Source organism: Paenibacillus sp. CFBP13512, assembly GCF_005233705.1.
Classification (GTDB): Bacteria; Bacillota; Bacilli; order Paenibacillales; family Paenibacillaceae; genus Saccharibacillus; species Saccharibacillus nuruki.
Window position 1 is genome coordinate 57672 of the sequence record NZ_QGAD01000002.1, and the last position, 57671, is coordinate 115342.

Here is a 57671-nt window from a genome sequence, read left to right on the forward strand (position 1 = left end):
GCTTGAGCACTTACTGATTTCAAAGCTTCTCCTAATTTGACTGCACTTCCAGTACCTTCTACCACTTTTTTATTTAATTCTTCTTGATTTTGTTTCGCTTGACTAATTTTAATGGCTGTTTTGGCAGCACTTGCTGTAGCACTATCCCAAAAATTTGTATACATAGATACAGAATTCAATTTAATAAACTTATTAATACTTTCTCGAAGCATTCCTGCTGTATTAAAACTTTCTGCTATACGATTTGCTGCTAAATTAGGATCAAAATTAAACACTTTTCCACCTCCTTAACTTATAACACTAATGCCTCTTTCCTTTTTTCTGAGCCTTCTTTTCCGCTTCTACACGAATAGAAATCATTGCATAGATAGCGGCACGTTCGTATAGGGACATCTTCATCAGATCATGTGGAAGGATGTTGAGTTCGTGGAGGGCGTAGTAGGCAAAATTTGCTTCACTGTCGCCCTCTTTGATTAGTTTTTTACGTCATTTACCAATTCGTTCATATCGCGGTTAAAACCGTTCAATTCTTGTACACGTTCACCCAAAGCTGCAAATTCACCTGGTAATAACATTTTACGAAGTAATGATTCTGCTCCTAATACACCATATGATTTTTGCAAATCTGAATTTTTAAGATCAGGGTAAGTTACACTAGCAGCCATCAATTTAGCCATATATTCGTTAGGATCAATTTCGGGTGTATATACTCCGTTTTTCCCTTTGACTTTACGTGTAGCGGCTTTACGACACTCCTGGTTCTCATCTTCGTTCATGCTACGCAATTTCCAAGATACAGCTTTCCCTTCTGCGTCTTTAAATCGTGAAGATACAATAAATTCTTCTACCACGTCAGATGATACGTTTTGTGCAAAAAATAAGCTTAATTCACTCATGAATAATTCCTCCTGAAAGTTAGGTAATAGTTTAGTTGATTCATAACAGAATATAGAATAGCCCGATCTTCTTAAGAATAGGATTCCATGAAGAATCATTCATCTAGAAGATCAGGCATCTATCTATATATTATTAATAAGTTGTTATCCGTATTAATTTAATCAATTATAGAGCAGGCGTACCAAATTTGTTATTAATATCTACACCATCGAACGTAAATGCTACTTCTTCTTCTAGCGCATCTGATTCTGTGTCCAACGAAGCCATAATTACGCTATCCAAGTTAACATCACGCAAAGTAATAGTTTGATATCCAATGCTAGATGTAGGATCTTCATTCGTAACTTCAATATCGAAATACGTATCTACACCTGTTTTCATATAATCCAACATCATTTGACGGAAACGTGAAGTCATATAAAAAATGGTCATTGTACCTGAACCTGACCATCCTGTAGCTTTATGCTGTACTCCGCGTCGACCTAATGTTTTCACTTCTGCTTTTTGCTTTTCTACCGTAGCTTCTAATGTTTTGATATAAAACATTTCTTCTACCTGATTATTAATAGTAGCAAATGCGCGTCCTTCTTGCCCTGAAATGGTATCTTTTGCTTTTAAGAATGTCATCTTAAACCACCTTCACTTTCATGTATACTTTTTCAACGGAATCTACTGGTTGTACATTTAATTCAACAACAATACTATCTACTTCATTGCCAGCAGTCACTGTAATATCAGTTTGGGCATTAAAGTTTTGAACTGCACCAATATTTTGCAGATCATCTAGATATGCAATACATTGCGAACGGAAAAGACTACGACCATCGTTATTGTTGTTTACTTTACCAATAAAGTACGATTCGAAAATACGCTTCATATCATTACCGATGCTATCCAATACGCGTACAACACGGTTTTTAGCAAAATGACGTGCTTTCTCAGGTGTATAGGATACAAAGGTATTGATATCCTGCTCAACTACAGCACGATCATTCACAGCCGTAAATACAAATTCACCTTTTTGCAATGCCGCTTCTGTTTCTGAATGTGTCAATTTGCCGTTTACATCGACAGCATCATCATATGCTGTATAGGTTAAGGAAGAATTGACTGCCGCTCCTGCTGTTGCTCCTGTTACCCATGCTACAGATTTTTTAGCATCTAGTACTGTTCCATCTGTAAGCACAACACCATTTTTTACGCTAATTACTCCTTCTTGATCGGCATTTGGATAGTTAGCAAGAACAGCTTGTACCTTTTTACCTTCTGTATTACGTAGACGCTTAATATAAGCAGCATAAACCGATTTAAGTGAAGCTTCATCCGAAATTAAACCAACCGTTTGAAATTCCAATGCTTCCAGTTCTGCCAAATAAGCAGTATGATCAGCATTTGTTGCTGCTGCACTTGTACCACCTACCAATGGAGCCCCAGCAGTAGCTGTTAAAGCACCCTCGCCTGCAAATACAACATAATCATTAGCTACCAGTTCTTTTGCGTTACTTACTGTTTGTTTATCTACACTAGAACCATCTAGCAAAGTACTAACATCGAATAAAGTCTCATTGTTAATATTTTTTTCGACAGTAATTGTTAATTGATTACCACGAATACCACCATAACGAGCAGTAGCAGTCAATACACCTGCTTTAACTGTTGATTTTTCTCCATCATTTAGACGATAGACAATCAATTTTTGTGCACGTTTAAGCGCTTCACGAATCAACATCATTTGAGAAGAAGTATAATCATAGCCCAGTGTTTTTTGAGTATTATCACCTGCTACAATAGTTACCATTTTTTTGGAAGCGCCCCAGTCAAGATTCAAAGCAATACTTGCTGTTCCTCGCTCTCCTAAAGTACCTGGTAATTGACCCTCTGATACAAAATTAATATAGACACCTGGACGAATTTTATTTTGTGTAGTATATGTTCCACCAGCCATTTATTTGGCCTCCTCATTCATAAATTGGTTTAAATGTTCTTTTGCTTGTTCCATCGTATAGTTGCTTCCATCTTCCAAAAGGCCTTCTAATACATCTTTTTCTAAACGTGTAAACTGACTTGCCTGCATAAATTGTTCTTTTCGATACATGGTAGTTTCTGTTGGCATAAAAAGTTCTCCTTTATATCTTTATTTAATGAACGATTTCGCTATATTCGCTCAGCGTTGTGGTACAGCTCGAAGATGCTGATCTAATTCTCCCATTAATACACCTGGTAATGGTGGTTTAACTGTACGAACAGGATAATTAACTCTCATACGAGGTATTCCATCATCTGTATCCCAACGGAGCTCACTAGCACGACACAAAGTATCTTCATGTCCAATCGTTTCTAAAGCTTCAAATAAAGATTCAGTCTGATAATCAGGTGATTCGCCTGTCTTAGGAATATAACGAATTTCTAATGTATACATACGTACAAAGCGATCGCTACGCTCTCTAGTAAAATCCACAGAGACTAAGCGATATTCAATACGTGGTTGCTCTGTCTCATGCTGATCCGCACGATAGAACGGTACATTAGGAAATTTCGTTGTCAAAGACAGTTGTACTTGATGGATGACTTCTTGTGCATCCATAATTCTTTTCCTCCTTTACCGAGAAGGATGCTCACCTCCTTCGGTTATAAACTGTCGGAAATGAAATAAGGAATTTTTACACCGCTATTTTAGCTTTATCTATAGTACTGATAACAAGCATGCCGTTTTCCTAGGCAGTGGGTTCTGGAGCATTCATGCTCCTGCGGTGTTCCTTTTGCTTCATTTCCGATAATACAATCTTACCTCGTTTTTCTCCTAATGGAGACGGTGTATCGGACGAAAAAAAGACGGTTAATAGATGACTTACGGCGGTAAAAAGAAGAGCTTTTAGGTTAGGGCTTGCTACGCTTGGTTTTTGCGGATAGTAACGACTTTACAAAGGGTTTTACGCCTCTAGAAATGCTTTTCTTCTATAGAAGATAAAGTCCAACAGATAAGAGAAAAACAAAAAAACGCTTGCTCGTAAGCAAACGTTTTGGACAATTGATATAGGATTGGATATTTATTCATTTCGCCAGATCGTCGTCTGTTGATGGATCTACAGTATTGGAAAAAGGCTGGCTGACTACTTTGCGAGAACGTACGATATCGACTGCACAAAACAATACGGATGCTGTTGCGACTTTGATCCACCATGCAGGTTTTGATTTTAGACTCATCATTACGCCTCATTTCTATTGATATCTGTCTAAACGTAACACAATACATAAGTTCTATTCCACTTTAGCATTGGGCTCTTTATCTTCATGAACATGATTGAATTAATCTATATCAACGATGTAACGATTAAGAACTATAAGGAACTTCTGTACTTCGGCGTGTACGACTTTTTTTAGGCATCAATTCATCTAACTTAATCATGCCTGTATCGGCAAGCGCTAATGCCATTTTGTAAAAAGCTTTGGTTCTTACTTTAACATACGTATCTTTGCTGATCGGTGGATCGAACAGATAGCTGTACACTTTATAATCGAATACATCATCGTGTTTGAGGTATCTTTCTTTTAATAGTAATTGTTCACGTTCGCCTAAGCGCTCTACAATGGCTTCAATTCGTTCGCAATAGGCACGTCGTGCCGCAGGAGTATCTACATTATAGATAGCTGCATTCGCAGTTGAATCGCTAGTTACATTGGTTGATCCATGCATCCGTTCTTGATAAGAAGCGGTCATCGACGTTTCACGCATTTCAAAAGTGATAGTTTTATAAATCCGATATTTTTCAAATACAGCTTCTACAGCAGTACGTGTTTGACGGCGATCTAATTCAGGCAAAGCAGTAAGTAAATTCATGAGGTAACACTCCTTTAATAGGGTTAGTATAGATATAAAGTAGAAAGACAGTGAAAAGATACAACCAGTTGGCAATAAAAGTGGTTTTCCCTTCATTACCTTTTGGCAATAAATCAAGAAATAAAACATCTTTTTCCAATCAATAAATCATTATAAATTCCAATTTATTGATCTTGTTCGTATTTTGTTCGTATTTTATATTTTTACAATAACACACCGGAGAATATTGGTAAAACCGGAAATAAAGCGATTTTTGCGCAAAAAGGATACATTATCTCGCTTTTTCTTACAAACCCATACCTTTTGGCAAAGAAGTAAAAGACAATGTTTACCTAATGGCAATACTAGGGTATATTATAAGTGTTCTTACTTTCATTGAATATTTCGCAAGTGTACCTATAGAAAGGGTGTATTGTCGGTGGATAATCTTTCATTTGGTCTATATTTGAAACAAATACGTGAGCAAAAACACTGGAGTATTAATCAGTTGGCAGAGATCGCCGGCATCAGCACTTCACAAATTTCGCGAATCGAAAATGGTAGACGTGGTGTGCCCAAACCGCAAACGATCGAAAAGCTAGCGAAAGCGCTGGCTGTTTCTTATTCCGAAATGATGGATCAGGCAGGTTATCTGCGCCCTGAAGAAGCAGAGCAAATCCCCGAATGGGCAAGCTCGCGCGATAAACGAGATTTTAAAAAGATGTTAGAGGAAGATGGTGAATTAATGTTTGATGGAGTGCCACTGGATGATGAAGATAAGCAACGGATCAAAGATGTATTAACCGGTTTGTTCTGGGAAGCCAAACATATGAATAAACGTAAACCTCTTTCTTCCGACGATTCTACATCCAAGTAAACACTTTATCTAATGTATAGTAAGCAATTATATCAATAGAAAAATGCGCTTTTACTGCCAAGCGCTTCATTGAAAGAAGTTTTGCTTTGCCAAAATCACTTTCTTATCAGACTAGAAGAAGTCGCGCTTATTCGATTAAGCGCTCGGAGGTGGCTTGTAACGATGGAAGAGAACGCAGCTCATCTGGTCCGCAAATATAAAACGAATTGCCCTTTTGAAATTGCTGAAGCGCTCGGCATACATATTCGCTACATGGATCTTGGTAAATCCACCAAAGGTTTATACTACAAAAAATTGAGACGACGCTTTATTATTATTAATGAAGGGCTTTCGGATCAATGGCAGCGATTCGTATGTGCACATGAACTTGGACATGATCGGTTGCATAAAGGCATTAATCGCTTTTTTTTAGAAGAACATTCTTATTTTTGGCCGGGTAAGTTAGAAAGACAAGCTAACTATTTTGCGATTACACTATTGACTGCCGGGCAAGAGCAACGGATCGGAGAAACGACCGAAGCTTTTGCCAAACGAACAGGCATCCCACCAGAGATGTATTATTTTTTTGACTATTAATCGAACATACGTTCTTTTTAGCGCTTTTACGTTTATTTTGTGCCCAACAAAAAGAGTGGTTGCGATAACCACTCTTTTTTGTCATATAGATTCATTGTTAATTTATGATTGTAGAATACGAAATACATGAGCGATTGGTGCAGTCGTAACATCGGTGATCGATTCAGGCAATGTCACAATAATACCTTCTTCATTTTGTTCAAAGTCTAGCCCTTCAATCACTTCTTCGCCTAACAAATCGATGTTGTCGATCTGCTCCATATAAGGGATACTCATCGTAGATGGAATCACCATCGCTGCATTGGTATATAAATAAGTAGCATAGACTGTCTTCTGAGCAGCTTTACCTGTAAATGCCCAACCTTGTGTGTAGACTGGCGCAACACTACGTGTTCCATAGACTGCTTCTCCATATATATTGAGCCACGCGCCTAATCCTTTGATGCGCTCGATAGCCCCTTCTGGCAAACGTCCATCGGGTTGTGGCCCTACATTCAATGCTAGATTACCACCTTTGGCTACAATCTCCATCAACATATGCACCAATTCACGTACCGATTTATATTTATCTTCATATCGGAAAGAAAAAGAAGTTCCCATCGTGACACAGCTTTCCCAAGGAATCGACATCGCATGCTCAGGAACCGTCTGTTCAGGAGTCACGATATTTTCATAGGCGCCGCCTACTGTACGGTCTGCTGATAATAACCACGGTTGCTGTTCCCGCGCTTTTTCTACCACTTCACCTAAACGAATATCTTGATTACCTTTGCCCGGTCTAACCCAACCCGCATCTAACCACAAGACATCGATTCGTCCGTACTTGGTCAATAACTCCAAAATCTGCTCATGTGTAAATTCAACAAACTTTTCCCATAACCACGGATATTCAGCAGGATCATACGTAGGTCCACGCCATGAATCTTGTCCGCGCTCCATGCCATCTGCCCAGTAATACGGAGTATGCCAATCAGCTTTGGAGAAATAAGCAGAGATCGCTAACCCTTTTTCTCGAAAAGCATTAAACACATTACCTACAATATCGGCATATTTATGCTGGTGAAAAGGAGTATCTTTTCCTGTAATACGATAATCTGTTGTATGCGTATCCCACATACAAAATCCATCATGATGCTTAGTTGTGAAATTTAAATATTTGAATCCACCTTCTGCCGCAAGTTCTGCCCAGACTTCCGGTTGAAAGCGAATCGGATTAAATGTTTTGTTGAGATCAAAATACTCTCGTTTTAATTCTTCTTTATCCGATTGCCAATCGATGCCGTCTCTTGACCAATCACCATCATCATCACTAAGCGCCCAGGACTCGACTACGCCGAGCTGCGAATAAGGACCCCAATGCATCATCAGCCCTAGCTTCTGATCTTTGAACCATTCTAATCGTTCCAAAATGTACGGATCTTCTGGCTTAACCCAAGATTCCTCACTGCTGTAATTATGTACTCCACCCTGTACTTCCATCAGCTTTTCCATCATTTCACGTTCTTGTTCATTCATCGGTTGCTCACTCATTGTCTTTTCCCCCTGTCGCTTATTCATAGATTCCGTGCTTACTATATCAATTAGCGATACAGAGGGAACTTCCTGCATGATTCTTTTATGATTGTGTATACTTTTTTTCGTTCTAGCCTGATAACTTTGGTAAAAAGACAATTCCAAGCAAAATAAGTGTCAGTACTATACAGATATTTTCAAATTTATCTCCTTTTTTAGTCCCTGTGCTCATTAGATTAAAACGCAATCTCCATTTCAAAGGAGGCAATAACTTCACTCCTCGATTTGTAAGCGAATCGGCCAATAAATGTAGAAAATAAGAGACTCCACCTGCAATCCAGATACTTTTCCCTAAATGAGCAGTTGTTCCATATAACAATGCTGACCATGCGGCTGTTCCATAAATCGTATGCGTTAATCCCCGGTGTGGTAAAAATGTACAAATAATCAGCAAACATCCCGCCATATAATTCCACGGAGCTATGTCTCGACCATAAATAATCATACCGACACCAATCATAAACATTACAAATTTGCGTAACGAACGTACTGGTAAAAAAGCGATAAAGACCACCGCTACAGCGATCCCTATATCCCACGGCATTCCAAATAACCCTTTCCACAAAATCCACACAACAGCTACAAGCATAACCGTCTGCAATACACGTAACAGAGGTTCAGATAATGTTTTGGATACAAGTAGTGAATTAGGCTCATCAATATCGGGTAATAAAGAACTAACAGCCGCTGCTACAACAGCTGCTGATGTCACAGGTATACCTGCAAGTGTCATCAAAGAAACAGTGACTCCAGTACTAATAATAAAATGCGATTTACCCATCATAATACAAAAATCTTCCTTTCTGCCGAGCCATCAAGTTATTCTTGTTGTTTTGTAAATGAATGATTTATTTTGTTCGGTGAATGTTAATTTTTTGCTATTCATCTTTTTATGTTTCTAATCCATAGTAAAATAGCTGTAAACAAACCAATAGTTCAAAATAGAAAAACCTTTTCTTACCATCTTTCAAAGGAGCGTTACTATGGGAACCTTATCAAAATGGCTCCGTATCACTGTATATGGTTCACTTATGAGTCTTATTCTTACCAGTTGTAATCCAGATCATCTTGCTTCTTCATCTGTAGCTACGTCATCTTTTACCATACAGTCAGGAGAACATCTTATGCATAAAACTAAAACTTCACAATCTGTACGTGTCACTCCTAGTGATACATCTGAATATCCGATTCATCCCGATCATCTTACCAATGAATTAATGAAAGGCAATTATGAGCAAATTTATTCGCAGACTTCACAAGCGTTCAAACAAGAAGTCTCATGGGATACTTTTTTAAAAGTGATCTCTTCTTTTAGCGATGGTGCACAAGGTTATCAATCAATATCCGAACTCAAGCAAGATCATACGATTCGAAAAGTATGGATCGATGAACAACAACGCCGTGGAATCGTTGCTGTCTTTGCAGATCAACTTCCTGATTATCCAGATCATACGATTTTAGGATTACGTGTAAATGATCTAGAAAAGCACCCGGCAACCGATCATATTCAGACACAGACGATATTTAGCCCACCTGTTCAGCAAAATTGGCAAGTGGTCTGGGGTGGTTCGAATACACTGGTCAATTATCATTATGAATATCCTAATCAACGGTATGCTTATGATCTAATCGTGACTCAGAACGGATCTTCTTATCGAGGCAATCCGAAAAAGAACAAAAGTTACTTTGCTTTTGGTAGACCTGTGACTGCACCCGCTGATGGCAAAATCATTAAAGTGGTGAACAATATTGCTGATAACAAGCCTGTAGGTTCAACAAATGAACAGCAACCTGCTGGCAATTACGTTATCATTCAACATGCTGATCGTGAATATAGTATGCTTGCTCATTTCCGACAACACTCGATTGATGTTCAAGTCGGTGATACGGTGAAGCGTGGTCAAGTTCTCGGACAATGTGGTAATTCTGGCAATTCCAGCGAACCTCATATCCATTTTCAAGTGATGGATCAAGCGAATTGGGCAGCATCCACTTCGTTACCTGTACAGTTTGCGAATCACTTTTCACCGATTCAAGGCGAGACTATGCATCCCTCATTATAGCACGTATGTTCGCTTTTGTATAAAAGAGAAAGACAAGCATCATCTCCATGTTCAAAAGGAGAATGCTTGTCTTTTTTTATACTTATAAGCTAGCGATATAGGTAAAATAGAATCGATGTGATCGTATCTATTCAGTTACATTTTTTCTAAAGAAGTAGCAGTTGAGTCGGCTTGTTGTAATTCTTGCAGACGTTCTTGAACACGACGTTTGCGATATAACATTTTGCCTGCTTCTGCGACACTTTCAAGTGCTGTATGGTTGGTAAATGCACCAAAAGCAATTCCTGCAACAGGTATCAATTGAAATAATTTTTTGATTCCAAAATTATCACGGTAAGTGGTGATGACTTCATGCCATCCTTTCATTTGGGAAAAGACTTCTTTGGACGTATCTGCATGATCAAAATCAGACAATTCGGATAGGATTGATTTTTTGCCAACGATATCAGAAGAAGAAAATTGCAGGCATTTCATAATAAACAAACGTTCTTTGGGATCTTTAGGATCGTAACCGTAGCATAAAGCAATCTCTTGCAGAATTTTGAGTGACATTCCGATCATTGCTGGAATATCGGCTGAAATGGTAAAAATCCCACCAATGCCTGTCGTTGCGCCTTGAAGTGCTGCCCAGTTGGAGCGATTTTTGGATAAAGAATCTGCTGTTTTGTTCATCACTTGAAGAGGCAATTGAGAAGCTTGTGCTATCGTCAGCTCTTGATCCGCTTGCCCTTGTTCTTTGGCTAGACGCTGCATGACCGCTTTGGATGAAATAAGATAGGTTCCACCACTTTGAATAAAACGTCCTAATTCATTTAATACTACACCTAATTTGTTACGAATCATTTTCGGTGTCATTTTGTCCAGAATCATAAAAGGAATACGTCCCAATTTGTCCCAAAACATAATGCCGCCTTGATCTTTTTCCCACTTTTTGATCTGTTGTAACGCTTGTTCCAGTTCAGCCTGACTCTCCATAGTGTTCATCGTATTGAGCTCCTTCAATCCATAATTAATACTTTGTTTTACTTATTATAATAGATACGTAGCAGATACCAAATATAACTCAATATTTATTTATAAAAAAACCGTATAGCTATTTTTCCTGTAGATCGAAAAAACAGTTATCCGGCTTATATCTCTCTATATCCGTTCGATAGCCACTATTTTAGATATAAAAAAAGCCGCGGGTCGTGGATCTCCGCGTCTATCGGTGATACTTTGTATACAAGTTGTATTTAGATAGAAGATATAGCGTTATGTTGAGTTGCTTTATCTGCTTTGTCGTCTTCTTCGCGTAAAGGAGCATAAGTGATACGATCTAGTACCAGACCATCGCCTACAGGCTCGCCATTTACTGTAATTTGAATCTTTCTGTAATTGTTATCAAAATTTGAATTGTACATATTATATTTCACTCCTAGTATAGTTAATCTTCTTGGTGTATGTGGTGTAACCAGAATATTTATTTTGTTCAGCCTGTCTTAGTATTACCCATATATTTTCCAACCTAAACATTTGATCTGTACTTTTCTACTATTTTTCTTTGGAATACATGATAAAGTACAGATCAAAATGTATTTTTGTATCTAAACCATGTAATATTAGGGTATATCTATTATGATGAATAGGTACACAATAGCTATTTATATGGAAGGGGGATTACGATGTCAAAAAGGACTCAACCGTTACGCACATTTTTGGTCTTATTGTTAGTATTGTCTGGAGTATTCAGCAGTCAGACAATGGCCCATGCAGGTTGGTGGGAAGACTACAAAAATGGGATTGAGACTTTTACGAATTTGCCCCAGGAAGTCAATCAGTTAAAAGAAGGCTATGATCAAGCACTCAACAAGCTCGATCAAGCTCAGACTCAACTTAACCAAGCGCAATCCAATATAGAATCGTATCGCGAAGAAAATGCTCGTTTGGCTGAACAAAATGCTCTACTTGCTCAAACAGTAGAACAACTCAAACAATCTGATGCTAATCGTGCACAAAGCGCTCGCTTTTGGAAAGCATTAGTCTTTACTGCTATAGGGATAGTCGTCCTTTTCTTTGTATCTACCCGTCTGATCCGCTTTGGCTTACGTCGTCGTTAACAACGATAGAATAGATCATCCTATCTGCCCGTACAAATTTGAGTATACATTTCAGGAGGAATCCTTTTGCAATTGGAATGGCAACAATCAACTAAAATGCCCGCGTCCGGTCAAGCGGTTACGATCGTACTCGGTGAAGCTGAAAAACTGCATATGCTGCATCCCGGACAAGTAATTGCTTATACCGGTCCTTCTGGAGGACGTAGCGATCGCTTTATGGATGTCAAAGGCATGTACCGCAAACGGAATCTGATTCGAGCCGATTTTACAGGAGCCTGTCGCTTTATTGCTTCTCTTCCGCCTGGCTTTAATCTAATGCCTATTCCGATTAGTGGTGGCAGTGATCTGCTCTATGATTTTCGTCATTTATTTTATTATACCGATGGTATCAAAATGCAGACCCGACTGTTACAATTCAAAAATATGCTGATTACTCGTGATGCCATCAAAGTTAAATTTAGCGGTGAAGGTGAGATTGGTATTTTGACTAAAGGGGCTGTGGTGGAAATGAAACTTCATCCTACAGAACCACTGTATGTTGATGCTCGTAGTCTACTTGCGTATCCAGAAAATGCTCAATTGAAGTTAAGTGTCTATGGTAACCACCTTGCCAGTCAACATATGCATTATCAATGGCAGATGATCGGTAGTGGCTCCGTACTGATCCAAAGCGGACACGATAGCGGTGAATTGGAAAAGCATTTGCAAGGAGATGGATTATTCAAACGCGTATTGCGCGAAGTGATTCCTTTTGGAGGCATATTTATTAAATAGTCCACTATACAAAAATGGATCGATTAGCATACCTTATCCAATCAGGTAGCCAGTCGATCCATTTTGTGATTATCGAGCTCCATGATCCCATAATTCGAACTCTGGTTTGACCCATTTATTGAGCTGTTTGAACTGCTTCTGATCAATATACGCTATTAATAGATGATGGTCTTGTGGACTAGCTACAAATTGTTTTTCAGGATTACGTTTACGATCAAGCGCAATTATATAATCGAAAAAGCTTTTATCAATCCATTCATTCTTATATTCCAAATTCCATTCGATACGTTCTCCATGATAGATAAAAGAAAACAATACATTACGCTTCTCATGATCCACACAACTACGAATATGCTTCATTTCAAGCGCTCCGTCTGTCATTTGAACCATACGTTCAGCCAGTTGAGTATAAATATCTGTATTATCTACAGCTTTGAGATCCACATACCAAATATTGTTTGTATGATTAACCCACTCTTCCTCGATCAGTGTCTGACCTCCGAGTGCAATTAATAGATGCACATAAGGCTTTTCTTCAAACCACGCTTTATCTTGACCATTCATTAAATGTTCGAGACTGATTCCCTCATTCACTGCAATTCCTGCTTCTTTGAGGCGTGTCCATTGATCTGCTAAAGGTACTGTTTTATTGCGAAAAAAACCGATCATCATACATCTCCCTTCGATCTGTTGTGTCTATAATCAGCTACGATGTGTGCAATCAATGCGGCATGAAATCATGCGGCCTAGAATTCCTACTTTCTGTTGTTAGATATATGAAGAGTACAGTATTCTTCATTTGCATATTATCCTATAATAACCCTTTCCGCCAAGTCTTATAACTCCTTTTCATGTAAAAATAACAAAAAATAGCTAATATCCTGTCTAACCATGACGGATACCAGCTACTTTTCAGTACGGTTTATATCATTTACTCAGAAGTTGAATGTTCTTCATTCGCTTCATAGAAATCCCAAACCGCATCAATAATACGATCAAACGTATCATCATCTTCACTAATAAGTGTTTCCAGCGCTAGAATTTCTTCTTCTTTGCCCGGTTCATTTAGAAAGTGCAAGCTATAATCCCACTCTTTGCCACGCTTGGTGAACAGAGTTACTTCATACGGTTCAGCATGCCCCTCGACCACTAATTCCACTTTGCCAATATAGCCTTTGTCTGGCTCAGGCACTTGCTCCAATTGAGCATTACGTATCGTGATATTCATTGTGTATTCTCCTTTATTGATGAAAATCAGTTGTTTGTTTTATTGTAACATGGTTTGATCAATATATTTAGACCAACCTATATCGAAAACTTCTTTAACAAAAGATAACCCATCCTCGTGAGCATACACAACAATTTCCAACAGGTTGTTCTTTGACAGAACTCATTCATAAACTCCTTACTGAATAATTCTATTCTCTTTTGATATTAAAATTTTCTTTATTTTAGAATCTTAGTTATGTTCGATAATAATCCAATCGTTGTTCTAACGTCCCTGTATGGAACTCTAGTAAATGCCCATCTGGATCGCGGAAATAGATGGATTGTCCTTCTCTTTCTGGATTACGCTGTCGTCCTTCTTCTATTGTTGCACCTGCTCTTTGAAGTCTAGCTCGTAAAGCATCTAAATTTTCCTCTTTTACCGAAAAAGCAATATGAGTATATGACTGATGAATCTCTTGTCTTGGTATGTCTTCTTGTAGATTCAATGCTAACCAAATACCGGCTATTTCAAAATAAACAGTCTTTGGTTTAACCAGTAACGGCTGAACAGCAAATACATTAATATAAAAAGTCATCGCACGCTCCATATTAGCTACAGAAAATGTAATATGTCCTATACCGTGAATAATAAGCTTAACCTCCTTCAATATCTTTATAAATTATTTAGTTCTAATCATGCATCATTGTCTACAAATATGCTATACTAACGAAGCAGTTTTTCAAGTTTTATCCTGAACAGAAGATAATCCGTAGTTGTACTTGATCAGACTCCTTTCTTCTTTATATAAGTAGAAATCGTAGTTCTGTACAGAGCAACGCGGGAGAGGTTCGCGAACTCCCTCTATAAAAAACTATCAATCCTGATCAATGCGTGTATTTCAAAAGAAGACTCTGTCTTTTTTAGCATTGATATGAGGTTTGTTTTTTGTTGGACAGGTTCATGGAACTCTCTTCTTCCCGAAGGACAACAAGATATAGGGTGTTGAACGTTTTGCTGATTAGAATGATGCAGATCATTTCTTTTCTAAGCAAGTGGTCTTCGTGCTAGTGTCTTGATATCCCCTTAAGGAAATGGAGAGATTTTTTTATGCTTAAAAATGAAAAAGCGGTCGTCGTTTTCAGTGGTGGCCAAGATAGTACAACCTGTTTGTTCTGGGCAAAAGAGCAATTTGCTGAAGTAGAAGTGGTGACTTTTAACTACGGTCAACGCCATAGTGCAGAGATCGAAGTAGCGACTCAAATTGCACAAGAATTAGGTGTTGAGCAGACGATTCTCGATATGAGTCTACTCAATCAACTGGCTCCTAATGCATTGACTCGTTCGGATATTGATATTACCCACGAAGAAGGCGAATTACCAAGTACATTTGTCGATGGACGTAATTTGTTATTTTTGAGCTTTGCTTCGATTATGGCCAAACAAAAAGGAGCACGTCATATCATTACCGGTGTCTGTGAGACCGATTTTAGCGGATATCCAGATTGTCGCGATATTTTTGTTAAATCACTCAATGTAACGTTAAATCTGTCGATGGATCACCAATTTGTTATTCATACTCCTTTGATGTGGCTCGATAAAGCTCAAACATGGGAAATGGCAGATCAATTAGGTGCTTTTGATTATGTACGTGAAAAAACGTTAACTTGCTATAACGGTATTATAGGCTCCGGTTGTGGAGAATGCCCTGCTTGTAAATTACGTCAAGCTGGACTGGATCGTTATCTTGCAGAACGTGAACAATCCAATGACTCTACTGAGGGTGCACGTCGATGAATCAACCGGGACCTTTCCGTATCGTCGAGAAGTTGCAACAGTATGGTACAGATATTCAACACGAACAGCTCCGCTACCATCGTAGACGGGTGCTTGTCAATAAAGAGTTTACCTTTGATGCAGCGCATCATTTACATGCTTATGAAGGCAAATGTATGAATTTGCATGGTCATACGTATCGAGTGATTTTTGGTATTAGCGGTATCCCTAGTGATAACGGGATCGTAGTCGATTTTGGGGATATCAAAAACATCTGGAAAGCTCATATCGAACCCTTTCTTGATCACCGCTATCTCAATGAAACGTTGCCTCCAATGAATACAACGGCTGAAAATATGGTCGTATGGTTATATGAACAAATGGAATTAGCACTGCAAAGCGAACCTTATGCAGGGCAAGTCGAAGGCGGACGTGTAGAATTTGTACAATTGTATGAGACACCAACCAGTTATGCAGAAGCAAGACGGGAGTGGATGCAAGCATGAGTACAACATTTAAAGTGAACGCCGAACAAATCGCTAAAGCCAATCAATTAGCAGGTTCAGATATAGATAATCACGATCATTCCGAACACCCTCATACACCGAAAATCGCTCCGATTCCAATACTTGAGATTTTTGGACCTACCGTTCAAGGTGAAGGAATGGTGATCGGGCAAAAAACGATGTTTGTGCGTACGGCTGGTTGTGATTATCGTTGTAGCTGGTGCGATTCTGCTTTTACATGGGATGGTAGTGCCAAAGATCAGATTATGCGTCTAAGTGCTGAAGAAGTGTATGCTCAATTGTTCGACATTGGTGGAGATCGTTTTAACCATGTCACGATTTCAGGCGGTAACCCTGCTCTGCTTCCTCAATTGGGACAACTGGTACAATTGCTAAGTGAAAAAGGGATTCGTACCGCAGTCGAAACACAAGGTTCCAAATGGCAAGATTGGTTGACTGACATTAATGAAGTCACCATTTCACCGAAGCCACCAAGTTCTGGAATGACCACTAATTTTGAGATGTTAGATGATATTATTCGCCGTCTGGAGCACAATCAGATCAGTCGCTATACAGCGCAAGCACAAGAAGCACCTCTTTCTTATGCGGGAACATCACAGTTTGCTCATTCGTTTAGCCTCAAAGTTGTGATCTTTGATGAACAGGATCTGGCTTATGCAGAGAAAGTGCATCTACGTTATCCAAATGTACTGCTTTATTTACAGACAGGTAATCCTGATGTGACCAGTGCCGATGATCAGATTGCAGCTTCTTTATTGAAGCGTTATGAGTGGCTGATTGATCAAGCGATGGATATGCCTGCTTTTAACGATGCTCGTATTTTACCGCAATTGCACACTCTGGTATGGGGCAATAAGCGCGGCGTTTAGCAGAACATGATATACCCTATTTTTTCGCGTAAAACGCTAGAAGAAGTACGATGAAAGTAACTATATATTTAGAGGAGATTAATTTCTATGTCCGGAAGACAACCCGATGAAATGCAAGATTTAACACTGCTTGGCAATCAAGGAACCAAATACAATTTTGAATACGATCCAAGTATTCTTGAAAATTTTGATAATAAACATCCATATCGTGATTACTTCGTTAAGTTTAACTGTCCTGAATTTACAAGCCTTTGCCCGATTACAGGACAGCCTGACTTTGCAACGATTTATATTAGTTATATCCCTGATCAGAAAATGGTAGAAAGTAAGTCTCTCAAGCTGTACCTATTCAGCTTCCGCAATCATGGTGATTTCCATGAGGATTGTATGAATATTATTTTGAACGATCTTGTTAAATTAATGGACCCTCGTTATATCGAAGTCTGGGGTAAATTCACGCCACGTGGCGGGATCTCTATCGATCCATATACCAACTACGGTAAGCCAGGAACAAAGTATGAGCAAATGGCTGAACACCGTATGATGAACCATGATATGTATCCTGAGACCATTGATAATCGTTAATTGTTATTTTGCATCGTTCATCTATAGATAGATTAAGAAAGCTAACGTGTCACTACGTTAGCTTTTTTTGTTATATACGCTATATATTTCATACAGTACGGTATGAAATCATAAGTTCGACCCAATCTAATCCCATCCTAATTGGCACAAATCAAGTATATTTCGATTGCTATTTTTGTCGATTTATGTTGTTCACAAAATATACTAAAAATATTTTCTTTCTAAATTATGATTAATTTTTTTGCTTTCTGCTCTTCTGTTCATTTCTATAATTAGATAAAAGCCTATCCCTATAGTCGTAATATGGTTATGAACAATCTGGTTTGTCTTTAGATATTATATTGTTTTATATATAACAATTTGAATATAAAATTTATCTATATTATTTTTCAAATAATCCTCCACTTGTACTTATAGCTACATTTCTGATTATATTCATACTTCTAAGATAGCTATCAATCACTTTTTATTTCAGGCTCTATTTCTATTTATTTGAAGATCAACAATCTGGTATTTATACATTTTTCTTATTTCAAATCATTGTTACGAAAGCGTTTTTGTAAATATCGTTATAATTATATCCTATGATTTTCTGTTCTTTTTCCATCCAAAAATGGTATCGCTTCCATATCAATACTTCAAATTTTAACAGTTGATTTTACTTTATTTGGGAATAAAATAGGTTATGTACTCTTTTCCATACTTACAAGAAAGTACAGAAAAGAAAATGATTATTTTCATACACAGAAAAGGAGATGGACAGATTGAGTACAGAAACCAAACTTAAAACAACGAATCCAACCGACGTAGCGAAAACAAAGGTAACCACAGGTGCTGATGTAGTTGTCGATAGCCTTATCGCTCAAGGGGTTAAATATATATTTGGGATTCCAGGGGCCAAAATTGATGCCGTTTTTGATGTTCTACAAGATCGCGGTCCTGAATTAATCGTATGTCGTCATGAACAAAATGCTGCTTTTATGGCAGCCGCTATTGGTCGTTTAACAGGGAAACCTGGTGTATGTCTAGTGACTTCAGGTCCAGGCGCATCTAATCTAGTCACAGGGCTTGCGACAGCAAATGCCGAAAGTGATCCCGTAGTTGCTCTTGCAGGTGCAGTCTCCAGAACAGATCGCCTCAAACGTACTCACCAATCGATGGATAATGCTGGCTTGTTCGAACCGGTAACCAAATACAGTGTAGAAGTCGAACATCCTAACAATGTAGGTGAAGCGATCACGAATGCTTTTCGTGAAGCTTCTGCTTCTCAACCGGGCGCGGCTTTTGTTAGTCTACCGATGGATGTATTGGTGAGTGAAGCCAAAAAATTCAATTTCCATACGATGCATACTCCTCAATTGGGTACAGCACCGACTCATTTGATTGATGAAGTAGCTTCAGCGATTCGCCAAGCGAAATTACCCGTTATTTTACTAGGGATGAAAGCAAGTAGCCCTGAAGTGACGCAAGCGATTCGTGATTTGATTCGTGATACCGATATTCCTGTAGTAGAAACGTTCCAAGCGGCAGGCGCGATTTCGCGTGATCTGGAAAAACACTTTTTAGGCCGAGTAGGATTGTTCTGTAATCAGCCGGGCGATCTACTACTCAAGCAATCTGATCTGGTGCTTACCGTCGGCTATGATCCAATCGAATATGATCCTCATTTATGGAATCAAGAAGGTCAACGATTGGTGTTCCACCTAGATAATCGCAAAGCCGATATTGATCATTATTATCAACCACAAAGCGAATTGATCGGTAATATTGCATTGAATATACAAGCTTTAGCTACACACTTGGAGGGGTTGCGACTTCCTGCCGAGTCTCTTGACGTGCTTGCACGCTTACATCACAAATTAGAACAAGATGGTCAAGGATTCCACTCTTCTCATCCTGATCGGGTTCATCCGATAGAATTTATGAAAACATTACGTGGAATGATCGGCGACGAAGTGACTGTGGCTTGCGACGTTGGCTCCCATTACATTTGGATGGCACGTTACTTCCGTTCTTACGAACCTCGTCGCCTATTGTTCAGTAACGGTATGCAGACGTTAGGTGTGGCGATGCCGTGGGCGATTGGTGCTTCATTGGTTCGTCCAAATGAGAAAGTGATTTCGATTTCGGGTGATGGTGGATTCTTATTTTCTTCGATGGAACTAGAAACAGCTGTCCGTTTGAATACTCCATTGGTGCATATTGTATGGCGTGATGGAGCTTACGATATGGTTGCTTTTCAACAAGTCATGAAATACGGTCGTACTTCCGGAGTCGATTTCGGTAAAGTCGATATTGTAAAATATGCTGAAAGCTTCGGTGCTCTAGGGCTACGAGTTAACAAACCTGAAGAATTAGAACGTGTACTTCGCCAAGCGATGGCACATCAAGGACCTGTTGTAGTTGATGTACCGATCGATTATCAAGACAATATCAAATTAGGCGAGAAATTATTACCGGATGCGATCAACTAATTAGACTTATGAGATAAACATCTTTTATTTAGAACAATAGATCGATTGGATTTTATTCAAAAAAGGAGCTAGACCGAAATGGGAAATCACGTGATTTATCAAGCTTCAACTATGATTGCTTTACTCAGTGGTATGTATGATGGTTCAGTCACTTTTGGTGAACTCAAAAAACACGGTGATTTTGGGATCGGTACTTTTCATCAACTGGATGGTGAAATGATTGCTTTTGACGGTAAATTTTATCATCTTTATCCAGATGGTAGTGCCAAACAAGTCGGTATGGAAGAAAGTACACCGTTCTCTACTGTCACTTTTTTCAAAGAGGAAAAAACATTCCAAATCAATCGTACGTTAAACCGTCAACAATTGGAAAAAGTATTAGATGATCTATTAGCGAGCCCTAATATTTTTCATGCGATTCGTATTGATGGGCAGTTCCGTGAGGTCAATACACGAACCGTTCCCCATCAAGAAAAACCGTACAAACCATTTATCGAAGTGACCAAGTCACAGCCTTCTTTCCACTTTCCAAATACAGGCGGAGTGATTGCAGGTTTCTGGACACCAGCATTTGCTCAAGGTATTGGTGTGGCTGGATATCACTTACACTTTATCAATGATGAACGTAATGGTGGTGGTCACGTATTAGACTTTATTGTGGATCATTGCACAATTTCAGTATGTAGCAGTGAAGATTTTCAATTAGCTCTTCCACATGATCAAGATTATTTAAAAGCTAATCTGGAAGCTCCGAACTTGGAACGCGATATAATGACTGCTGAAGGTGCTTATTAAATCAACACACTTTTTAGTGTTTGATGATATTTTTAGGAAATACCTGTTATACCCTCCCTATACTAAGCCTACCTTTCTTTTTAATAAGAATCGGTAGGCTCTTTTTTTGTATGTTTATTCGTCATTTTTTAACAATTTTTGTATATTTATTGATAAAAGAAATGGTATTTCTAAGGCTATAGCAACTGTGTTGGATGATGTATTGTTGTTACACTGTATCTATATTCGAATATATCCTTTTGATTTATGCTTCCGTCCTACTTTATCGTTCGTTCATGCAAGTAAGCTTTCAAGCTTTATTGTTGTTGATCTGATCCGATATGATTTGAAGGAGGGCAAAACATGGAACGTAAAATGCGTATTATTCCTTATGAAGTGATTGCTCATGCAGAACAGGTCACCGAAACACCTACTGGTGTAGAAATGATTCAAGCACCTAAGGTCTGGGATATCACCAAAGGTGCAGGTGTCACTATCGCTATCCTCGATACAGGCTGTGATACTCATCATCCTGATCTGCAAGAACGGATTCGCAACGGGCGTAACTTTACAGACGATGATCAGAGTCACCCTGATATCTATGAAGATTATAATGGTCATGGTACTCATGTAGCAGGCACAATTGCAGCCATTCAAAATAATACAGGTGTTGTCGGTGTAGCTCCAGAAGTAAATTTACTGATCGGAAAAGTGTTAAATAAAGACGGTTCCGGGCAAATCGACTGGATTATCAATGGAATCCTATATGCTATCGAGCAAAAAGTAGATATTATTTCGATGTCGCTTGGTGGCCCTGAGGATGTGCCTGAATTACATGAAGCGATTCAAAAAGCAGTGAATAACAATATTCTAGTCATATGTGCTGCCGGTAATGAAGGTGATAACGATTCAAATACAGATGAATACGGATATCCGGGTTACTACAATGAAGTCATTAGTGTAGGCGCCATTAACCTCAACCGCCAGTCTTCTGAATTTTCTAATTCTAATAATGAAGTAGATTTGGCTGCCCCTGGTGAAAATATATTATCTACGTATTTAGATGGCAAATATGCCACACTTAGCGGAACGTCTATGGCTACTCCACATGTCTCCGGTGCGATGGCATTGATCAAAGTCATCGCAAATCAAAGTTTTGAGCGAGAGTTAACAGAACCTGAGCTTTATGCGCAATTGATCAAACGTACGATTCCTCTCGGTGATTCTCCTCGTCTAGAAGGAAATGGTATGGTCTATCTAACAGCTCAAGAAGAACTTGCCAAACTGTTCAAACCGCAAACAATAGCTAGATTGCTCAATATTTAAATGCATCAGATCTATATTCTGCGTATCTATGTCTACTTTCTTGTAGATGTAGATACGTTTTATTTTATTTGATTTCTAGAATGAACCTGTATATCATTTCTGATATACTGATAAAAAGACGATATCGGTAGATCCGAATGGTACTTTTAGCTTTACAAATAGCTATACAATACATATGTATTTTCCATTCAAGCTGACTTTACCTTATTTTCTGCTCTGATCCTGTTTGGGACCGAGACAGAAAAGATGATCGCCGTGTGATTCTTTTTTGGACTCAGTACCTTTTTAGTGATGAACTAGAAGGTTTTTTTGCGTTACAGCGTGTATATCATACTGAAAAAAGGAGTATTACGAACATGTCGTTGCCATCACTCACCAAAAAGATAAACAATGCTTCTCCCGGTTCTACAGCGAATCAGACCATATTCGGGGTTTTACTTGCGATCTCCCTTGTTCATTTATTTAATGATTCGATGCAGTCAGTCATTCCAGCCATTTTTCCTATTTTGAAAGAAACAATGAGTCTTAGCTATACGCAAATTGGTTGGATCGCTTTTGCAATTAACTTTACCGCTTCGATTATGCAACCTGTTGTAGGACTCTTTTCAGATAAGCGCCCTACGCCTGCATTGTTACCGATAGGAATGGGATTTACGTTTACAGGCATGCTATTACTTGCTTATGCAAGTTCTTATTCTTCTGTTTTATTAGCAGTCGTGTTTGTTGGCTTGGGCTCTGCTACTTTTCACCCTGAAGGTTCTAAAGTCTCTCATATGGCAGCAGGCAATCGAAGAGGATTAGCACAATCTATTTTCCAAGTCGGTGGGAATGCAGGACAATCGCTGGCTCCCCTGCTGACTTCTTTGATCTTTGTGCCTTATGGTCAATTTGGTGCTATCGGATTCACAGGAGTGGCAGCCGCAGGCATTATTGTGCAAATCTTTATTGCACGCTGGTATGGACGCACGATTCGTAGTGAAAGCTTTGCTAAAAAACATCGTAACGTTGGAAAAATACGTCCTGAGCTGAAAAACCGAATAGCTTTTGCGATGATTATTTTGATTTCACTTGTATTTGTACGTTCGTGGTATTCATCGTCAATTGCGAGTTATTACAGCTTTAATCTGATTGAAGGTTTTGGACTAAGTGTGGGCGATGCGCAGATTTATATTTTCCTTTTTTTAGCAGCTGGAGCTTTAGGTACTTTTTTTGGTGGAACACTAGCTGATCGCTTTGGTAAACGAAATTTAATTTTTGTATCCATGGCAGGTTCTGCTCCTTTAGCTTTAATTCTGCCTTATGCTAATTTATTTTGGAGCGGTGTATTGCTAGCTGTGATCGGTTTTGTTCTTATTTCTAGCTTTTCAGTTACTGTCGTCTATGCTCAAATGTTGATTCCAGGCAAAATCGGTACTGTATCTGGATTAATTACAGGGCTTGCTTTTGGATTAGGCGGACTTGGTGCATTGATTGTGGGTAACTGGATTGATAAAATTGGTATATCACCTGTTATGCAGTTATGCAGCTTTTTACCACTACTTGGAGTCATTACATTCTTACTTCCCTCTGATCGCAAATTAAGCGAATGGACAGAAGGAGCTTCTGAAGCTTAGTACTCTATCATATGTATAGGATTTATTTCAATTGAATAAGCAAAAAAGAAAAAGCCTATCCTGTACTAAAAGGATAGGCTTTTATTTGAAAACAATACTGATTTAGCCTGCACTAGCAGCAGATGAGCCACCGGAAGCACCAGCAGCGGCAGAACTAGAAGAAGCTGCAATATATCCATTTTCCATTGCTTGTACTTTAGCTTGTTGTACATAGAATTGCAATTTAGCCAAGTCTTGTTTCACTTGATCGACATGCACTTGATATTGGAATTTATCAAAATCATATTTTGTTACGACACCAGCATTGTAACGAATCTGCATATTGGTATTATCCAATGTTACATCACTTACTGTACGTTGTGCTGTTACAACACTTTTGTATGCTGTATCTGCATCTGTGTAACTGGATTCGATAGATTTAGCCAAATCTATTTTGCCTTGAGATAATTGTTGTCTAGCAATTTCAGTATTTGCTTTGGTTGCTTGCTCATCAAAGCTATTAGCTGCATTTTTATCTTGATTATCTTCTTCCCATTGAGCTTGAACGATGCCATTAGCAAGCGTCTGTACTTGGTATGAAGAAGATAGGATCGCATCTACATTTTTCTTAGCAACTGGTTCTACAGTTACATCGATATCTGTTAATTGAATATTTGGATTATATTCAATACCTAGATCGAAAGAAATAGTGATTAATGCTTTTTGGTATGCATCTTCAAGATTCGTTAAGTTATCTTTTTCAGCTAACAAAGCACGATTAGCTTTATCGATATCTTCTTGTGTACCTGATCCTAGAGATTGTAATGTCTGAGCACGTTGTACATCACGAGTCAATACATCGATATAATCTTTAGACAATTGGACTTGTTTTTGACTTGCCAATAACTGTACATATTGACCTGTCATTCCAAGTTTGATGCCTTCTTTAGCTTCATTAATTTGAAGTTCAGTATTTTCTTTTTGGGTATCCAAATTATTGATATTTTTCTCTAATGTTTTACGAGAAGTTTCAAGTTGTGTGTTTTGAGCTGCTGCACTTTTGTTTAGTCCATCCGAAATTTTACCTACAGCATTTTGAAGTTCTTTCAATTGTTGCTCATAAGCATCACTTGGATCCGGTTTGGATGGTTCAGGAGCCGGTGTTCCAGGATCTGCGGGATCAGCAGGATCAGTTGCAGCTGCACCAGCAGATCCAGATCCGCTGTTGTCAGTTGTTGGTGCTGGAGTAGGTTCATCTGCTTGAGCACTAACGGTGTTCGCTGCTTTTAATGCAGGACTTACCGTAGTAACAGAACCACTTTGTGGATCGTCACCATTTACACCTGAATCTGTACCACTGTTATTATCAGATGGAACATGCAATACAGGAGATCCGTTACCTGCTTGAATATTAAAACTGTTGTTCAAATCAACAAGGTTCACACCTAGGCTCGCATTTTGTTGATCCAACACTTTATATTTTAATTGAAGAAGTGCTAGATTGTATGAATCATTTAATGCTAAATTAATAACTGTATTTAGATCCAAAGTATCAAGCTTTTTCAATTCGCCTGCTCCAGAGATCGTTAATTGTGATGCTGGTGTTGCTGTTGTATCTGTCACTACTGGAGTTGGGATTGCATCTGCAGCGTGCGCCATTGTTAATGGTTGTGATGCAACAAGCACCATAGCCAGAAGAGAAGCGCCGACGATTCCTTTTTTCATATCCAAATTACCTCTTTTCATATATTCAAAACCATAATTCCAATCTCAAATGAATGCCTCTGCCAAAAACATTTAGTATAGCTAATAAAATTAATTTAGCATTACTAACAAAATAAATCAACTACAATTCAATAAATCATTTATAATTATAAATAAGTTCTGTTGAAAAAAATCACTTTCTTACTTATATAAATGTTCCAATACCCTACTTCTATATTATATACCTTAAATGACATATACGTAATCCTTGTTTAAACATTATTTTGAAATAAAATTATTAAATAATAGTGTGTTTGGCTAAGTCCACTCTAACAATATGACCACTACACCTACTAAAATAAACGCAGCAATAGAAAGATGTATTTTTTCCTTCATCATCGCAGGCTTCGTATCTATATAATGAAGTTTGTGATTAGGTCTATTATTCTTCCTCTGATCTGGATCGTAAGGATCTGTCGTTTTCACAGTGTCTCACCTACTCTTCCATATATTGTATATCTTATGATACTACAATCTTACCATCCGTCACACAATATTCACAATATGATTCCAATTAAAATAAGCATCCACTCTCCGATTTAATTTATCCATTTCAAATCTACATCCAGAGGTTGAGGTCTCTTCAAATTTAGTTTGATACAATTGACAAGCATCGTATAAACAATCTATAATTCAGCCATGAACTATAGAGTATAAATTAAACTGGTGAGTTCAGAGGAGGATACTGTAACTATGAAAAAAAGCTGGCCAACGGCCTTTACAGCGATTCTGTTAGCTGTTAGTTTGACAGCATGTTCGACAGAGAAAGCTGCAGTGGAGCCGGCAAGTAGTAGCGTCGAAGTCACAGCCGTCAAAGAAGTAACATTAGATGCGGTCTATGACTTATCAGGCACACTACAAGCATATGATGAGACCCCTGTTTCTTTTAAAATCGGTGGAACAGTCACTTCAGTGAATGCCGATATTGGAGATCAGGTTACAAAAGGGAAAAGTTTAGCCCAATTAGATAGCGCAGATTTACAACTTGACCTCGACAATGCGAACCAAAGTGTTGCTGCAGCCCAAGCTTCCCTCAGCAATGCGCAAGCTTCTCTTACCAGCGCGCAAGCTTCCCTCAGTAATGCGCAAGCCGCCAAACAAGCTGCTCAAGCAGGTATCGCATCCGCTGATGCACAGATTCAAAGTGCTAAAGTACGTGAACAAGGCGTAGCTGCTGGAGCACGTACACAAGAAAGAGCACAATCGCAAAATGCTGTAAATAAAGCACAAACGGCTTATAACCAGGCCAAAACAGCAGCAGATCGTGCCAAAACATTATTTCAAAATGGTCTACTAACTCAGCAAGAAAATGAGCAAGCGCAAACGACTCTTGCAACTGCACAAGACAGTCTTAACGATGCGAAAGAACAACTTTCTCTTCTATTAGAAGGAGCAAGTGCTTCCGATCGTGCAGCAGCGGCTTCTACAGTAAAAGAAGCAGAAGTAGGTCGTCAAAGTGCTGTAGCTAGTGTAGAACAAGCCAATTCAGGTATTGAACAAGCCAATGCGGGTATCGAACAAGCCAATGCGGGTATCAGTCAAGCTCAAGCTAGTTATGAGCAAGCTGTTATCGCTAAAGAAACCGCTCAATTGAACTTATCAAGAGTAGGACTTGCCGCTCCAGTATCTGGTGTCGTTTTAGAAAAAACGATTTCTAACGGACAAACGGTTACTGCTGGAACAGCTATGTTTACTCTAGGTGAGATTAACAAACTTAAAGTGTTGCTTCCTATCGCAGATAGTGAAATCAGTAAGTGGAAAGTTGGACAACAAGTTAGCTTGAACCTTTATGATGAGACGCGTACAGGTAGAGTAACGAAGCTATATCCTGCAACCAATGAAAATACAGGTTCTATTAATGCAGAAGTTACCATTGATAACCCTAAACTCGATTGGAAACCAGGTCAGGTTGTCAAAGCTTCACGTCAAGCTGCTTCATTAAAAGGAATCGCAATTCCTGTAGAAGCAGTGGTCAGTACAGGATCTGAACCTTATGTATTCAAAAATGTAAATGGTAAAGCCGTTCAAACCCCTATTGAAATTGGTAATCTATACGATAATCGTTATCAGATTACTAAAGGCTTAAAAGTAGGCGATCAGGTGGTGACTCAAGGAGCGGACCGTTTATTTAATGGAGATGCCCTTACAGTAAGTGAGGCGACCGCTAAATGATCAAATATATCGTCAAAAAGCGTAAAATTACGCTTGTCTTCTTTATCATGCTTATTCTGTTCGGTATCGTAAGTGCATTGCAGTTGCCTAAACAATTAATGCCCGATATCGTTATCAAAACAGCAACAGTAACGACAACTTATCCGGGTGCAACTCCAGAATTAATGGAGCAGACGGTTACCAAAGTATTAGAACAAAAAATTAAAGAAGTCACTAATCTCGATACCATTTCTTCTACTTCAAGTAATGGTGTATCCAGCATTATTATTCAAGCATTACCAGCGGCAGATGCAAAAGATACATGGAGTGAATTGCGTCGTAAAGTACAGGATGCTGAAGGTGAACTTCCTGCTGATGCAAACACGCCTATTGTCAATGACAACTTAACACAAACCTTTGTCCAATCTTTTGCTTTATATGGCAAAACAAAAGAAGATATCTATGCTTTAAGTGATCTTATGAACACATGGCGTGACCAACTTCGTTCTGTACCGGGTATCACCGATGTAGCGATCAAAGGTATTCCCGATCAACAAGTACGAGTTGATGCAGATATGGCGAAGTTAAAACAGTATAATATTTCGTGGGAATCGGTTATGCAAGCGATCCAGTCTGAAAATAACCGTGTACCTACAGGTGATATTGCATACGAATCACGTACTTATCAATTAACTGTAGACGAATCTCATAATGTAGATTCCCTCAAAAACATTGTTGTTTTTCAAACCGAAGCCGGTGTTCCTGTCTATGTTAAAGACATCGCAAATGTACAATTGATTACTGATAAAGAAACATACTTAGGATATTACAACGGTGTACCTGCAATTTCGCTTGATATTAGTAGTGAAACAGGTTCTGATGTACCTACCATGCATGAGCGTGTAGCAGAAAAAATGACTTCACTTGAAAAAACATTGCCTGCTAATATCAAACTTACTTCCTTGTTTGCTCAAAAAACAGAAGTAGATCGTATCTTTAATGATTTGATTCGTGAAATGTTAATTGCTATTTTGGCTGTTATTATCATTTGTATGTTGGGATTGAACTGGTTAACCGCTTCTTTTGTAGCTTTGGCTATTCCAGTCTCGATTGCACTAGGTCTTATCCTTCTACCTACACTTGGAATATCACTGAATCAGATCACGATTGTAGGACTTATTATTGTACTGGGGATTCTGGTCGATGATGCGGTTGTTGTTAATGATAATATTGAACGGCGATTAACCGTACTCAAAGAAAATCCGACAGATGCAGCAGTTAATGGTACCAAAGAAGTATCCATCTCTATCGTTACAGCTACATTAGCAACGATTGCAGCTTTTGCTCCATTGATGCTACTTGAAGGCGATATGGGATCATTTATTCGTCCGATTCCAACCATTATCTCGTTATGTATGTTAGCTTCAATGATTATGGCATTAACGATCATTCCTATTTTCCGTGAATGGTATGAAGAGCGTCGTAATGAACAAGGTAAAACACATGGCACAGAAAAACCTGCTGGACTATTAGGTAAACAAATCCAATCGTTAACTAATGGCTATGCTAAAAAATTAATGCCTAAAGTGCTAAAACGTCCATTAATTGTGGCTTTAACAGGGCTTATTGTGAGTACACTTGCTTACGGGTTAGCTGCTTTTACACCTGTCGAGCTATTCCCAAGTTCATCTGATCCTCAGTTAACGATCAATGTATCGTTGCCTACAGGTACTTCTTTACAGAAAACAGATGAAGTCGTAAAAGGTGTTGCTAAATGGGTCAAAAAACAGCCAGGTGTTGAAAATATAGCTTATGCTTCTGGCGGCGGTGCACCTCAGTTGTTTACCAATCTTAGTCTAGGTGGCGGTGGTGTCACAACCGGACAGATTCTAGTCACCGGTGAAGAACATAAGCTCGATGTAGCTACAGCGTCAGAACAGTGGTCTGATCAACTTAAAAAAGATTATCCAGGCATCAGTATCTCTGTAAAAGCTACAGATTTGGGTGTCTCTGTAGGTAAAGCAGTATCGATCCGTATTCTAGGTGATGATCTAGAAGAAATTCGTAGCCTAACCGATAAAGTGAAACTTGCGATTGCTGATACACCAGGAACATACGGTATCACTGATAGTATTGGTGTAGAAAATTATGCTTTGAACTTTGTCGTAAACAAACAAGCTATGGATCAATACAAAGTGAGTTATGAAAACTTAACACGTACGCTTTTGATGATGGGTAGCGGTATTAGTGTAGGTGACTTTGATAACGGTGAAGATCTAATCGATATCAAGCTTTATATGAAAGATTCTACCAACGCTAGTCCAACAGCACTATTCCAACAAGTCAGTATTACCAACTCTGCTGGAACTCAGATTCCATTATCACAAGTGGTTGAAATGAAACCATCATTTGCGATTCAACAAATCGATCGTTACAACTTAACACGAGTGAATACGATTGAGGCAGATGCAAATGGACGTACAGCTACAGAAGTTATGCAGGAATTAGAACCTAAAATACAACAAATTAATTTCCCTGAAGGATACACATGGGATGTCGGTGGAGCAACGTCCAGTCAAACAGATACCTTTACTGATTTAGGTCAATTGTTTGTAGTCGTTATCTTCCTGATCATTATCTTAATTATGATTCAGTTCTATTCGCTTTCAATTCCAATGATTATTATGACAACTGTATATCTAGCAGCCGCGGGCGGTATATTAGGATTATTTATCACTCGTACGCCGATTGGATTTATGTCAGTCATGGGGATTATTGCTCTTGCCGGAATTGTTGTACGGAATGGTATCGTATTGATCGAGTTTATAGAAGATGCAAGGCATGAAGGTATGGAGCTGACCGATGCTATTATATCTGCTGCATCTGCTCGTTTCCGCCCGATTCTTTTAACATCTTTGACAGCGATTGTCGGTATGATTCCTATCGCTACTGTCGGTGAATTACTATTCCGACCACTGGGAGTTACGATTATTTTCGGTCTGGTCTTCTCGACAATTTTGACACTGTTTGTAGTTCCTTCTTTATATATGGTTGTAGCTAGACGCAAATTAAAAAAAGCAGCTCGTAAAGAAGAACGCAAACAACAACGTCGTGAAAAACTGAATTTAAGCAAAAAAATGTAATTTTATTATTCTAGATACATGAATCTGTACTGAATAAGAACAGGCTTCTTTTCAAAGAGCCTGTTCTTATTTTATAATGACGTGATGATATAGCGGTAAAGGAGACGTGCACTTGAAAAACAAAGAACATGAAATTATTGAAGTAGCACTTCAACTTTTTTCCGAAAAAGGATATACTTCTACTTCTGTAGATGAGATTGCTAAAGAAAGCGGAATAGCGAAAGCTTCTTTTTACAAATTTTTTCAAAGTAAAGAAGATGTTCTTGTCGCTACTGTTGTAATGCATGGACACAAAATCGATGATGCCATCTGCAAAATGTATTCCGATACTCATCTACCACCTGAACAAAAAATAGCTGAATTTGTGCGCATTTACTTACAGAACTCTTTGGATACCAAATTCCATTCGATGATGATTTCGATGCATGATAAAAGTCTATTTCACAGCGAGAAGTTAATCGAAGCGTTTCTTATCGTAGAATACAAATTAAGCAAATGGACTACCGATTGTCTGGTGGATATTTATGGTGAGCAAGTAGAGCCTTTTGCTTATGATGTGATCTTTATGATTAGAGGAATGATGATGCAATACCTGATTCTGCCTATGATGGGACTCAAGCCGAATACAACAGATGAAGAATTTGCTGCTCTACTGGCTAACACTGTCGATCTATGGATTAAGGGTATGATGGAATACAACTATGTACCGATCTGGGATTGGAAACAGCTCAAAGTAGATCCTGAACATATCAAAGATAGCCCTATTTTCAAAGGGATTATGATTCATGATGCTTTGCTAGATCTCAAGCGATTATTGCATCACCTCCAAGTCTCTGATGAGCAAAAAGAAGAGTATCGTCAGGTTCTGCAAGAGCTAGAACAAGAAATATTGAGCGATGTAAAACGTAAAGGGATGCTTAAAGCGATGTTTTCTTTTCTATCTCAAGAACCCACTCTGGTTGAAAAATGTCATCTGTTACAATCAGTGCTGGATATCTAATCCTATTGATACCAAAAAGCTGCTTTCTGTTATGATCACAGGAAGCAGCTTTTTTTATTGCTCATTTCAAATATATCTCTACATGGATTAATGTATCCATATCACTTTAAGATTAGATCATTTTTTTATTGTCGCTATCACGCAAGCGAACTTTAAGTTGATCAATTGTACGTTCTAGTGTTCCAATCGCATCTGTTACAATACTGCGATCTACCGAATCCTCGACTTCTTTCATCCGTGCAGAAGCGCGCTCACTTTCATACGTCTGGCGACGTTGAAGTTCATTATATTTATCAAGCAAGTCTGTAATGACTTTGTAAAAACGCTCATAATCTAAAATAACATCATCTAGAAAAAAATCGACTTCTTCTTGAGAGTAGCCTCGCATTTTGGTTCCAAAATCTTTTTCATGAATGGTAAGGGCATCGAACTTAATCCCCAACTGCTTAAATAAACGTTTTTGGTCTTCTAACTTACGCTGATAATTCTCATCTACAGCCATGATGATCCCCCTATTCCCGTAAGAACTTATACTCACATACAGTTCTTTTTTATAAATGTACCATAAACACAGCATAGGGGAAAACAATCTGTTCAAAGATATTTCGCTTAGATATGCTTGTTTGTCCGAATGAGTAGAAAGAAAGTCGCTCAATCATTGAATAGAAGAAGCTGAAGATTGTGCGGCTTTCCACAGATCCAATTGCTTTTGCTCTTCAGCAATCAACGTTTCTACTCCAGCGATCTGTAATTTTTGCAAAAAAACAGGGAATACTTTCTCTGGATCAACCGTACCATTAATCAGTGGACGATAGTATTCTGCTAATACATTATTGATAGCAGCTACCTCTGTAGATACCGGGGCAATATTCATATTGAAGCCCAGTGCTGGCGCTGGAATATTACCGCTGTTAAATGCTTCATACTGCTCATACGTATCTTGAGGATACGATTTATCAAAATACGAGATAAAGATATTTCCCCACATCCAGCCATATCCATAATCATACTTTGGATTCAGCGGATCCATACCCGGTGCAGGTTCGATATGTTTATCATCTACTTTGATATAATGAACCCCTTCGATTCCATGCTTGAGCAGATTAGCCAGATAAGGATCAGTATATAACAATTCTAAAAACATCATTGCACGTTCAGGTTGCTTGGAAGAACGAGGAATTGCAAAAGCCCCACTTTGCACATCACCTGTCTCAATAACCCCCTGCCCGATATTAACATAATCCAGATCGTATCCCAGTTGACTGCTACGCTCATACACATAATTAGGTGCATAGGATAGTGCTCCTGCAAATATCTTACCTGTTTTCCAATCCCCTTCGGCTTCATACATCGGGTCTTTAGGCAAATATCCTGCTTGATTCCAGCGATACATCGTCTCTACAAAATGCTTAAATTCAGGTGTGGCATATTGATTGAACACTTGATGATCATCACGCTTAAACGCAGGCGATTCTCCAATATTGATCGCACCTGGCAAATACCAATCACCTGAAATATGATTCATTGGAATCGACCGATATAACATTTCCGGTGTATCCAGTGGTCTTAGTTGAGGTTCATGCTGATGCACAATCTGTAAAAGGGGTTCTAAATCTTCCCATGTCTGAATACGATCTATCTTGAGATGATATTTATCTACAATGTCTTTACGCATTAGCACACCGTATTGATGTCCAATTTCTTTGTTAAGCGGTACAGCGTAGGTCTGATTATACACAAGCATGCCTTTCCACAAAATAGCTGGAATCGACTTCTGCATCCCCACTCCATACTGCTTTAGCAAATGATCTAATGGTAAAAAGGCTCCTCTAGACACATTGGCTAAATAATTATTGGTCCACGAGCTAGTAAATACCAGATCTGCTGGTTGACCGGAGGCTAGAATCGCTGGTATTTTCGCTTCAAATTCGGTTGGATTCAGTGTAATAATACGAATAGTTGCATTGATTTTGCGCTTAAGGTATTTATTGACTTCGTCCATGACTTTATCTTGATCTGGCATAGGATTCGCATAATTGTAAAATACCAACTCCGCAGGTGGAAGATTACTTTGCGTCGTCTCTTGCCCTGTCTGTGAAGATTGTGAAGTGGCTGAATATAAGGTCACATCTTTCTGATCTTGTTGCCGACAACCTGCCCCAATACACAACAATACAGATACCACCAGAAGCAAAAGCATTCGGTGATACCTGTATCTGGAATGGTTCATCCTATTCCTCCTTACCTTGTGTTAACCTTTGATACCACCAATTGTTAATCCTTTTACAAAATACTTTTGGAAAAATGGATATGCGCAAAGAATCGGTGTTAATACGATAACTAAGATAGCCATACGTGCGCCTTCGGCTGGAATCTGCGCCATTAACATATTGTTAGTCGCTGAAGTCGCATTACTGGTTACAAAGTCGATATTAGACTGCAATTTCATTAACATATATTGTAGACTGACTAATTTGGGATTGGTAATATACAACTGTCCAAGGAACCAATCGTTCCAATAGGTAACCAGTGTAAATAATCCAACAGTAGCGAGTCCTGGCTTGGACAACGGAATCACAATACGAGCAAAGATATACCACTCGCCTGCTCCATCAATCCGTGCGGCTTCTAGAATCGCTGTTTCAATAGATTGCTGCATAAACGTTCTCAAAATAATAACATTAAAAGCACTCAGTGAATACGGTAAAATCAAAATCCAGAATGAGTCTGCTAAATGAAGAACATTCGTATTTACAATATAAGAAGGCACCAATCCACCGTTAAATAACATTGTGAAAAATAAGAAAAATGCCATCACATTACGATAACGAAAATCACGTCTCGATAATACATACGAGAATAACGCAGTCACTAACAGACTGAATAACGTTCCTATCGCTGTAACGCCAATCGTCACATAAGCCGATTGCAGAATCTGATCTCCATTGCGGAACACATAACGATACGCATCCAAGCTCCATTCGGAAGGTAAAAACTGATAGCCTTTAGCAGACAAGCTCGCTTCACTGGTAAATGAGATCGCATAAACCAGAATAATTGGAATAATACAGACCACACACAGTACAATCAAAATCAGGTTAAATACAAGATTCCAACTTTTTGGAAGCTGATTGAATTTACTAGATGTTTGCTCCATCGAAATTCCCCCTTTTCTAGAACAGCGCGCTGTCTTTGTCCATTTTTTTCACAATCCAGTTGGTGATGATGACAAGCACGAACCCGACAAAAGACTGATATAAGCCTGCTGCTGCGGTCATACCATAGTTCCCCATCGAAGTTAGACCATTGTAGACATACGTATCAATAACCTGTGTAACAGGGTACAGAGCGCCTGAGTTGTAGGTCACTTGATAGAACAATCCAAAGTCAGCATAAAAGATTTTGCCGATACTGAGAATAGTCATAATAATAATGATTGGCTTGAGACAAGGAATCGTGATAAAGCGAATTTGTTGCCATTTACTAGCGCCATCAATCGTAGCGGCTTCATAATACTCTGGTGAAATACCTGTAATCGAAGCGAGGTAGATAATACTGCTATACCCTACACTTTTCCAGAAAAAGACAAAGATCAAAATGTATGGCCAATAGGTCGTTTCAGAATAGAAATTAATCGGATGCATTCCCATAAACGTTAGTGCTTGATTGATAATCCCTTTGTCTGCACTAAGGAAAGCATAAAAAATCAAAGCAACAATCGTCCATGATAAAAAGTAAGGCATAATCAATATGGTCTGATAGGTTTTGGATAGAAATCGGTTACGAATCTCATCCAGCACAATAGCAAGGGCAACTGCGAGAATCAGTCCGAAAATAATAAACACGAAGTTGTATAATAATGTGTTACGTGTAATCAGCCATGCATCGCCTTTGAATAAATACTCAAAGTTTTTGAATCCGATCCAGGGACTACCTAGAATACCATCGTAGAAATTATAATTTTTGAAAGCAAGGATGACTCCGAACATCGGCAAGTAGTTGAACAAGACCAGTAAGATTAGTGCAGGTAACGCCATCAAAAAAAGAACTTTATTTTTACGTAATTCGTACAAAAAGGTCATGATTGAAGTCCCCTTTCTCTCCGGTATCTCTCTTGTTTGCTTATTCTTTAATTATGGGCAAGAGAAGGAAAGGAAACTACGCTAAGTTCTTTAGGTTATGTGTACTTTTTTTAGGTAAGCGTTCTCAAAATAGAGTTATGGGATTGAAGGCGACTTCATTGTGTTAGTTTTAGTTACATACTTGTTGAGAAAGAAATGTGAGATGGTTTGAAGTACCGCTTTGATCAAGGATTACCCTATCGATCGCTGGTAAGACTTGGATATCTTGATTTGACCGCTTGGCAGTCGATATCCAAATCTTACAGGCGAACGCTTCGCTTCTATCGGTTAATTCCTTGATCTACGCTCTGTGCTGGGGGTATATTTGAAGGAAAGATACATTAAGAACTGTTACAGGAAATTAAGGATAATAAATAGTATCAGAATAAACATAGTATGTTTAAAAGTTGATATCAGAGTAGTTTAGCCTATACCTATAATCAAAAAAAGTCGAATGCTACACCTTTATGTATACCGTTCGACTTTTTTGATTATTTTGTGCTATCGATAAAGCTTTTCAAATCATCTGCCATGACTTTGGATTGAGTGTAATGCAGATAATGAGTACCGTCTAAAGCAACAACTTTACCATGTAGTGAATTTTTGATTTGTTCTTCATGTTGTGGTATCTAGTCTTTGATCTCTGGATCGTTTTTGACGTTTGCCTTTGTGCTGGAGATACTGAAGATTTCTTCGATTTAATAGGTCTGTATAAAGTAGTTGTAGAGCGTTTAAAAGTGACCGTAGAAAGCCCTTGGCTTTACAAATGTACTGAATTTGCTTGGATAAATACGTCTTTTCAAGGTAAACCCGATCTCATGGGACAGTCGCGGATTTCACTTTCAATGCAGCTTCGAAATTCACTTTTTTTGGGGAGGATAAGCATTTTGAGTCTCCTCAGCCTTATAGCCTTGAATGGTTGCATTGCTTTTGGGTCCCTAGCTTCCAACTCTAGCCAACCGTTCTAACGCTTAGTTCATGGTTCAGCTCCCTTGTTCTTTGTCTGCTTAGAAGTTCTAGTTTGCTATATTAAATTATGACAAAATGAGCATGATTTATGGCGGATTCTTCTTGTATTCAGTTCGAGGTGTTGTACTTCATTGTGCAATATATCTTTAATAAAGCTAAATTAATTATCAGGAAGGATAATGAATAATTTCTCACACAATAGTAGACTTATAAAATTTATTTTGAATAGTATTCTTTTATTAAGATATTATCCTAATCATTTCTTCTAATATTTTCTTTTCCTCACGTAGCCCCTCTATAATATGTTTTCTAATTCTCAGTAAAAAGAAATAATCGATTTTTTTATTATACTTTAAAACCATATTTTTAATTATTTCGAATTTTTTCACTATATCTTTATAACATTCTAAAACTGACTCAAGCTTTGATTGTTCTTCAGAAATTAAGAATTCGATACGATTTAACATTAATTTTTTATGTTCATAAAATAAACAAAAAGCTCTTTGATCTAATAAATTTGTTTTATTATTTATAGTATTATCTATTGAAAATAGTATTGCTTCTTGTCCAAATATTGTTTTTTCTTTAAAAGAGACATCAATGGTGATAGTAGAGTTCAGATAATTTTTAAGGGATAGTATAATTTGATGAATATTTACAGCATATTCTGTTTCTTCTTTTTGACTTAATAAATGAACATTGAGAAAAAATTGGTTATCAGAACTTATTGCATTATACCCTTTTAAGATTTCATCAAATGTACACTCAATGTGCACATATTTCCCATCAGATAAATTATCAGCTACTAGAAATTTTCGATTTTCAGAATCAAATCCATAAATGAAGATTTCGTGCCAATAGGAATGTTTTAAATATACTTTTGAAGATGATATAAAATATCTATCTACATACATATATACATAATTATGCGATTTCAGAGAATCAATTATAAAATCCGTTATAGATTCCCATTTACTTTCTATAAAAAAACGAGGAATAATGTAATGATTCAACCAAGGACAATTATCTATTAGCAAATGATGATTATCAAAAAAAAATGTATTCCAATCATAAACATAACGAATCTGTATGAAATTATTATAAAACCAAGGTAAGGAATTTTTGTTATAAGAAACAACAGATGAAATACTACCATATATATTATAAGTATCGAGAAGCGTTTCTTGCACAGGTAATTTAATGATTGTCATAAGATTATCTCTCCATAAAATTTTCATCAAAATTCAACTAATTTATCTTTTATTATTAAGGATTATTATACTGTCTCAGCACAAATGAATATGCGAGAAATAGAATGTTAAAGAGCCATAAGAATACATACAAGACAAGTTATTTATGGCTTAAATAGTTGGGTCACATTAGCTAATCCATCTATAATTTCTACTAGAGCTTCTGCTCCATTAATAAAAGTCATCTGAGGAGGAACATGTCCACAATCAATATCATAAATTAATGGTACATCAATTTCTTGTGAGAGCTCCCTATACACATCTAAAACTGTGTAATTATCTTGAGAGTTAGTCATTTGACTTCGTCCAAATAATAAACCTTTACAGTTTTCAAACCAACCTGCTAATCTCATTTGGATAAGAGAACGACGAAGATCTGTTACACTTAATTCAGAGTTCTCAAAATACCATATGAGCGGCTCGTTATTAAGAAATTCACGTTGAAAAGTTTGTACATCGCCAAATTCTGTACCAATTAAATGACGGATAACATCTATACAACCACCAAGTAGACGTCCCTTTATACGAACATTATTCAATTTAGAAACCATTTTCCAGCTTGTTTTTTCAGTTAAGTGAAACACATAAGGTGAAGGGTAATCATGATTCCATTCTTTTTGAAATAATTCAGATGATGATTGCTTAGTAAATTTATGTATTTCTGTTTTTAATAATTTTTCCCACATTAGCGTTGTACTATCGGTATATTTTCCTCTTATATCTACCAAATTAGTACTATGTGCTGTTGCTATACCAGTTTTCAAAGTGACAGCTAATAACAATAAACTTATATCTGAATATCCCATTATCCATTTGACTTCAATTTTATCGTATTCAATTTTTTCTATAATTTCTATTAATAATTCCCCACCCCATGGAGGTAGAATTAGACCTATTTTGTCATCTTGCAATAAGTAATTTAATTCTTCAACTCTTTTTTGAGCAGATGCAGACTTCGCTTTATTTTGAGTCCATATGGTCTCTCCATAATAAATTTTGTATCCTTTATCTTTCAATCGTTCAGTAGCTTGCTCAATTAAATAATGAAGAGGCTTACTTACTCCTGATGATGGCGCTGTAATCCCTATAGTTGTTCCAGAATATAAATATGGATATCGGATCATTCATTATTTCTCCTCTACTCTAAGAATATAAAGATTACGTAACTCAAAATAAAAATCCCAAAATTTTATTTTTCTAAAATTTGCAATTACAAAAATACCGTTTTAAAATTAGATAAAAAAGATCGATACAGTAAATTTAGTAATTAAAGTTCAGACAGATTATTACAACAAGGAGACTTAATAATGAAAACGTTATCTATTTGTGAACCATTGATCTCAAATTATCCTCAACACGCATTTTATCTTTCAATTATTTCTGATAATAAAGATTGTCATCCGTGGATTTTTTCCAATTATACTAATCTGTTCTTATCCGATTGGAAGAATGATGAGGTGTTTTTAGACTTTTACGTACAAACGCCTGAGCATCATTTTAATCCTTGGTTCAAAGATTCTCAGCGAATACACCGCGATCTTATTATAGGTTCTATCCCAAATATAGTATCCTTTATCAAAAATCAGATTGATTTGGGCTATTACGTATGGACACATGTTGATGAATATTTTATTCCTGCAACACCTTCTTATCAAACAAGACGCTTTGCGCATGCAATTTTAATTTATGGCTATGACGATATTAATGAGAAGTTTCAAGTGGCAGGTTTTTTTAAGTTACGTAGCTACTCTCATACAACAATTTCCTATGAGAATTTAAAAACAGCATTTGAAAATTGTATCATTTATGATGATTATCTTAACTATACACACTTGTTAAAGATCAACCCAGAATATCATAATGGAAGTATATATCAATTTGATATTACATACTTTACAGAATGTATAAATAATTACTATACCTCATTTAATGAAACAAAGAATTTTAAAAGCTTTTACACACCGAAACTATATTCAGATCGGACTTTTGGTATTGATATTTATAATAAATTAATAGCATATTTAGAGTTAATGATTGTAAAAAAACGAACGATTGATAGACGTGTATTGTTTACACTCAAAGAACACAAGAAATTTATGAATAAAAAAATTAACTATATTGAGCATGAAGGTCACTATCAATTTCCAACATTATTTAAAGACAACTATGTTCAAATCGAACAAGAGACAACTATCGCACTAAATCAATTTTTAAAATACAGCATAACTCATGTCGAAGAGAATATCACTAAATTAATTGAAAGGTTAAGCTCTATATATGATCTAGAAAAAGAATCTTTAGAACTATTAATAACAAAATTTAACAAACAAGGGATATTATGAAGAAAAACTATCAAAAAATTATTTCGATTTATTTTTTTTCGTATTTGAGAAAGGTATTGCATCCGCGTCTTCTTTATTTATCTCTTGGTGACTAACCATTTTTTGATATAGTCCTTTTATGTTTACCAGTTGATCATGGTTTCCCTGTTCAATAATCTGTCCATCTTGTAAGACCAAAATTAGATCTGCATTTTTAATAGTAGATAAACGATGTGCGATAATGATAGTAGTTTTCCCACTACGATAACTGTCAATTTCCCGTTGGATTTTCTTTTCTGTGTTCATATCAAGTGCAGAAGTGGCTTCGTCTAAAATTAAAATTTCTTTGTTTTGGATTAGAGCTCTCGCAATAGCAAGACGTTGGCGTTGGCCTCCGGATAAGGTTATACCGCGCTCACCAATGACTGTATTGTATTTGTCTGGTAGACTCATAATGTATTCATCTATTTGTGCTACTTTGCATGCTGTTTTTATTAAATTGTCTTCTTTATGTTTGTCTAAACCCATTAATAAATTATTGTGAATAGTATCCGGGAAAAAATATGGGTCTTGAAATACAATGCTTATATACTGATTCCACTCTTCTCGCTTAATTTGTTGGAGCGGTTGATTATTTACTATTATATTGCCTGATTCAGGATTAAAATATCGAATTAACAGTAATGAAATACTTGATTTACCAGAACCACTAGGACCTACAATAGCAATTTTTCGGCCAAGCGAGATTTCAAAACTTAATTTTTTTAAGATTAACTCTCCCCCTTTTTGGTAACCAAAATCAATGTTTTTAAAAGAAATACTTTTTAATGGAAGGGGGACAGGATCTTTTCCTTCATAATTTTCCTCACCATTCATTACGTTACTTAATCTCTCCAAACTAGCACTACTTGTAAACCAATCCATAAAAGTATTAAATAAATCTTGAAGACATTGAATGAACTGAAAACCCAATTGAAATATGACAACGAACATTCCAATTGATAACTTTCCTTGCAAAACCAAAAATCCTCCATATCCAATAATAAGTACTCGGACTCCCCAGTTTAAGGGTTCAGTAGTAATCATTTTGAGATTTACAAGCTTACCTTCATCCATTACTTTTTTATAATATATTCCATAAAGACTATCGTATCTTTTCTTTTCCCACTCTAACCTATGGTAAGCAAGTACCTCTCTTGTAGAGGATATACCTTGTTCAATATGAACAAGCACTTTAGATTTTGTATATTGAACTTCACTAGCTGCTTTTTTGAGTTTAAGAGAAAAAACCTTTCCTAAACTAACATACACGACCCCTAAAACAAAACAGATAAGCAGCATGATCGGACTTGCCAGGCCAATCATTGCTGCCACTAATATTGTAGTAAAAATTTGTTGAATACCTTTAGGAAGTTGATTACCCATCATAAAAGCAACTTTGTCTAAGTCTTGAGTTAAATAATGTACGTACGTAGCTGTTCGTTCTTTTTGAAGAAGTTCTACTGGAATTTTATATAAATATTTCATGAAATCGTTTGCAATACATTCTTGGATTGCTGCCTGATTTTTATGCATGAAATGCGGCCCAAAAGTAAATAATAAGGCATAAAGAAAAAAGGCAACTACAAAAAGACATACGATAAGCGGGATCTTTTCATATTGACCTTGTATTAAAATATCATCAATTAAATATTGCTGAATTTTAATAATTCCTAGAAATGATAAAGATTCTAATATCATTAAAATAACAGAGGAAATAAGTAGAGTTGGACGTAACATAAAATATTTTTTGAGAAATGTATTATTATGCTTCACTTTATTATTCTCCTATTTTCCTAAACTTAGATGATAGTATGCGCCTTGTTGCTTCATCAGTTCTTTATGATTTCCCATCTCGCAGATCTGTCCATGCTCAAGTACAACAATTAAGTTATAATTTGTAATAGTAGATAAGCGATGAGCTATTGTAATAGTTGTTTTACCAATTAGTAATCGTTCTATTGCTTTTTGTACTTCTTGTTCACTGTTTGTATCTAGAGCAGAAGTAGCTTCATCAAGTAAAATAATAGAAGGTTTTTTAATAAACATTCGAGCAATAGATATGCGTTGCTTTTGTCCGCCTGATAAATTTATGCCTCTTTCTCCTAGCAATGTGTCATATCCCTGAGGTTGAGCACATATAAATTCATGAGCATATGCTGCTTTTGCTGCTGCTATAACATCTTCTTCTGTTGCCTCTGGATTACCAAAAAGAATATTATTTCGAATAGTATCTCCAAATAGATAAGTTTCTTGAGAAACATAGCCTATACTCTCACGTAGTTTTTTCAATGAAAGATTCTTGATGGGTATACCATCCAAGTAAATATTTCCCTGTTGAGGATCGTAAAAACGAAGTAAAAGAAGGAGTAACGTTGATTTCCCATGTCCACTTGGTCCAACGATAGCTACCTTTTCTCCTGATTGAATCTTTAAATTAAAATTTGATAATACTTCGGGTCCATTCTCATAACTATATGTGACCTGATTAAATTCAATGTTTCCAAGTATTTCTCGCAATGAGGTTGGATCACTTAGTTCACTTATTTGAGGCTTAATCTTTATAAAAGAGTGGATTTTTTGTGCTTGATGCATTAAAACTCTTTGTTCAGTAATAACAGTGATAACTAAAGTGAGAGTCTGCATAACTTGAAAATAGTATAGTAAATATGCGGACATTTCTCCTACACTCATAGCCTGTTCTTTTACCAAATAGATACCGTACAAAATAACCGCTACTCCACCAATATAGTATGATAATCGGCGTACTGTACCTCTCCAATAAGCTAACCATAACATATCTACTCTTCCATCTAAAAAGCAACGTAAACGTTCTTTAAATCTGTTCCAATCCCATACCTCAGCGTCGTGTGCTCTTAATTCTGCTAAAGCAGATATACTTTCGTATGCTTTTTGATTATAAGATATTCGTTGTTCTGTATTTTTTTTAGCTAAAATACTAGCTTTTTTTTCAATCCTAGGTCCTACTAAATAATAAAGGAAAAGGCATGGGATAATTATTAAAGTTAGAGGTACGCTAATCATGCACATAATAACGATAGAAATAATAGAAACTATAATATTTTGAATAGTATGTGGAAGTAAAAAGCGATAAAAATCTTGCAAAAGGCTTACTTCTGTATTCATGAAAGACAGACTCTCACCTACTGGACGTTGTTGAAAATAGGAAAAGCCTAATTTTCTCATGTGTTTAAAAATATCATATTGTAAATCTCTTGCTGCCTTTTCTTGAAGTGATCTTTGTAGCATATTTTGCCATGCCATTAAACCAAACATTAAAAACATGCTAGAAATCAAGAATATAATAAGCCAACGAAATTTTATAATATTGGCTGATGGAACAATTATGTCGATAAAATACTGAACACCCTTAGGAATTGAAACTTGAATGAGCGTGATTAAGATACCACAAGAAACTAAAATCCAAAATACGCCATAGTACTTTTCTACATATGACAATACCCATCGATAGGTCTGATATAGTGAATTTCCAGAAAAAAAATTTGACTTCATTCTTCTCTTTATCATGAAATTTTTCATCTCACCTTCAGAGTTTATGCTTTTACGGCAACAAGTGATTATCAATCAAACTCATTTTTCCATTAACTAACAAAAGCCGATCATTGTGATACATTAAACTCGCAGAACGAATATCTCGAAATACGCGTTCCAAAGGTACCATATCATTATTCACAAAGCCGTAGGTTAGTCCCGCAACTTCCATCATACTGTTGGTTGCATTAAAAAGGTTTTCTGATGCTAATACTTTAAGATTATTAATATGAATATTGAATCTAGGTTCTTCAAGTAACTTAATTGTCTCTTGATTATCACTAGAAATTTCATAACGCTTAATCATTTCATTTAGATAAATACTAACAGTATCCAATTGCAATCGAATTCTAGCGATTTTCTCATACAGAGAGTCTGATTTCAGATTATAGCGAGCTCGATTTTGAGGATCACGAATCACTTGTATTAATCCTTCAAATACTCCTTTAGCTGCTCCAAGCCAACAAGAAGACCAGAGAATGTGTCCGATGGGTATCATAGCTTTTACAGCTAAATGTTTGAATTGTTCTGATGCACCCATAATTTGTTCTTTTTTAATTGTACCTTCAATCTCCATACCTACACTTCCGGTGCTTCTCATACCCATTGCTTTCCATTCTGAAACATAGTTCAACTTTAGTTGGTTTCTTTCAGCAAAAATAAGTTTCACTTCATTAGTTGAACTTTCTATTGATTCTTTCATAGTAATTAAAAACCAGTCAGCGTATTCTCCTCCAGTCACAATTGGTGCATTGCGATCAATAAATATATCATCACCATCAGAGAGTAAAGGACTATGAGAAGATAATAAATGTCCGCCTTTTTCCTTTTCAGTCGTAACAGATGCGATTAATGGTTGTTCTTCTTTTAATCTTGATAAGAGCTTGAATACAAATTCATTCTTTTCTTGTTGTAGTAATACTTCTACTTGCTGAATGTGCATAGCCCAAATCATTGCGGTAGACAAGCATCCACTTGCCATAATCTCAGCTATCGAGGATAGAACTTTTAGATTAGGCTGATTTTGGTCAGTATAATAGTTAGGTAACGATATAGACATTAATCCTGAAGACTTTAGATCAGCTAAATTCTCTACTGGGAAAGTTCCATTCTGATCTTGTACGTTAGCCCTTTTTGCGAACTCTCTAGTTATTTTCTTAACCTCAGCTATTATATTGGGAATGGTAGATTGCTCATACGAATAATCCATATAAAATTCCTTTCTGCTTCTTATGATTAATGTCTCTAGACTTCGTTATCCAATTTTAAGCATCAAACAGTTAGATTAATTTTAGCTGGACGATTCATATCAAATAATCTTTCTAAAAACGTTGACTCCCATTTTATTGCAATCTCATCACTATTATAACAGTAAACATTATTAACAAATTCCTGATCTTCGATATTTAACTTTTCTAAAAACTCATTTGGAATGGCTGTATCATATAAGATATCAATATGATACAAAGCATAGAATACTTCCTTTTTAAAATTCATACTCTCAGCATTTTTTAAAAGTTCATTCCAATTTATGTCTACTTTAGGACTATTCAAAAATCTATATATATCCATAAATTTATAAAGTAATATATCTTTGTATGCTAAAACATCCATTTCGCTTGTTGCTTCTCTGGATAAATGAATAAGCATAAACAACAATAAATCTTCCCATTTCAATGTACGCACTTGTTGCCCAGATACATCAACAAGTTGGCTTCTATCAAGCATATGTTGTACAGCAGTATCTGTTCTTCGATTAGTCATTAAATCAAGCGAAAATTGTAAATCTAAAGAATGATATTCTAAAAAAGGACTATTTTCTATATATTTGATCAATGGTATCACCTCGTGCGATACCATTGATCTAATCATAATTTCTCGACGAGATAAAGGAATAATGGAATTAGACTTATAATCAATCATTCCTTGTATATAGTCCATTTTTTTTATGATATTCACTGCTTCATCAATTTGACTTGTATGAATCAATATATCATTATCTTTAAAGTCCCTACTTCCTATATCGCCATATACAATTTCAGAAAGAACTATGCCTTTAAGTAAAGCATATTTAATACCATGTTTATCGAATTCTCGACAAATCTCTAAAGTAAGTTCACACTGTTTTTCGCCACGTATTTTTTGCATAGAATATACTTGTTTTACAGAACTAATGAATTTCCCGTAAATCCCTTTCTCAGTTCCTTTTAATAAGTAGTGTTGTTTTATGTTATTCCATGCCGTACCGATTACTCCATGATTGTGGAGCATTCCAAATACTCTACTCCAATCCATATGTGTAACCATCAATTGGCGAAAATCTTCAATTTCCTCTTCTTTTAGAAAAGGCTTCGAACATAAGAAAACAAATCTTTCTTCAATATTTTGAATAAAGTACCTGTTCACAAAGGACTACTCCTTTCATTTAAAGAGATTACTTTTGACCTACAATAAAAATATTGTTCCCGCGTGATACTAATTCTTCTACATCAAGATATAAAGATTCCAGATCTAAAATTTGTTTAAATACTTGCGAATCCGATAAAACCTCACTTAAAGTCTGAGTATTACCTTCAATTTGTGTTTCCAAAAAACCAGGATAAATAAATGCCGGAAAACCTTTTAAACTCGTTACATTTAAACCACAATCTTTGTAATACTCCTGAAGTTGCTGGGGAGTGAACATATAAATATCGGGCATTTCTAAAGTAAATCTTCCTTTACCATTTGTTAGCTTTTGTGCCTCTTCTATTCTGCCTAAAGAAATATTAAAGTAGAGAGCATGATACAAATTAGGGGTAAATGATACTAAATATCCGTTTGGTTTAAGTAATTTTGTTACTTCTTTTAGTACTTTAAGTGGTTCTTCTACAAATCCCAACACATTATGAAAATTAAAACAAACATCTATTGATTCTACTTGCACATCTTTTATATTATGAAGATCGCCTTGTTGAATCGTCCATCTGCTCTCAAGCATGTTAGATTCCCTCTTATGAAGTGCTTGTTCTAACATATCTTTTGATAAATCGTACGTGTATCCCTTGCTATTAGGGTATTCCTGAAGAATTTTAAGTGACCAACGTCCTGTTCCTCCTCCAGCATCAAAAAAAGTAAAGTTAGCAGGCAACTTATCTAATATTTCTTTTTTAAAAGCTTTCCAGAGAAGTTGATCCGAAAGTTGCCAGTATACCTGCTCTTCTACCAAATCATACTTGTTAGCTTTATCCTTAAAATATTCAATAGTGTTATGTGTTGTTTTATTCATATCATATACCTCTTTTCGATTCATTTTTGTATTTAGATTCAAGATATAAGCGAATTCCAGCTATATCAACCCAACTAAAAGACTCTAAATTATTTTCAACTAATTTGCTTAGTTCACTAATAGTTATCCAACGCCCATCTTTGGCTTGATCACCTGATTTTAGTGCTACTCCCTCTGCTGTGCAGCGAAAGTAAACTCCCATTGAATCAATCGGACCTTCTGTGGTCTGGTAAACGGCAAATGGCTGAATTATTTCTACTACTCCTGTATCTGTTCTCACTTTTAAATAATCTTTTTCTCCTTCAATCTGTGTCAATTTAAGCCCCGACTCTTCTTTTATTTCTCTTATTAAGCCATCGATCATTGATTCATATTCTTCAAGCTGCCCTCCAGGTAATTCCCATACTTTTGGTTGTCCTGGCTTATCACGTATCTGCAAATATAGTTGAGATTCTCCGTTAACGGCTTTTTCAATTATCGCTCTTACATTAACGTACATATTAATCTCCTCCAGATGAACATTCATTCATTACATCATGTAATTCTATTTGAAGATTAAAATGAAGCTGATATGCTTTATATTGCCTAGTTATTTTTCTTGTACAACTTAACAAGCGTTTCGCTATATCCCCACCCAAGTCACCACTAGTGAATGAGAAAATATGTGAGAGATACTGTGTCTCAAAAATTCTTTCTTGAAAAGATTTCACAAAATCACTCATTTTAGCCAGTGTAACTCTGTTCACATTATGTTTATTAAGTAGAACAAAAGAATCTACTTTCCAGCTTCCTTGCTTACCTAGTAAACCAGATCTAGATATATAGGGGCTGGAATAAACTTCTAATTCATTTCCGTTAAATTTCAATAATGCTGTATCATCTGTAATGACGATATATCCTGATTCTATTGCTTTCTGAGCAATAGTAGATTTTCCAGCTCCACTCGGTCCTAAAAAAATTATAGCTTTTCCATTTTCTCCAACTACGCATACCGCATGAAGTAAAAATGCATCCATCTCTATTAATTTTGGAAACAAAGATATCCTTTGAGAAAACTCCCATGAGCGATCTTCATATTGATCATACCCAGACCGCTGTACAAAATGTAAGCTACTGTTCCAGTTATCATCCCATACGATATTATAATTAAATTGTAAATTGGAACGGATTTCTAAACGCTTATCACTCCAAGTTATTTGATCTTTATCTGAGTTATTGACTAAAAGACTTGTATTCCATTCTTGGATTGTACATTCATGATCAATTTTTTCTGGTTGATAATTTACAATTACATGAGAATACCATTTCTTGGTGCGTTCTTCTAATGAATGAAGTTGAATTGGAAAGTGCATCTTCACATAAAAAGGACCATATCGATAAATATACAAAGGACTCCTCCTTTCTTATGATCGTCGAATTTTCCCATTAGGTGTTTTAGGCAGTGTTGAGACTATCTTCACTTTTTTAGGGACTTTATAAGCTGATAATTGCAAACGACAAAATTGTAAAATTTCATTTTCTTTAACGCTGTTTAAATGGCTAGGAACAATATAGGCCACTAAAATCTCTCCTAGGAAGTGATCTGCCTCTCCTTTTACAATCACTTGTTCAACTGGGAAATGATCCATAATTAATCTCTCTATCTCTTCTGGATGTACCTGCTTACCTCCAGTTTTAATGATCGATTTTTTTCTGCCTGTAATCCATAAATTATTTTCCTCATCCAGGTAACCCTGATCTCCTGTTTTCAGCCATCCATTTAATAAAACTTTAGAGGTTTCTAACTCATTCTTATAGTATCCTTTCATAACACTAAGACTACTTATCCAAATATCGCCTTGCTCTAACGGTTTTAATGTTTCATCATTTTCATTTTTGATAATTATGTGTACTCCCCTAATCGGTTTCCCTACATTAGCAGGGTAATATACTTCTTGAATAACTTTAGTTGTTATTCTAGGACCTGCCTCTGTTTGTCCATAGGTTTGCACCATAGACACTTGTTGAGGAAGTTTTCGTCTTACTCCTTCTAGTATTTTGGAAGTAAGTTGTCCTCCTCCAAAACATATATAGCGTAAGTAAGGCAATTGCTTATAATCTGATTTCAACATACTTATAGCCTGTAACATTGTAGGCACTGTTGTAACTACAGTGATTTTTTGATCCCGAATTATTTTCATAAATGAAGAAGGTAAAAACAACCCTTTCATGATAACTAATTGTCCACCTAGATACAGGTGACTTAGAAACTGAGATGTATTACAGTAACCAAAAGGTAATGGTAATGTTATAAGTACCCTATCCTCTTTAGACAAGTTCAGAGACTCGCAATGCGCTTGTATATTAGTGAGCAAATTATAATGAGTAAGTTGAACAATTTTGGGATTCCCAGTTGTTCCTGAAGTTTGCAACATCAAAGCTACTTCATTTTTATTACGCGGTCTATAAACTGGAACTATATCTATTCCATGTATTTGATTTTCTTCTAAATATAAAATAGCGATATCTAAGTCATTAAACTCTGATTTCATCTCAGTTGTTGTAATGAGAAGAGTGGCATTAGCAGCATAAAAAGCTTGCACAATTTCTACTTTTGAGCTCGCAGAATAAAGAGGCATAACGACAGCACCAAGTAATGTTATGGAGAAATAAGCTTGTATATATAATAAAGAATTTGGTAAACAAATCAACACTACATCGCCGGATTCAACTTTTTCTTTTATCTTCTGTTGCAAACTAGCTGTTTTGCACAATAATTGCTTATATGTCAATTTTTCATTTTCGAATGTTAAGGCGATATGATTTGGATTCTGATCTGCCTGACGTAAAAGTATCTCGCCAATGCATTCACATTCTATCTGTATCATCTTACCGCTTTCCTTTCTAACTTAGATTTCTTTTAGCCTCTACTATCTAATTGAAAAATTTGTCCGCTAACATTAGTAATATTTTGAGACAGCAAATATAGTATAAAATTCACAGTTTCTTCAGGTATAGAAATTTTTGATAGAAGACTTTCATCAATAGCTTTTTGATATTTTGCAGGTTGATATCGATTTAAATTGCTTAGCATAAAACCTGGACAAACCGCATTTACAGAAATACCATAAGGGCCCAATTCTCGAGCCATAGATTTCGTTAAAGCATTAAGTCCTGCTTTGGATGCAGCATAATTGCTCTGTTGAGCGCTCCCAACTATCCCTTGATAAGAAGATACGTGAACGATTTTACCATTACCTTGTTCTTTCATCCTTTGACTAACTTTTTGCGACACTAAAAATGCACCATCTAAATTAACCTGCATAACTTTTTTCCATTGGATGTAACTCATTTGGTTGAACTCTGCATCTTGAACAATACCCGCATTGTATACAAGCCCATCTATCGATCCTAAACTGTCTAATAGTAACTGTAGTGATTGATCCAAACTATCTGTATCAGTAACATCAAGTTGACTAACATATAAACGATTAGTTAAGAACAGCTGATCATTATTTCGTTGAATAGGAGTGGTATTATACGTAGCAGCAACTATAGCTCCTTCTTGTAACATTCCTTCAAGAAGAGACCTACCAAGTGTACCTGTCCCTCCAATAAGAAGTAGCTTCATTCCCTTTAGAGAGATCTGCATAATTTTTCATCCTTTAGGCTTTCTTTAAATTAACAAAATCCGTTAAAATTTTAACATTTTCAAACAACTTTGGTTCAAGCTCATCATCTTCAATAGTAATTTGAAATTCATCTTCTAGTTTAATAATTAATTGAAGAATCATAATAGAATCGAATTGTAGATCATCTACTAGATTTTCTTCTCCAGAGAAAATATAATCTTTCTCAATTCGATCTTCTAATTCTTCTTTAACTAATCTACATACCACTTCATAATATGACATTTTCTCACCCTCAGATATAAAATTAGACTGCTTTTATCTTTTAGATTGATACGGAATAAAGTAATCAAATTTCGGCCCTTCTATCTCTATCTTTCCTTGATGGATGAATGTTATATCCATATCATGAGGTAGTTTACTTTGTAGTTCTTGTTTCAAAAGTAACTCTGCTTCTTCTACTAATCCGATACCTGGCACAAGAAGAAACAAAAACTTTTTTTCATCTGTTTGTGTAACTCGAAATTGACGGATAGCATCTGGAAACAAACGATTAACTTTGGTAACTGCATAATGAAATAAAATTGGATTAGATATCCAATTGCCTGATTGGATATATTGTGTTGATCTCCCACCAGTTATTTCTATGATAGGATGTACCGATCCACATTTGCATTTATTTCCGATCAATCTACCAATATCGCCTGTATCATAACGTATTAAAGGCCAAACACGATTAGATAAATCTGTAATAACCACATTCCCAAAACCCTCTTTATTTGGTTTGATAATCTCTACATACATTTGTTCGGTCGCTAAGTGAAGATTTCCATAATTACAACTCATTGCAATACACCAGAACTCTCTGGAACCATAATGATTATAAATAATAGATCCAAAAACTTTTTCGATGGTCTCTTTCTGATATTCAAATAACATTTCTCCATTAATTTCAATATATTTAATTGGAAGTTCACTTGGGTCTAGTTTCCGCTCTAATATATGATTTGCAAATAGATAAAGTGCAGTGGATACTGATAATATCCACTGCGGACGATATTTTAATAAGGCTTCATAATAGTCATCTAGCCGTTTTGGTGACATATCTAGCATAGACAGGTACATTACTTTATTATTAATAGCTACTGAATCGGTTGATAAATCTTCTTCATTAAAAGCATAAAACATAGCATATAAATCCTTAGGTCCAACTTCTCGATGCTTAGTGCGAAGCCCCCATAAGAGCTTCGCTTTTTTCCATTTTTCTTCATGTGATTTATAACATTTGAGGGGTTGACCAGTAGAACCACTAGTATACTCAATATAAAGCTTAGTCATTTGATTGGTAAGTAATGACTCTTCTTTACCGATGATCTCATACTTCTTTAGTATTGGAATTTCTTCAAACACTGACTGATTCCAATTAGTGTCTGAAATTTCTTTTAATCTCTCTTTATAAAATGGAGATTGACCAGCAGCGTGCTTCATAAATTCGAGTAAATTAATTTGAATATCATCCCATCTATTTTTCATTAATCTTCCCCACCTTAAGGTTTCAAAGTCACATTGGTTCTTGGGAATTGAACAGCACTCCAAATATAGGGCATCTCCAATAAACCATGAATAACTCTTTCCCAACCAACTCCAAAACCTGATGTTTCTCTATAATTTTCTAATGTTCTAGATTGGAGATAACATGCATAATCATCCTCAGGTAAATTAAACACTTCGGCCTTTTCTCGCAATTGGTCAAGAGTACCTACTCGTTGTCCGCTACCTATTGTCTCTCTATATCCTGGCCAAATATAATCAGTATTATTTGCCACCCTTCTTTCTCTTCCTTTTAATTCAGCATGGTAAAATGGAACTTCCAGTAAAGGGAACTCACTGATTGCTAAAAAACCACCATATATTTCAGTTAGCCGTACTTCTTCCCATGAACCGAAATTTTCAAGTGTAAATTTATTGTAAATGTCATCTTTTGTATCTTCATGTAACGTTTTTAAAGCCTCTTCAAATGTTAATTCAGTTATTTTTTTACTACGACTTATCTCATCTAACTGAATCAGTCGTTCTTGAGAAAGGAAAATACTTAAATCAGCCTCATTATATTTAAGCAAATCCTGAATCACTCTAAATAAAAAGTTAGTAATAATGTCTTTATTGACTGCTTGGTTTACTGCACCTTCATATTCTATATGATGAAATTCAGAGAGATGAGAAGCATCTACATTTTCTTTTCTAAACGAGTTGTAAATAGAATAGACATGGTCTACTTGATGTTGAAGAACAGATAATTCAAGATAAATTTGAGATGATTCAGATAAAAATGCTTTGTTTGGTAAGTCAAACCATTCTAAAGAAATAGGGCATACATCCGTTGTATAGCTAATAGCTTCGCGTCCATATACAGCTCCTGGTGAAGAAATCATTCTTGTAGTCATAGGTAACAGTGTAAATAACGCTTTCATTTCTCCAAAAAAAAGATTACTCGACATGTTGATTTGATGATTGATTCTAGCAATTGCTCCCCAATATTTTTCACTGCTAAAACTGAGGACACGCTTTTCAGCTTCTTCTAATGTATATGTTCCTGCCTGAACATTATCTAATTCCCCAAAAATATTATTACCGCGGTATCCAAGAGTCTTATCTTTCTTAGTAAAATAGGGTCCCAACATAAATCATCTCTCCTCTATTATTAATTCGTTGTTATATGATCTTTTTCAACTTTATTATGGATAATAAAATCACTTAAACTATTTAGTTGATCCTGCAATATAACTTTCTCTTTCCTTTTTGCTTCTGACTTTACGTAACATGTCAACAGGCGATAATGGATGTGCTTCATCCCATGATACTAAGTTAGACATTAATTCTCGAACTACGGGATGCATTTCATTTAAATAATCTGTTTCCTTCATTTCTGCATAAGAGGTATGACCTCCATACATCTCATCTTTCCTTTGTACACTATAATGTAATGTTCTTCTATAATCCTTGGTTGTGCCCTCCCCTCTATGGAGTGTATGGGCATTCATAAGTAAAATATCTCCTGGATGACAAGATACTCGAACTTGATTGGGTAATCGATTGGTATGATTAGCTTCTACTTCCTTTCTTTCTTGATCAGTAAGTGGCCTTCGATGTGAACCTGGTATAGCGATAAAACAGGAATCAGAATATAAAGGTATATTAAATTGAATATGATTAGGGCTTCCTTCGAAATGGTAAAGTTCATTATCACCATAATCACGATGCCATCGCAAACGGTAATCCACTTTCTCTGGTGACCACAGTGCGTGAGCTCCCCAAAATCTTAAATCTCCTCCCAACAATTGTTTTAAAATTTTTATCAATTGTACATTTCCAAAAACTTCTCCAAAGGCTGGATTATATAAGTCTGGTTTAAAAATATCATTTACACCCCATGTATCATAATCATTCTCATTTTTAAAAGTGTATCGTGTTGTATATTTTAATGGATTATTTCTTACTTTCCCCACTAATTCTTCCATTGCATACTTCAATTGATTAATCTCATCTGTTGTAAACATCTCTTTAATAACAACAAAGCCATTATTTATAAATTGCGATTTTAAACTCATCATACGCTCGCCTCCTTTCGCTAGTTTATTAAGGAACTGCAATCCAGTCTTTTTCTGATTTCTCCTCCCATATCTCACGAATATACTTGTATTCTTCAGCTGTGATTTTTCCTTTTTTCGCTATATTATAGTTATCTATCCATCTTGTTGGTTTAGTGGTACCTATCAGCGCAGTATGTACTCCAGGAATTGATAACACAAACCTCAAAGCATATTCCAATGCATCAGAGTTATCTCTGCAAAAAGAATAATTCATTTTTTGTAATCGTTCATCATAAGTGACTTTGGCTGGCTTGGTTAGAGATTCTATATTTTTACCCATTCTTTTCCACATATTCAATTGACGGTCAAAATGCTTTACATGTTCTCCAAGCTTCATCCATGCTGCATTTGCCAAAGATCGCTTTACAATGACACCTAGTTGATGTTCTTGAGCCAAAGGCATGATGTTATCAATGGCAGCTTGATCAGCAATATTTATTGTCAATTGTAATGTGTCAAAACATTCCATTTTCATGGCATATTTCGCTTGTTCTCCATCGCCACTATATCCTATATATCTTACTTTTCCAGTAGCTTGAATCTCTTGAATTTTTTGAATCACTTCGCCGCGTTGTAAAATCTCTTCAGAACAACCATGTAATTGCAAAACATCAAGATAATCAGTACCTAGTCTGCTAAGACTTCTATCGACACTTTTTTCAAGCCACTTTGGGTCCCAATCATAAAATTGATCCTCATCAGAATGACCACATTTCGTAAACAAATAGAATTCGTTTCTTCTTGAGGAAACAGCTTTACCAATAAGTTCTTCGCTATTTGGATAGCATTCAGCTGTATCAATAACATTAAGACCACTATCAAGTGCATTATGAAGTAACTCGCTAACCGTTTCTTCACTAACCTGCTCATAACCGATTTGTGATCCTCCAAATCCTATTACACCTACCTGCATATCTGTTTTTCCAAGGAATCTTTTTTCCAATTTTCTTCCTCCTTTCTCTAGTTTCCTAACTTAATTTGCCGTAAATAATTTTGTGACAACTTTAAATTTTTCATAACAACTTGTATATGGTCACTTGCTGAACTAATAGGCCAATCTCCTCGAATTAATCCTAAGCTTGCTAATCTAATACCAGCTGTAGCAATCAATAAAGGAAGCACTTCGCGTTCCTCCAAAGCCAATCCGTGAGTTTCTGTATAACCATTAAGAAACTGTTCAAAATTTGAAAATTCCAATTCATTTATAGATGCCAATCTTGAGCTATTCTCTCTATACGTTACACCAGCAAATGTGAGTAATCCTTCAGCAACATCTACAAGAGGATCAGCTATACATGCATTATCAAAATCAATCAGTCCTGATACAGACCCTTTGTTAGAAAAAATAAAATTCATAGGATTTAAGTCTCCATGTATTATGGATTCCTGTTTTCCGCTGATCTGACCATGTTGTGTAGACCATTGATCTATTAACTTTCTACAAGCACGAACAAAATTTTGTATTTCTTCTTGATCTTCTTTTTTCATCTCGCTACGTTTCTTTATGAATTTTTTTAATAGGAGTACTAAAACATTTTTAGCAGATTCATAAGGAGAATATTGCGGTATTGCTAAAATGTTAAGTCTAAAAACAGACGCTGCTTTGATTTCAAAGTCCCTTAATTCCTTGCCAGCAGCGTATATTTGCTCAGAATAGTTTTTATACATATTACTGTTAAGTATGTACTTCTGAAGGTACAATATCTTATTAGTATCTATATGTACAAATAACTTTTTGCTTGTAGTTAAAATTACTTCCGGCACTTTAATACCCTTGACCGATAATTCATATTGAAGTTGTATAATGCTTTTAGCATATTCAATAGATTCTACATACCATGGAACTTCTTTCATAAAATAAAGAGATCCATCTTGACTTTCTATAAGAGCTCTTCTAGATGTTTCTGAAACACGATTTATCGGAACAGCAGTACCATTCATATTAAGATAGGGATACGTTATATAATCATCAATTCCATATTCCTTTAATGTTTGGGATAGAATTGATTCTGGAATAAACCCTCTGTCAAGATCTAATGGTTTAAGCAAATTATCCTTCTCCTTTGGCTATTAATTAACTCTCCATGTACTAATCTTTTTCATTAATAGAGATAATAGCTCATTCCCGAATTCAGCCATACGTTTACTAAGTGGATGGTCGGGATATGCAAGCACAAATGGAATTCCTGCATTATTTTTTGTACTGATGCCTGGTATAATAGGTAACTTATCTAATATATCGAGTTTATTAGGATCTGCTAAATTACTTTTGGTATCTCCTGAAAATATAGAATTAGAATGCCCACAACATTCACACTCAAAATGAGCCATATTTTCGACGATTCCAAGTATAGGCACTTCCATTCTTCGTAATAAATTAATTCCTTTTTGAGTATCCACAAAACTTACTGTTTGAGGAGTAGTAACTAATAAGCAATGTCCTTTTAAAAGATTAAATAATTGATAGTGTACATCTGAAGTCCCCGGTGGCATGTCAATAATTAATAAATCTACTTCCCATTCAGCTTTTGAGAGCAACTGATAAAGGGCCCCTTCTAAATACTTACTAGGTAAAGATATATTGAGATTATTGTTTTTGAGTAATCCAAGAGAAGAAATACTCACTCCTGCATAATCTCCAGGCTGTATACCTAACCCTTTAGCAACCATAGGTGAATTTTCAATTTGGGATACCATAGTTGGTATACTAGGCCCTTCAAAGTCTGCATCTAATAAACCTACTTTTATATGTGGAAGAGAGTAAGTCAAATTTACAGCTAAAGTAGATTTTCCTACCCCACCTTTTCCGCTATAAATAAATAATACGTCCATTACACCCTCCTTATTAAGATATCCGAGAATTTTTCAACGTATCAATCATAATTACAATGCTATTCATAGAAGCAAAAGTATCATTAATCATATATTCATCAGGTATAGTTATCTCAAACTCTTCTTCTAATTCGAGTAATAAATCTATCGCTTTCATTGAATCAAGACCTGCACTTT

General features: G+C 36.3%; 56 protein-coding genes and 1 riboswitch (2 of these 57 cut by a window edge). Of the genes, 17 read left to right on the plus strand and 39 right to left on the minus strand.

What is annotated here, in order from left to right; genetic code table 11:
* The 8 genes from PaeCFBP13512_RS02665 to PaeCFBP13512_RS02690 form a co-directional block, all read right to left on the minus strand.
* Nucleotides 1–275, minus strand: partial view of a hypothetical protein gene (locus PaeCFBP13512_RS02665; protein WP_137220958.1) — the 5' end (the start) only. 1681 nt of this gene lie to the left of the window's left edge; 275 of the gene's 1956 nt are visible here — the first part of the coding sequence; the start codon lies at nt 273–275; its stop codon lies beyond the left edge, outside the window.
* Nucleotides 276–473: 198 nt separating this feature from the next.
* The gene (locus PaeCFBP13512_RS02670; protein ID WP_069326174.1) at nt 474–896 is read right to left on the minus strand and encodes a phage tail assembly chaperone; all 423 of its coding nucleotides are present in this window, start codon (nt 894–896) and stop codon (nt 474–476) included.
* 166 nt (nt 897–1062) lie between these two features.
* Nucleotides 1063–1524, minus strand: a complete 462-nt coding sequence (locus PaeCFBP13512_RS02675; RefSeq protein ID WP_069326175.1) for a phage tail tube protein — start codon at nt 1522–1524, stop codon at nt 1063–1065.
* A gap of 1 nt (nt 1525) precedes the next feature.
* Nucleotides 1526–2842 carry a phage tail sheath family protein gene (locus PaeCFBP13512_RS02680; RefSeq protein ID WP_069326176.1) on the minus strand — a complete coding sequence of 439 codons (1317 nt, stop codon included), beginning with the start codon at nt 2840–2842 and terminating at the stop codon, nt 1526–1528.
* Complete coding sequence (locus tag PaeCFBP13512_RS23335) at nt 2843–3010, minus strand: hypothetical protein (protein WP_193555930.1); 168 nt, start codon at nt 3008–3010, stop codon at nt 2843–2845.
* A gap of 51 nt (nt 3011–3061) precedes the next feature.
* A complete protein-coding gene (locus PaeCFBP13512_RS02685; protein ID WP_137220960.1) occupies nt 3062–3481 on the minus strand; it encodes a phage tail terminator family protein in 420 nt (139 codons plus the stop codon).
* Between the two features lie 467 nt (nt 3482–3948).
* Nucleotides 3949–4101, minus strand: coding sequence for a hypothetical protein (locus tag PaeCFBP13512_RS23160; protein WP_161594193.1), 153 nt, complete (start codon nt 4099–4101; stop codon nt 3949–3951).
* A 127-nt stretch (nt 4102–4228) separates the two neighbouring features.
* Entirely contained in the window at nt 4229–4735 is a 507-nt protein-coding gene (locus PaeCFBP13512_RS02690; RefSeq protein ID WP_137220962.1) for an ArpU family phage packaging/lysis transcriptional regulator, read from the minus strand.
* A 418-nt stretch (nt 4736–5153) separates the two neighbouring features.
* On the opposite strand from PaeCFBP13512_RS02690, the gene PaeCFBP13512_RS02695 reads away from it, so the two are divergent.
* Nucleotides 5154–5591, plus strand: coding sequence for a helix-turn-helix domain-containing protein (locus PaeCFBP13512_RS02695; protein WP_069326179.1), 438 nt, complete (start codon nt 5154–5156; stop codon nt 5589–5591).
* Nucleotides 5592–5753: 162 nt separating this feature from the next.
* Nucleotides 5754–6167 carry an ImmA/IrrE family metallo-endopeptidase gene (locus PaeCFBP13512_RS02700; RefSeq protein WP_069326180.1) on the plus strand — a complete coding sequence of 138 codons (414 nt, stop codon included), beginning with the start codon at nt 5754–5756 and terminating at the stop codon, nt 6165–6167.
* A 102-nt stretch (nt 6168–6269) separates the two neighbouring features.
* Here the strand turns inward: PaeCFBP13512_RS02700 and PaeCFBP13512_RS02705 are convergent, their stop codons facing one another.
* Both PaeCFBP13512_RS02705 and PaeCFBP13512_RS02710 read right to left on the minus strand, forming a co-directional pair.
* Nucleotides 6270–7697 (minus strand): alpha-L-fucosidase, encoded by a 1428-nt coding sequence (locus tag PaeCFBP13512_RS02705; RefSeq protein WP_137220964.1) that lies wholly within the window; start codon nt 7695–7697, stop codon nt 6270–6272.
* A 112-nt stretch (nt 7698–7809) separates the two neighbouring features.
* A complete protein-coding gene (locus PaeCFBP13512_RS02710) occupies nt 7810–8523 on the minus strand; it encodes a metal-dependent hydrolase (RefSeq protein WP_069326182.1) in 714 nt (237 codons plus the stop codon).
* A gap of 199 nt (nt 8524–8722) precedes the next feature.
* On the opposite strand from PaeCFBP13512_RS02710, the gene PaeCFBP13512_RS02715 reads away from it, so the two are divergent.
* Nucleotides 8723–9802, plus strand: coding sequence for a M23 family metallopeptidase (locus tag PaeCFBP13512_RS02715; RefSeq protein WP_137220966.1), 1080 nt, complete (start codon nt 8723–8725; stop codon nt 9800–9802).
* Between the two features lie 135 nt (nt 9803–9937).
* Here the strand turns inward: PaeCFBP13512_RS02715 and PaeCFBP13512_RS02720 are convergent, their stop codons facing one another.
* Together PaeCFBP13512_RS02720 and PaeCFBP13512_RS23340 are read right to left on the minus strand one after the other, a co-directional pair.
* A complete protein-coding gene (locus PaeCFBP13512_RS02720; RefSeq protein ID WP_069326183.1) occupies nt 9938–10786 on the minus strand; it encodes an EcsC family protein in 849 nt (282 codons plus the stop codon).
* A 251-nt stretch (nt 10787–11037) separates the two neighbouring features.
* The gene (locus PaeCFBP13512_RS23340) at nt 11038–11205 is read right to left on the minus strand and encodes a hypothetical protein (RefSeq protein WP_175425112.1); all 168 of its coding nucleotides are present in this window, start codon (nt 11203–11205) and stop codon (nt 11038–11040) included.
* A 261-nt stretch (nt 11206–11466) separates the two neighbouring features.
* Between PaeCFBP13512_RS23340 and PaeCFBP13512_RS02725 the strand changes: the two genes are divergently transcribed.
* Entirely contained in the window at nt 11467–11901 is a 435-nt protein-coding gene (locus tag PaeCFBP13512_RS02725; protein ID WP_137220968.1) for a hypothetical protein, read from the plus strand.
* 96 nt (nt 11902–11997) lie between these two features.
* Nucleotides 11998–12675: an AIM24 family protein gene (locus PaeCFBP13512_RS02730; RefSeq protein ID WP_137221427.1), complete on the plus strand. Its 678-nt coding sequence runs from the start codon at nt 11998–12000 to the stop codon at nt 12673–12675.
* A 69-nt stretch (nt 12676–12744) separates the two neighbouring features.
* On the opposite strand, the gene PaeCFBP13512_RS02735 is transcribed toward PaeCFBP13512_RS02730, so the two are convergent.
* From PaeCFBP13512_RS02735 to fosB, 3 genes are all read right to left on the minus strand, one after another.
* Nucleotides 12745–13344 (minus strand): hypothetical protein, encoded by a 600-nt coding sequence (locus tag PaeCFBP13512_RS02735; protein WP_137220970.1) that lies wholly within the window; start codon nt 13342–13344, stop codon nt 12745–12747.
* Nucleotides 13345–13606: 262 nt separating this feature from the next.
* On the minus strand, nt 13607–13903 hold the full coding sequence (locus tag PaeCFBP13512_RS02740) for a hypothetical protein (RefSeq protein ID WP_137220971.1): 297 nt from the start codon (nt 13901–13903) through the stop codon (nt 13607–13609).
* Between the two features lie 235 nt (nt 13904–14138).
* Nucleotides 14139–14534, minus strand: coding sequence for a metallothiol transferase FosB (fosB, locus tag PaeCFBP13512_RS02745; protein WP_441343315.1), 396 nt, complete (start codon nt 14532–14534; stop codon nt 14139–14141).
* A 188-nt stretch (nt 14535–14722) separates the two neighbouring features.
* Nucleotides 14723–14766, plus strand: a riboswitch (PreQ1 riboswitch).
* A 226-nt stretch (nt 14767–14992) separates the two neighbouring features.
* Here fosB and queC point away from each other — a divergent pair.
* The 8 genes from queC (at nt 14993) to PaeCFBP13512_RS02785 (ending at nt 23826) form a co-directional block, all read left to right on the plus strand.
* Nucleotides 14993–15679: a 7-cyano-7-deazaguanine synthase QueC gene (queC, locus tag PaeCFBP13512_RS02750; RefSeq protein ID WP_137220975.1), complete on the plus strand. Its 687-nt coding sequence runs from the start codon at nt 14993–14995 to the stop codon at nt 15677–15679.
* Complete coding sequence (gene queD / locus PaeCFBP13512_RS02755; protein WP_137220977.1) at nt 15676–16164, plus strand: 6-carboxytetrahydropterin synthase QueD; 489 nt, start codon at nt 15676–15678, stop codon at nt 16162–16164. Before queC ends, queD begins: the two co-directional genes overlap by 4 nt.
* Nucleotides 16161–17054: a 7-carboxy-7-deazaguanine synthase QueE gene (gene queE / locus PaeCFBP13512_RS02760; RefSeq protein ID WP_137220979.1), complete on the plus strand. Its 894-nt coding sequence runs from the start codon at nt 16161–16163 to the stop codon at nt 17052–17054. Before queD ends, queE begins: the two co-directional genes overlap by 4 nt.
* Before the next feature lie 87 nt (nt 17055–17141).
* Nucleotides 17142–17639, plus strand: a complete 498-nt coding sequence (queF, locus tag PaeCFBP13512_RS02765) for a preQ(1) synthase (protein ID WP_069329139.1) — start codon at nt 17142–17144, stop codon at nt 17637–17639.
* A gap of 755 nt (nt 17640–18394) precedes the next feature.
* Complete coding sequence (alsS, locus tag PaeCFBP13512_RS02770) at nt 18395–20113, plus strand: acetolactate synthase AlsS (RefSeq protein ID WP_137220981.1); 1719 nt, start codon at nt 18395–18397, stop codon at nt 20111–20113.
* A gap of 78 nt (nt 20114–20191) precedes the next feature.
* The gene (budA, locus tag PaeCFBP13512_RS02775; RefSeq protein WP_137220983.1) at nt 20192–20908 is read left to right on the plus strand and encodes an acetolactate decarboxylase; all 717 of its coding nucleotides are present in this window, start codon (nt 20192–20194) and stop codon (nt 20906–20908) included.
* Nucleotides 20909–21250: 342 nt separating this feature from the next.
* The gene (locus tag PaeCFBP13512_RS02780; protein ID WP_137220985.1) at nt 21251–22213 is read left to right on the plus strand and encodes a S8 family peptidase; all 963 of its coding nucleotides are present in this window, start codon (nt 21251–21253) and stop codon (nt 22211–22213) included.
* 356 nt (nt 22214–22569) lie between these two features.
* On the plus strand, nt 22570–23826 hold the full coding sequence (locus tag PaeCFBP13512_RS02785) for an MFS transporter (protein ID WP_137220987.1): 1257 nt from the start codon (nt 22570–22572) through the stop codon (nt 23824–23826).
* A 102-nt stretch (nt 23827–23928) separates the two neighbouring features.
* Here the strand turns inward: PaeCFBP13512_RS02785 and PaeCFBP13512_RS02790 are convergent, their stop codons facing one another.
* Nucleotides 23929–25551 (minus strand): TolC family protein, encoded by a 1623-nt coding sequence (locus PaeCFBP13512_RS02790; protein WP_137220989.1) that lies wholly within the window; start codon nt 25549–25551, stop codon nt 23929–23931.
* Between the two features lie 711 nt (nt 25552–26262).
* On the opposite strand from PaeCFBP13512_RS02790, the gene PaeCFBP13512_RS02795 reads away from it, so the two are divergent.
* From PaeCFBP13512_RS02795 to PaeCFBP13512_RS02805, 3 genes are all read left to right on the plus strand, one after another.
* Nucleotides 26263–27741 (plus strand): efflux RND transporter periplasmic adaptor subunit, encoded by a 1479-nt coding sequence (locus tag PaeCFBP13512_RS02795; protein ID WP_069327854.1) that lies wholly within the window; start codon nt 26263–26265, stop codon nt 27739–27741.
* A complete protein-coding gene (locus PaeCFBP13512_RS02800) occupies nt 27738–30863 on the plus strand; it encodes an efflux RND transporter permease subunit (protein ID WP_069327853.1) in 3126 nt (1041 codons plus the stop codon). Before PaeCFBP13512_RS02795 ends, PaeCFBP13512_RS02800 begins: the two co-directional genes overlap by 4 nt.
* A gap of 112 nt (nt 30864–30975) precedes the next feature.
* Entirely contained in the window at nt 30976–31863 is an 888-nt protein-coding gene (locus PaeCFBP13512_RS02805) for a TetR/AcrR family transcriptional regulator (protein WP_069327852.1), read from the plus strand.
* A 112-nt stretch (nt 31864–31975) separates the two neighbouring features.
* On the opposite strand, the gene PaeCFBP13512_RS02810 is transcribed toward PaeCFBP13512_RS02805, so the two are convergent.
* The 6 genes from PaeCFBP13512_RS02810 to PaeCFBP13512_RS02835 all read right to left on the minus strand — a co-directional run bounded on the left by PaeCFBP13512_RS02810 (nt 31976) and on the right by PaeCFBP13512_RS02835 (nt 39327).
* Nucleotides 31976–32365, minus strand: a complete 390-nt coding sequence (locus PaeCFBP13512_RS02810; protein ID WP_069327851.1) for a DivIVA domain-containing protein — start codon at nt 32363–32365, stop codon at nt 31976–31978.
* Between the two features lie 153 nt (nt 32366–32518).
* Nucleotides 32519–34093 (minus strand): ABC transporter substrate-binding protein, encoded by a 1575-nt coding sequence (locus PaeCFBP13512_RS02815; RefSeq protein WP_137220991.1) that lies wholly within the window; start codon nt 34091–34093, stop codon nt 32519–32521.
* 21 nt (nt 34094–34114) lie between these two features.
* The gene (locus PaeCFBP13512_RS02820; protein WP_069327849.1) at nt 34115–35020 is read right to left on the minus strand and encodes a carbohydrate ABC transporter permease; all 906 of its coding nucleotides are present in this window, start codon (nt 35018–35020) and stop codon (nt 34115–34117) included.
* A 16-nt stretch (nt 35021–35036) separates the two neighbouring features.
* Complete coding sequence (locus PaeCFBP13512_RS02825; RefSeq protein WP_069327848.1) at nt 35037–35945, minus strand: ABC transporter permease; 909 nt, start codon at nt 35943–35945, stop codon at nt 35037–35039.
* Between the two features lie 1247 nt (nt 35946–37192).
* Nucleotides 37193–38164 (minus strand): hypothetical protein, encoded by a 972-nt coding sequence (locus PaeCFBP13512_RS02830; protein ID WP_137220993.1) that lies wholly within the window; start codon nt 38162–38164, stop codon nt 37193–37195.
* A 143-nt stretch (nt 38165–38307) separates the two neighbouring features.
* Nucleotides 38308–39327 (minus strand): S66 family peptidase, encoded by a 1020-nt coding sequence (locus PaeCFBP13512_RS02835; RefSeq protein WP_137220995.1) that lies wholly within the window; start codon nt 39325–39327, stop codon nt 38308–38310.
* Nucleotides 39328–39510: 183 nt separating this feature from the next.
* Here PaeCFBP13512_RS02835 and PaeCFBP13512_RS02840 point away from each other — a divergent pair, with 183 nt between their 5' ends.
* Nucleotides 39511–40545 carry a hypothetical protein gene (locus PaeCFBP13512_RS02840; RefSeq protein WP_137220997.1) on the plus strand — a complete coding sequence of 345 codons (1035 nt, stop codon included), beginning with the start codon at nt 39511–39513 and terminating at the stop codon, nt 40543–40545.
* A gap of 18 nt (nt 40546–40563) precedes the next feature.
* Here the strand turns inward: PaeCFBP13512_RS02840 and PaeCFBP13512_RS02845 are convergent, their stop codons facing one another.
* From PaeCFBP13512_RS02845 to PaeCFBP13512_RS02925, 17 genes are all read right to left on the minus strand, one after another.
* On the minus strand, nt 40564–42303 hold the full coding sequence (locus tag PaeCFBP13512_RS02845; protein ID WP_137220999.1) for an ABC transporter ATP-binding protein: 1740 nt from the start codon (nt 42301–42303) through the stop codon (nt 40564–40566).
* Between the two features lie 48 nt (nt 42304–42351).
* A complete protein-coding gene (locus tag PaeCFBP13512_RS02850; protein WP_137221001.1) occupies nt 42352–44124 on the minus strand; it encodes an ABC transporter ATP-binding protein in 1773 nt (590 codons plus the stop codon).
* Nucleotides 44125–44146: 22 nt separating this feature from the next.
* On the minus strand, nt 44147–45346 hold the full coding sequence (locus PaeCFBP13512_RS02855; RefSeq protein ID WP_137221003.1) for an acyl-CoA dehydrogenase family protein: 1200 nt from the start codon (nt 45344–45346) through the stop codon (nt 44147–44149).
* 62 nt (nt 45347–45408) lie between these two features.
* Nucleotides 45409–46542, minus strand: a complete 1134-nt coding sequence (locus PaeCFBP13512_RS02860) for a nucleotidyltransferase domain-containing protein (RefSeq protein WP_137221005.1) — start codon at nt 46540–46542, stop codon at nt 45409–45411.
* 28 nt (nt 46543–46570) lie between these two features.
* The gene (locus PaeCFBP13512_RS02865) at nt 46571–47404 is read right to left on the minus strand and encodes a class I SAM-dependent methyltransferase (protein WP_161594194.1); all 834 of its coding nucleotides are present in this window, start codon (nt 47402–47404) and stop codon (nt 46571–46573) included.
* Between the two features lies 1 nt (nt 47405).
* Nucleotides 47406–47903 (minus strand): NUDIX hydrolase, encoded by a 498-nt coding sequence (locus tag PaeCFBP13512_RS02870; protein ID WP_137221009.1) that lies wholly within the window; start codon nt 47901–47903, stop codon nt 47406–47408.
* 1 nt (nt 47904) lies between these two features.
* Nucleotides 47905–48792, minus strand: coding sequence for a hypothetical protein (locus tag PaeCFBP13512_RS02875; protein ID WP_137221010.1), 888 nt, complete (start codon nt 48790–48792; stop codon nt 47905–47907).
* A 15-nt stretch (nt 48793–48807) separates the two neighbouring features.
* Nucleotides 48808–50271 carry a class I adenylate-forming enzyme family protein gene (locus PaeCFBP13512_RS02880; protein WP_137221012.1) on the minus strand — a complete coding sequence of 488 codons (1464 nt, stop codon included), beginning with the start codon at nt 50269–50271 and terminating at the stop codon, nt 48808–48810.
* Nucleotides 50272–50303: 32 nt separating this feature from the next.
* On the minus strand, nt 50304–51035 hold the full coding sequence (locus tag PaeCFBP13512_RS02885; protein ID WP_137221014.1) for an SDR family oxidoreductase: 732 nt from the start codon (nt 51033–51035) through the stop codon (nt 50304–50306).
* A gap of 13 nt (nt 51036–51048) precedes the next feature.
* Nucleotides 51049–51297, minus strand: coding sequence for a phosphopantetheine-binding protein (locus PaeCFBP13512_RS02890; RefSeq protein WP_137221016.1), 249 nt, complete (start codon nt 51295–51297; stop codon nt 51049–51051).
* Between the two features lie 33 nt (nt 51298–51330).
* Nucleotides 51331–52545 carry an AMP-binding protein gene (locus tag PaeCFBP13512_RS02895; protein WP_137221018.1) on the minus strand — a complete coding sequence of 405 codons (1215 nt, stop codon included), beginning with the start codon at nt 52543–52545 and terminating at the stop codon, nt 51331–51333.
* 14 nt (nt 52546–52559) lie between these two features.
* The gene (locus tag PaeCFBP13512_RS02900) at nt 52560–53693 is read right to left on the minus strand and encodes an amino acid--tRNA ligase-related protein (protein WP_137221021.1); all 1134 of its coding nucleotides are present in this window, start codon (nt 53691–53693) and stop codon (nt 52560–52562) included.
* A gap of 78 nt (nt 53694–53771) precedes the next feature.
* Nucleotides 53772–54623, minus strand: coding sequence for a phytanoyl-CoA dioxygenase family protein (locus PaeCFBP13512_RS02905; protein WP_137221023.1), 852 nt, complete (start codon nt 54621–54623; stop codon nt 53772–53774).
* 25 nt (nt 54624–54648) lie between these two features.
* Nucleotides 54649–55605 (minus strand): aldo/keto reductase, encoded by a 957-nt coding sequence (locus PaeCFBP13512_RS02910; RefSeq protein ID WP_137221025.1) that lies wholly within the window; start codon nt 55603–55605, stop codon nt 54649–54651.
* A gap of 17 nt (nt 55606–55622) precedes the next feature.
* On the minus strand, nt 55623–56711 hold the full coding sequence (locus tag PaeCFBP13512_RS02915; RefSeq protein ID WP_137221027.1) for a phosphotransferase: 1089 nt from the start codon (nt 56709–56711) through the stop codon (nt 55623–55625).
* Between the two features lie 21 nt (nt 56712–56732).
* On the minus strand, nt 56733–57494 hold the full coding sequence (locus tag PaeCFBP13512_RS02920; protein WP_137221029.1) for a P-loop NTPase: 762 nt from the start codon (nt 57492–57494) through the stop codon (nt 56733–56735).
* Nucleotides 57495–57507: 13 nt separating this feature from the next.
* Nucleotides 57508–57671, minus strand: the 3' portion of a protein-coding gene (locus PaeCFBP13512_RS02925) for a phosphopantetheine-binding protein (RefSeq protein ID WP_137221031.1). Its footprint extends 85 nt past the window's final position; the window shows 164 of its 249 coding nt (coding positions 86–249); its start codon lies beyond the right edge, outside the window; it ends in the stop codon at nt 57508–57510.

Coding starts and splice junctions, on each gene's coding strand:
- PaeCFBP13512_RS02885 (WP_137221014.1), bottom strand. CDS start 51,035: ATGCAGATCTCTCTAAAGGGAATGAAGCTACTTCTTATTGGAGGGACA.
- PaeCFBP13512_RS02870 (WP_137221009.1), bottom strand. CDS start 47,903: ATGTACGTTAATGTAAGAGCGATAATTGAAAAAGCCGTTAACGGAGAA.
- PaeCFBP13512_RS23340 (WP_175425112.1), bottom strand. CDS start 11,205: ATGTACAATTCAAATTTTGATAACAATTACAGAAAGATTCAAATTACA.
- PaeCFBP13512_RS02825 (WP_069327848.1), bottom strand. CDS start 35,945: ATGACCTTTTTGTACGAATTACGTAAAAATAAAGTTCTTTTTTTGATG.
- PaeCFBP13512_RS02785 (WP_137220987.1), top strand. CDS start 22,570: ATGTCGTTGCCATCACTCACCAAAAAGATAAACAATGCTTCTCCCGGT.
- PaeCFBP13512_RS02845 (WP_137220999.1), bottom strand. CDS start 42,303: ATGTTACGTCCAACTCTACTTATTTCCTCTGTTATTTTAATGATATTA.
- PaeCFBP13512_RS02780 (WP_137220985.1), top strand. CDS start 21,251: ATGGAACGTAAAATGCGTATTATTCCTTATGAAGTGATTGCTCATGCA.
- queF (WP_069329139.1), top strand. CDS start 17,142: ATGTCCGGAAGACAACCCGATGAAATGCAAGATTTAACACTGCTTGGC.
- PaeCFBP13512_RS02900 (WP_137221021.1), bottom strand. CDS start 53,693: ATGTTGGGACCCTATTTTACTAAGAAAGATAAGACTCTTGGATACCGC.
- PaeCFBP13512_RS02920 (WP_137221029.1), bottom strand. CDS start 57,494: ATGGACGTATTATTTATTTATAGCGGAAAAGGTGGGGTAGGAAAATCT.
- PaeCFBP13512_RS02880 (WP_137221012.1), bottom strand. CDS start 50,271: ATGATACAGATAGAATGTGAATGCATTGGCGAGATACTTTTACGTCAG.
- PaeCFBP13512_RS02865 (WP_161594194.1), bottom strand. CDS start 47,404: ATGAATAAAACAACACATAACACTATTGAATATTTTAAGGATAAAGCT.
- PaeCFBP13512_RS02830 (WP_137220993.1), bottom strand. CDS start 38,164: ATGACAATCATTAAATTACCTGTGCAAGAAACGCTTCTCGATACTTAT.
- budA (WP_137220983.1), top strand. CDS start 20,192: ATGGGAAATCACGTGATTTATCAAGCTTCAACTATGATTGCTTTACTC.
- queC (WP_137220975.1), top strand. CDS start 14,993: ATGCTTAAAAATGAAAAAGCGGTCGTCGTTTTCAGTGGTGGCCAAGAT.
- PaeCFBP13512_RS02890 (WP_137221016.1), bottom strand. CDS start 51,297: ATGTCATATTATGAAGTGGTATGTAGATTAGTTAAAGAAGAATTAGAA.
- PaeCFBP13512_RS02800 (WP_069327853.1), top strand. CDS start 27,738: ATGATCAAATATATCGTCAAAAAGCGTAAAATTACGCTTGTCTTCTTT.
- PaeCFBP13512_RS02795 (WP_069327854.1), top strand. CDS start 26,263: ATGAAAAAAAGCTGGCCAACGGCCTTTACAGCGATTCTGTTAGCTGTT.
- PaeCFBP13512_RS02820 (WP_069327849.1), bottom strand. CDS start 35,020: ATGGAGCAAACATCTAGTAAATTCAATCAGCTTCCAAAAAGTTGGAAT.
- PaeCFBP13512_RS02850 (WP_137221001.1), bottom strand. CDS start 44,124: ATGAAAAATTTCATGATAAAGAGAAGAATGAAGTCAAATTTTTTTTCT.
- PaeCFBP13512_RS02715 (WP_137220966.1), top strand. CDS start 8,723: ATGGGAACCTTATCAAAATGGCTCCGTATCACTGTATATGGTTCACTT.
- PaeCFBP13512_RS02835 (WP_137220995.1), bottom strand. CDS start 39,327: ATGATCCGATATCCATATTTATATTCTGGAACAACTATAGGGATTACA.
- queD (WP_137220977.1), top strand. CDS start 15,676: ATGAATCAACCGGGACCTTTCCGTATCGTCGAGAAGTTGCAACAGTAT.
- PaeCFBP13512_RS02855 (WP_137221003.1), bottom strand. CDS start 45,346: ATGGATTATTCGTATGAGCAATCTACCATTCCCAATATAATAGCTGAG.
- PaeCFBP13512_RS02895 (WP_137221018.1), bottom strand. CDS start 52,545: ATGAAAAATAGATGGGATGATATTCAAATTAATTTACTCGAATTTATG.
- PaeCFBP13512_RS02700 (WP_069326180.1), top strand. CDS start 5,754: ATGGAAGAGAACGCAGCTCATCTGGTCCGCAAATATAAAACGAATTGC.
- PaeCFBP13512_RS02815 (WP_137220991.1), bottom strand. CDS start 34,093: ATGAACCATTCCAGATACAGGTATCACCGAATGCTTTTGCTTCTGGTG.
- queE (WP_137220979.1), top strand. CDS start 16,161: ATGAGTACAACATTTAAAGTGAACGCCGAACAAATCGCTAAAGCCAAT.
- PaeCFBP13512_RS02705 (WP_137220964.1), bottom strand. CDS start 7,697: ATGAGTGAGCAACCGATGAATGAACAAGAACGTGAAATGATGGAAAAG.
- PaeCFBP13512_RS02730 (WP_137221427.1), top strand. CDS start 11,998: ATGCCCGCGTCCGGTCAAGCGGTTACGATCGTACTCGGTGAAGCTGAA.
- PaeCFBP13512_RS02790 (WP_137220989.1), bottom strand. CDS start 25,551: ATGAAAAGAGGTAATTTGGATATGAAAAAAGGAATCGTCGGCGCTTCT.
- alsS (WP_137220981.1), top strand. CDS start 18,395: ATGGACAGATTGAGTACAGAAACCAAACTTAAAACAACGAATCCAACC.
- PaeCFBP13512_RS02905 (WP_137221023.1), bottom strand. CDS start 54,623: ATGATGAGTTTAAAATCGCAATTTATAAATAATGGCTTTGTTGTTATT.
- PaeCFBP13512_RS02680 (WP_069326176.1), bottom strand. CDS start 2,842: ATGGCTGGTGGAACATATACTACACAAAATAAAATTCGTCCAGGTGTC.
- PaeCFBP13512_RS02740 (WP_137220971.1), bottom strand. CDS start 13,903: ATGAATATCACGATACGTAATGCTCAATTGGAGCAAGTGCCTGAGCCA.
- PaeCFBP13512_RS02710 (WP_069326182.1), bottom strand. CDS start 8,523: ATGATGGGTAAATCGCATTTTATTATTAGTACTGGAGTCACTGTTTCT.
- PaeCFBP13512_RS02840 (WP_137220997.1), top strand. CDS start 39,511: ATGAAAACGTTATCTATTTGTGAACCATTGATCTCAAATTATCCTCAA.
- PaeCFBP13512_RS02725 (WP_137220968.1), top strand. CDS start 11,467: ATGTCAAAAAGGACTCAACCGTTACGCACATTTTTGGTCTTATTGTTA.
- PaeCFBP13512_RS02675 (WP_069326175.1), bottom strand. CDS start 1,524: ATGACATTCTTAAAAGCAAAAGATACCATTTCAGGGCAAGAAGGACGC.
- PaeCFBP13512_RS02720 (WP_069326183.1), bottom strand. CDS start 10,786: ATGAACACTATGGAGAGTCAGGCTGAACTGGAACAAGCGTTACAACAG.
- PaeCFBP13512_RS02685 (WP_137220960.1), bottom strand. CDS start 3,481: ATGGATGCACAAGAAGTCATCCATCAAGTACAACTGTCTTTGACAACG.
- PaeCFBP13512_RS02670 (WP_069326174.1), bottom strand. CDS start 896: ATGAGTGAATTAAGCTTATTTTTTGCACAAAACGTATCATCTGACGTG.
- PaeCFBP13512_RS02690 (WP_137220962.1), bottom strand. CDS start 4,735: ATGAATTTACTTACTGCTTTGCCTGAATTAGATCGCCGTCAAACACGT.
- PaeCFBP13512_RS23335 (WP_193555930.1), bottom strand. CDS start 3,010: ATGCCAACAGAAACTACCATGTATCGAAAAGAACAATTTATGCAGGCA.
- PaeCFBP13512_RS02735 (WP_137220970.1), bottom strand. CDS start 13,344: ATGATCGGTTTTTTTCGCAATAAAACAGTACCTTTAGCAGATCAATGG.
- PaeCFBP13512_RS02810 (WP_069327851.1), bottom strand. CDS start 32,365: ATGGCTGTAGATGAGAATTATCAGCGTAAGTTAGAAGACCAAAAACGT.
- PaeCFBP13512_RS23160 (WP_161594193.1), bottom strand. CDS start 4,101: ATGAGTCTAAAATCAAAACCTGCATGGTGGATCAAAGTCGCAACAGCA.